Source organism: Acidovorax sp. 93 (assembly GCF_003633835.1).
Classification (GTDB): domain Bacteria; phylum Pseudomonadota; class Gammaproteobacteria; order Burkholderiales; family Burkholderiaceae_C; genus Acidovorax; species Acidovorax facilis.
In genome coordinates this window covers 3263905-3319035 of sequence record NZ_RBIT01000001.1, presented here as the reverse complement: position 1 = coordinate 3319035, position 55131 = coordinate 3263905, and the positions used below count along the sequence as shown (strand labels likewise).

58 protein-coding genes and 2 tRNA genes (2 of these 60 cut by a window edge) are annotated in these 55131 nt (G+C 62.3%); 35 read left to right on the top strand and 25 right to left on the bottom strand.

From position 1 onward, the window contains the following. The 12 genes from hisH to tatC form a co-directional block, all read left to right on the top strand. Positions 1-230 carry the 3' portion of an imidazole glycerol phosphate synthase subunit HisH gene (gene hisH / locus C8C93_RS15140; RefSeq protein ID WP_055399227.1) on the top strand. It extends 448 nt beyond the left edge of the window, so 230 of the gene's 678 nt are visible here — the last part of the coding sequence; its start codon lies off the left edge, out of view; the stop codon is at positions 228-230. Positions 231-295: 65 nt separating this feature from the next. Then, the gene (hisA, locus tag C8C93_RS15135; protein ID WP_121422435.1) at positions 296-1036 is read left to right on the top strand and encodes a 1-(5-phosphoribosyl)-5-[(5-phosphoribosylamino)methylideneamino]imidazole-4-carboxamide isomerase; all 741 of its coding nucleotides are present in this window, start codon (positions 296-298) and stop codon (positions 1034-1036) included. 123 nt (positions 1037-1159) lie between these two features. Further along, the gene (hisF, locus tag C8C93_RS15130) at positions 1160-1960 is read left to right on the top strand and encodes an imidazole glycerol phosphate synthase subunit HisF (protein ID WP_055399223.1); all 801 of its coding nucleotides are present in this window, start codon (positions 1160-1162) and stop codon (positions 1958-1960) included. Continuing rightward, a complete protein-coding gene (locus C8C93_RS15125) occupies positions 1957-2532 on the top strand; it encodes a hypothetical protein (protein ID WP_055399221.1) in 576 nt (191 codons plus the stop codon). Before hisF ends, C8C93_RS15125 begins: the two co-directional genes overlap by 4 nt. Before the next feature lie 240 nt (positions 2533-2772). Next, a complete protein-coding gene (hisI, locus tag C8C93_RS15120) occupies positions 2773-3171 on the top strand; it encodes a phosphoribosyl-AMP cyclohydrolase (RefSeq protein WP_176889144.1) in 399 nt (132 codons plus the stop codon). A 20-nt stretch (positions 3172-3191) separates the two neighbouring features. Continuing rightward, positions 3192-3566 carry a phosphoribosyl-ATP diphosphatase gene (locus tag C8C93_RS15115; protein WP_055399375.1) on the top strand — a complete coding sequence of 125 codons (375 nt, stop codon included), beginning with the start codon at positions 3192-3194 and terminating at the stop codon, positions 3564-3566. Next, a complete protein-coding gene (locus C8C93_RS15110; protein ID WP_055399217.1) occupies positions 3563-3949 on the top strand; it encodes a hypothetical protein in 387 nt (128 codons plus the stop codon). Before C8C93_RS15115 ends, C8C93_RS15110 begins: the two co-directional genes overlap by 4 nt. Then, positions 3942-5006, top strand: coding sequence for a patatin-like phospholipase family protein (locus C8C93_RS15105; RefSeq protein ID WP_121507439.1), 1065 nt, complete (start codon positions 3942-3944; stop codon positions 5004-5006). Before C8C93_RS15110 ends, C8C93_RS15105 begins: the two co-directional genes overlap by 8 nt. A 164-nt stretch (positions 5007-5170) precedes the next feature. Then, positions 5171-5527 (top strand): histidine triad nucleotide-binding protein, encoded by a 357-nt coding sequence (locus tag C8C93_RS15100; RefSeq protein ID WP_121507438.1) that lies wholly within the window; start codon positions 5171-5173, stop codon positions 5525-5527. Positions 5528-5633: 106 nt separating this feature from the next. Continuing rightward, the gene (gene tatA, locus C8C93_RS15095; RefSeq protein WP_055399211.1) at positions 5634-5876 is read left to right on the top strand and encodes a Sec-independent protein translocase subunit TatA; all 243 of its coding nucleotides are present in this window, start codon (positions 5634-5636) and stop codon (positions 5874-5876) included. Between the two features lie 43 nt (positions 5877-5919). Next, the gene (gene tatB, locus C8C93_RS15090; protein WP_055399209.1) at positions 5920-6381 is read left to right on the top strand and encodes a Sec-independent protein translocase protein TatB; all 462 of its coding nucleotides are present in this window, start codon (positions 5920-5922) and stop codon (positions 6379-6381) included. Positions 6382-6443: 62 nt separating this feature from the next. Then, positions 6444-7238 (top strand): twin-arginine translocase subunit TatC, encoded by a 795-nt coding sequence (tatC, locus tag C8C93_RS15085; protein ID WP_121422440.1) that lies wholly within the window; start codon positions 6444-6446, stop codon positions 7236-7238. A 223-nt stretch (positions 7239-7461) separates the two neighbouring features. On the opposite strand, the gene C8C93_RS15080 is transcribed toward tatC, so the two are convergent. Then, entirely contained in the window at positions 7462-8613 is a 1152-nt protein-coding gene (locus tag C8C93_RS15080; RefSeq protein ID WP_121507437.1) for a S1C family serine protease, read from the bottom strand. A gap of 122 nt (positions 8614-8735) precedes the next feature. Here C8C93_RS15080 and C8C93_RS15075 point away from each other — a divergent pair, with 122 nt between their 5' ends. Together C8C93_RS15075 and pdxA are read left to right on the top strand one after the other, a co-directional pair. After that, positions 8736-9497, top strand: a complete 762-nt coding sequence (locus tag C8C93_RS15075; protein ID WP_055399371.1) for a Nif3-like dinuclear metal center hexameric protein — start codon at positions 8736-8738, stop codon at positions 9495-9497. Positions 9498-9591: 94 nt separating this feature from the next. Next, positions 9592-10620 (top strand): 4-hydroxythreonine-4-phosphate dehydrogenase PdxA, encoded by a 1029-nt coding sequence (gene pdxA / locus C8C93_RS15070; RefSeq protein ID WP_121507436.1) that lies wholly within the window; start codon positions 9592-9594, stop codon positions 10618-10620. 182 nt (positions 10621-10802) lie between these two features. Here pdxA and mscL read toward each other — a convergent pair whose 3' ends face one another. Further along, the gene (gene mscL / locus C8C93_RS15065) at positions 10803-11234 is read right to left on the bottom strand and encodes a large conductance mechanosensitive channel protein MscL (RefSeq protein ID WP_055399204.1); all 432 of its coding nucleotides are present in this window, start codon (positions 11232-11234) and stop codon (positions 10803-10805) included. Between the two features lie 145 nt (positions 11235-11379). Between mscL and petA the strand changes: the two genes are divergently transcribed. The 6 genes from petA (at position 11380) to C8C93_RS15035 (ending at position 15626) form a co-directional block, all read left to right on the top strand. Next, complete coding sequence (petA, locus tag C8C93_RS15060; RefSeq protein ID WP_055399203.1) at positions 11380-11976, top strand: ubiquinol-cytochrome c reductase iron-sulfur subunit; 597 nt, start codon at positions 11380-11382, stop codon at positions 11974-11976. A gap of 11 nt (positions 11977-11987) precedes the next feature. Next, the gene (locus tag C8C93_RS15055) at positions 11988-13400 is read left to right on the top strand and encodes a cytochrome bc complex cytochrome b subunit (RefSeq protein WP_055399201.1); all 1413 of its coding nucleotides are present in this window, start codon (positions 11988-11990) and stop codon (positions 13398-13400) included. A gap of 19 nt (positions 13401-13419) precedes the next feature. Continuing rightward, the gene (locus C8C93_RS15050; protein ID WP_055399199.1) at positions 13420-14178 is read left to right on the top strand and encodes a cytochrome c1; all 759 of its coding nucleotides are present in this window, start codon (positions 13420-13422) and stop codon (positions 14176-14178) included. Positions 14179-14287: 109 nt separating this feature from the next. Further along, complete coding sequence (locus C8C93_RS15045; protein ID WP_007854512.1) at positions 14288-14899, top strand: glutathione S-transferase N-terminal domain-containing protein; 612 nt, start codon at positions 14288-14290, stop codon at positions 14897-14899. A 48-nt stretch (positions 14900-14947) separates the two neighbouring features. Beyond that, positions 14948-15499, top strand: a complete 552-nt coding sequence (locus C8C93_RS15040) for a ClpXP protease specificity-enhancing factor (protein WP_121508814.1) — start codon at positions 14948-14950, stop codon at positions 15497-15499. 51 nt (positions 15500-15550) lie between these two features. Continuing rightward, a tRNA-Thr gene (locus C8C93_RS15035) sits at positions 15551-15626 on the top strand. A 46-nt stretch (positions 15627-15672) separates the two neighbouring features. On the opposite strand, the gene C8C93_RS15030 is transcribed toward C8C93_RS15035, so the two are convergent. After that, positions 15673-15972, bottom strand: a complete 300-nt coding sequence (locus C8C93_RS15030) for a hypothetical protein (RefSeq protein ID WP_055399197.1) — start codon at positions 15970-15972, stop codon at positions 15673-15675. 31 nt (positions 15973-16003) lie between these two features. On the opposite strand from C8C93_RS15030, the gene C8C93_RS15025 reads away from it, so the two are divergent. From C8C93_RS15025 to C8C93_RS15005, 5 genes are all read left to right on the top strand, one after another. Further along, positions 16004-16987: a M23 family metallopeptidase gene (locus C8C93_RS15025; RefSeq protein WP_228898777.1), complete on the top strand. Its 984-nt coding sequence runs from the start codon at positions 16004-16006 to the stop codon at positions 16985-16987. A gap of 137 nt (positions 16988-17124) precedes the next feature. Then, positions 17125-19878 carry a preprotein translocase subunit SecA gene (gene secA, locus C8C93_RS15020; RefSeq protein ID WP_121507435.1) on the top strand — a complete coding sequence of 918 codons (2754 nt, stop codon included), beginning with the start codon at positions 17125-17127 and terminating at the stop codon, positions 19876-19878. Between the two features lie 95 nt (positions 19879-19973). Further along, positions 19974-21203 carry a bifunctional glutamate N-acetyltransferase/amino-acid acetyltransferase ArgJ gene (gene argJ, locus C8C93_RS15015; RefSeq protein ID WP_121507434.1) on the top strand — a complete coding sequence of 410 codons (1230 nt, stop codon included), beginning with the start codon at positions 19974-19976 and terminating at the stop codon, positions 21201-21203. Positions 21204-21259: 56 nt separating this feature from the next. Beyond that, the gene (locus tag C8C93_RS15010) at positions 21260-22132 is read left to right on the top strand and encodes an ATP-binding protein (protein ID WP_121507433.1); all 873 of its coding nucleotides are present in this window, start codon (positions 21260-21262) and stop codon (positions 22130-22132) included. Beyond that, on the top strand, positions 22125-22595 hold the full coding sequence (locus tag C8C93_RS15005; RefSeq protein ID WP_121508813.1) for an NUDIX domain-containing protein: 471 nt from the start codon (positions 22125-22127) through the stop codon (positions 22593-22595). Before C8C93_RS15010 ends, C8C93_RS15005 begins: the two co-directional genes overlap by 8 nt. 95 nt (positions 22596-22690) lie before the next feature. Here the strand turns inward: C8C93_RS15005 and C8C93_RS15000 are convergent, their stop codons facing one another. From C8C93_RS15000 to C8C93_RS14965, 8 genes are all read right to left on the bottom strand, one after another. After that, on the bottom strand, positions 22691-22909 hold the full coding sequence (locus C8C93_RS15000) for a DNA gyrase inhibitor YacG (protein ID WP_055399187.1): 219 nt from the start codon (positions 22907-22909) through the stop codon (positions 22691-22693). Between the two features lie 51 nt (positions 22910-22960). After that, positions 22961-23716 carry a cell division protein ZapD gene (zapD, locus tag C8C93_RS14995; protein WP_055399185.1) on the bottom strand — a complete coding sequence of 252 codons (756 nt, stop codon included), beginning with the start codon at positions 23714-23716 and terminating at the stop codon, positions 22961-22963. A gap of 85 nt (positions 23717-23801) precedes the next feature. Beyond that, positions 23802-24422, bottom strand: a complete 621-nt coding sequence (gene coaE, locus C8C93_RS14990; RefSeq protein ID WP_121507432.1) for a dephospho-CoA kinase — start codon at positions 24420-24422, stop codon at positions 23802-23804. 3 nt (positions 24423-24425) lie between these two features. Beyond that, a complete protein-coding gene (locus tag C8C93_RS14985; protein WP_121507431.1) occupies positions 24426-25304 on the bottom strand; it encodes an A24 family peptidase in 879 nt (292 codons plus the stop codon). Then, entirely contained in the window at positions 25304-26521 is a 1218-nt protein-coding gene (locus C8C93_RS14980; RefSeq protein ID WP_121507430.1) for a type II secretion system F family protein, read from the bottom strand. Before C8C93_RS14980 ends, C8C93_RS14985 begins: the two co-directional genes overlap by 1 nt. A gap of 17 nt (positions 26522-26538) precedes the next feature. Beyond that, positions 26539-28278 carry a type IV-A pilus assembly ATPase PilB gene (pilB, locus tag C8C93_RS14975; RefSeq protein ID WP_121507429.1) on the bottom strand — a complete coding sequence of 580 codons (1740 nt, stop codon included), beginning with the start codon at positions 28276-28278 and terminating at the stop codon, positions 26539-26541. Positions 28279-28411: 133 nt separating this feature from the next. Continuing rightward, positions 28412-28488 (bottom strand) — tRNA-Pro (locus tag C8C93_RS14970). Between the two features lie 40 nt (positions 28489-28528). Beyond that, positions 28529-29458, bottom strand: a complete 930-nt coding sequence (locus tag C8C93_RS14965) for a polyprenyl synthetase family protein (RefSeq protein WP_121507428.1) — start codon at positions 29456-29458, stop codon at positions 28529-28531. A gap of 226 nt (positions 29459-29684) precedes the next feature. Here C8C93_RS14965 and rplU point away from each other — a divergent pair, with 226 nt between their 5' ends. Then, positions 29685-29996, top strand: a complete 312-nt coding sequence (gene rplU, locus C8C93_RS14960; RefSeq protein WP_005794184.1) for a 50S ribosomal protein L21 — start codon at positions 29685-29687, stop codon at positions 29994-29996. Between the two features lie 15 nt (positions 29997-30011). Next, positions 30012-30269 carry a 50S ribosomal protein L27 gene (gene rpmA, locus C8C93_RS14955; RefSeq protein WP_008905145.1) on the top strand — a complete coding sequence of 86 codons (258 nt, stop codon included), beginning with the start codon at positions 30012-30014 and terminating at the stop codon, positions 30267-30269. A 3-nt stretch (positions 30270-30272) separates the two neighbouring features. Here rpmA and C8C93_RS25430 read toward each other — a convergent pair whose 3' ends face one another. Beyond that, positions 30273-30572, bottom strand: a complete 300-nt coding sequence (locus C8C93_RS25430) for a hypothetical protein (protein ID WP_233559615.1) — start codon at positions 30570-30572, stop codon at positions 30273-30275. Here C8C93_RS25430 and cgtA point away from each other — a divergent pair. Both cgtA and proB read left to right on the top strand, forming a co-directional pair. Then, positions 30501-31511, top strand: coding sequence for an Obg family GTPase CgtA (gene cgtA / locus C8C93_RS14950; RefSeq protein WP_233559599.1), 1011 nt, complete (start codon positions 30501-30503; stop codon positions 31509-31511). The genes C8C93_RS25430 and cgtA overlap by 72 nt on opposite strands. 92 nt (positions 31512-31603) lie before the next feature. Beyond that, entirely contained in the window at positions 31604-32743 is a 1140-nt protein-coding gene (proB, locus tag C8C93_RS14945) for a glutamate 5-kinase (protein ID WP_121507427.1), read from the top strand. Between the two features lie 113 nt (positions 32744-32856). Here proB and C8C93_RS14940 read toward each other — a convergent pair whose 3' ends face one another. Next, positions 32857-33525: an RNA pyrophosphohydrolase gene (locus tag C8C93_RS14940; protein WP_055399169.1), complete on the bottom strand. Its 669-nt coding sequence runs from the start codon at positions 33523-33525 to the stop codon at positions 32857-32859. Positions 33526-33617: 92 nt separating this feature from the next. On the opposite strand from C8C93_RS14940, the gene C8C93_RS14935 reads away from it, so the two are divergent. Both C8C93_RS14935 and C8C93_RS14930 read left to right on the top strand, forming a co-directional pair. After that, positions 33618-35360 (top strand): proline--tRNA ligase, encoded by a 1743-nt coding sequence (locus C8C93_RS14935; RefSeq protein WP_121507426.1) that lies wholly within the window; start codon positions 33618-33620, stop codon positions 35358-35360. Beyond that, complete coding sequence (locus tag C8C93_RS14930; RefSeq protein WP_121507425.1) at positions 35357-36058, top strand: lytic transglycosylase domain-containing protein; 702 nt, start codon at positions 35357-35359, stop codon at positions 36056-36058. The genes C8C93_RS14935 and C8C93_RS14930 overlap by 4 nt, the downstream gene beginning before the upstream one ends. 135 nt (positions 36059-36193) lie before the next feature. On the opposite strand, the gene C8C93_RS14925 is transcribed toward C8C93_RS14930, so the two are convergent. The 6 genes from C8C93_RS14925 to hemA form a co-directional block, all read right to left on the bottom strand. Continuing rightward, positions 36194-37552 (bottom strand): hemolysin family protein, encoded by a 1359-nt coding sequence (locus tag C8C93_RS14925; RefSeq protein WP_121507424.1) that lies wholly within the window; start codon positions 37550-37552, stop codon positions 36194-36196. Between the two features lie 171 nt (positions 37553-37723). Then, a complete protein-coding gene (locus tag C8C93_RS14920) occupies positions 37724-38731 on the bottom strand; it encodes an AAA family ATPase (protein ID WP_055399161.1) in 1008 nt (335 codons plus the stop codon). A gap of 155 nt (positions 38732-38886) precedes the next feature. After that, positions 38887-39210 (bottom strand): Grx4 family monothiol glutaredoxin, encoded by a 324-nt coding sequence (gene grxD, locus C8C93_RS14915; RefSeq protein WP_055399159.1) that lies wholly within the window; start codon positions 39208-39210, stop codon positions 38887-38889. A gap of 61 nt (positions 39211-39271) precedes the next feature. Continuing rightward, entirely contained in the window at positions 39272-40123 is an 852-nt protein-coding gene (gene prmC, locus C8C93_RS14910; protein WP_121507423.1) for a peptide chain release factor N(5)-glutamine methyltransferase, read from the bottom strand. A gap of 73 nt (positions 40124-40196) precedes the next feature. After that, the gene (prfA, locus tag C8C93_RS14905; RefSeq protein WP_121507422.1) at positions 40197-41285 is read right to left on the bottom strand and encodes a peptide chain release factor 1; all 1089 of its coding nucleotides are present in this window, start codon (positions 41283-41285) and stop codon (positions 40197-40199) included. A 114-nt stretch (positions 41286-41399) separates the two neighbouring features. Beyond that, on the bottom strand, positions 41400-42719 hold the full coding sequence (hemA, locus tag C8C93_RS14900; RefSeq protein WP_121507421.1) for a glutamyl-tRNA reductase: 1320 nt from the start codon (positions 42717-42719) through the stop codon (positions 41400-41402). Positions 42720-42791: 72 nt separating this feature from the next. Here hemA and C8C93_RS14895 point away from each other — a divergent pair, with 72 nt between their 5' ends. Next, positions 42792-43070 carry a hypothetical protein gene (locus C8C93_RS14895; RefSeq protein WP_121507420.1) on the top strand — a complete coding sequence of 93 codons (279 nt, stop codon included), beginning with the start codon at positions 42792-42794 and terminating at the stop codon, positions 43068-43070. Between the two features lie 176 nt (positions 43071-43246). After that, positions 43247-44215 (top strand): tripartite tricarboxylate transporter substrate binding protein, encoded by a 969-nt coding sequence (locus C8C93_RS14890; RefSeq protein ID WP_055399149.1) that lies wholly within the window; start codon positions 43247-43249, stop codon positions 44213-44215. A 111-nt stretch (positions 44216-44326) separates the two neighbouring features. On the opposite strand, the gene ugpQ is transcribed toward C8C93_RS14890, so the two are convergent. The 6 genes from ugpQ to ugpB all read right to left on the bottom strand — a co-directional run bounded on the left by ugpQ (position 44327) and on the right by ugpB (position 49871). Continuing rightward, the gene (gene ugpQ, locus C8C93_RS14885) at positions 44327-45112 is read right to left on the bottom strand and encodes a glycerophosphodiester phosphodiesterase (protein ID WP_121507419.1); all 786 of its coding nucleotides are present in this window, start codon (positions 45110-45112) and stop codon (positions 44327-44329) included. Further along, the gene (locus C8C93_RS14880; protein ID WP_055399146.1) at positions 45109-45477 is read right to left on the bottom strand and encodes a VOC family protein; all 369 of its coding nucleotides are present in this window, start codon (positions 45475-45477) and stop codon (positions 45109-45111) included. The genes ugpQ and C8C93_RS14880 overlap by 4 nt, the downstream gene beginning before the upstream one ends. Positions 45478-45481: 4 nt before the next feature. Next, complete coding sequence (locus C8C93_RS14875; RefSeq protein WP_055399144.1) at positions 45482-46492, bottom strand: sn-glycerol-3-phosphate import ATP-binding protein UgpC; 1011 nt, start codon at positions 46490-46492, stop codon at positions 45482-45484. 61 nt (positions 46493-46553) lie between these two features. Then, positions 46554-47405 carry a sn-glycerol-3-phosphate ABC transporter permease UgpE gene (gene ugpE, locus C8C93_RS14870; protein ID WP_121422465.1) on the bottom strand — a complete coding sequence of 284 codons (852 nt, stop codon included), beginning with the start codon at positions 47403-47405 and terminating at the stop codon, positions 46554-46556. Between the two features lie 147 nt (positions 47406-47552). Further along, entirely contained in the window at positions 47553-48434 is an 882-nt protein-coding gene (gene ugpA / locus C8C93_RS14865) for a sn-glycerol-3-phosphate ABC transporter permease UgpA (RefSeq protein WP_121422466.1), read from the bottom strand. A gap of 120 nt (positions 48435-48554) precedes the next feature. Further along, positions 48555-49871: a sn-glycerol-3-phosphate ABC transporter substrate-binding protein UgpB gene (gene ugpB, locus C8C93_RS14860; protein WP_055399138.1), complete on the bottom strand. Its 1317-nt coding sequence runs from the start codon at positions 49869-49871 to the stop codon at positions 48555-48557. A gap of 299 nt (positions 49872-50170) precedes the next feature. Between ugpB and serA the strand changes: the two genes are divergently transcribed. Beyond that, the gene (gene serA / locus C8C93_RS14855) at positions 50171-51400 is read left to right on the top strand and encodes a phosphoglycerate dehydrogenase (RefSeq protein ID WP_121422467.1); all 1230 of its coding nucleotides are present in this window, start codon (positions 50171-50173) and stop codon (positions 51398-51400) included. A 72-nt stretch (positions 51401-51472) separates the two neighbouring features. After that, positions 51473-55131, top strand: the 5' portion of a protein-coding gene (locus C8C93_RS14850) for an FAD/FMN-binding oxidoreductase (protein ID WP_121507418.1). The gene runs 268 nt beyond the window's last position; 3659 of the gene's 3927 nt are visible here — the first part of the coding sequence; the start codon lies at positions 51473-51475; the stop codon falls past the right edge of the window.

The window sequence follows — 55131 nt, the reverse complement described above, 5'->3', positions numbered from 1 at the left end:
GCGTGCACCCGGTGTGGGCTGGCGTGCCGGACAGCAGCTACTTTTACTTTGTGCACAGTTTCTACGCCGTGCCGCAAAATCCTGCCCACTGCGCAGGGCAAACGGACTACGGCGGTTTGTTCGCCGCCGCCATTGCACGCGATAATATTTTTGCGACCCAGTTTCACCCGGAGAAAAGCGCGGAGCATGGCTTGGCCCTGTACCGCAATTTTCTGCACTGGAATCCCTGATCCCTTAACCGCCACCCGTTCGGGCCGAGCTGCGTCTCGCCCTTTTTCACCCGAACTTCACCACCATGCTGCTCATCCCCGCCATCGACCTCAAAGACGGCCACTGCGTACGCCTCAAACAAGGCGATATGGACCAATCCACCACATTTGGTGAAGACCCCGCCGCCATGGCGCGCAAATGGGTGGATGCCGGTGCACGCCGCCTGCACCTGGTGGACTTGAACGGTGCGTTTGCGGGCGTGCCCAAGAACTACAGCGCCATCAAGTCCATCCTGAAAGAGGTGGGCGACGACATTCCCGTGCAGTTGGGCGGCGGTATCCGCGACCTGGACACCATCGAGAAATACATCGACGGCGGCCTGCGCTACGTGATCATCGGCACGGCTGCGGTCAAGAACCCTGGCTTCCTCAAAGACGCCTGCAGCGCCTTCGGCGGCCACATCATCGTGGGGCTCGACGCCAAGGACGGCAAGGTGGCCACCGACGGCTGGAGCAAGCTCACCGGCCACGAGGTCGTGGACCTGGCCAAGAAGTTCGAGGACTGGGGCGTCGAATCCATCATCTACACCGACATCGGCCGCGACGGCATGCTCTCGGGCATCAACATCGACGCCACGGTGAAGCTGGCCCAGGCTTTGAGCATCCCCGTGATCGCCTCGGGCGGCCTGTCGAACATGACCGATATCGAGCAGCTGTGCGCGGTGGAGAGCGAAGGCGTCGAAGGTGTGATCTGTGGCCGTGCCATCTACAGCGGCGACCTCGACTTTGCTGCGGCGCAAGCGCGTGCCGACGAACTGAACGGCTGAAACCGATCACCCCCTGAGCGGCTTCGCCGCTTCCCCCCGGGGACGACGCCAGTGGCCTGGCGAAGTCAGTTCCACGGCGTCTGCTGGCCTCGGTAGCGCCTAATCAACGAATCGCTCACTGACATGCTCGCAAAACGAATCATTCCCTGTCTTGACGTCACCGGAGGCCGTGTGGTCAAGGGCGTCAATTTCGTCGAGCTGCGCGACGCAGGCGACCCGGTCGAAATTGCCGCGCGCTACAACGCGCAGGGCGCTGACGAGCTCACCTTCCTCGATATCACCGCCACCAGCGATGGCCGTGACCTCATCCTGCACATCATCGAGGCCGTGGCCAGCCAGGTGTTCATTCCACTCACCGTGGGTGGCGGCGTGCGCACTGTGGAAGACGTGCGCAGGCTGCTCAATGCGGGCGCCGACAAGACCAGTTTCAACTCGGCCGCGATTGCCAACCCTGACGTCATCAACGCCGTGTCTGCCAAGTACGGTGCTCAATGCATCGTGGTGGCCATCGACGCCAAGCGCCGCTCGGCCGAGGATGCGCAGCGCCTGGGCGCCAACGGTCAGCCCGTGGGTGCGGGCTGGGACGTGTACAGCCACGGGGGGCGCAAGAACACCGGCCTGGACGCCATTGCCTGGGCCACTGAGATGGCGCGGCGCGGTGCGGGCGAAATCCTGCTGACCAGCATGGACCGCGACGGCACCAAGGCAGGCTTTGACCTGGAGCTGACCCGCGCAGTGAGCGATGCGGTGAGCGTGCCCGTGATCGCCTCGGGCGGGGTGGGTAACCTGGACCACCTGGCCGACGGCATCCAGACCGGTGGTGCCGACGCGGTGCTGGCCGCCAGCATCTTCCATTACGGCGAATACACCGTGGGCCAGGCCAAGGCCCGCATGGCCGAGCGCGGCATTCCGGTGCGTCTGTGACGACGCCATTCGCGGGCGCGCGTTGGGCGCTAGTGGTGGCCCTGGCGGCCACGGCACTGCCCGCTGCGGCGCAGCAGGTGCCGCCCCCGTCGTATGCGAGTTTTTCTGAGCGCCTGCCCTGTGTGCACCGCATTGGCCGCTGCTTTGACGCGACCATCGGCGGCAAGCCGGTGGAGGTGATTGCCGACAAGGCCGAATTCGAGAAGCTCAAGGCCCTGCTCCAGACGCTGAACAGCAATGTGCGTGACGTGCACTGGATAGTGCGCGAACCCGTGTTGGGCACGCTCGCGCTGGACGTGGAAACCCGCGCCAACACGCTGGGTTTGCCGCTGGTGGGCGATGAGAAGGAAGAGCCCGATGTCACCGTCTATGCCCTCGACGGCCAAGATCTGGAGAGCGAATCGGAGCTGGTAGCGCAGCAAAGCGTGCGCGTGAATGGCCAGCCCGTGGTGACGCAGCAGGAAACCCTCACGCAGGATTTTCTGCCCCCGGGGCGCTATGCGTTTGCCATCAAGTACCTGGGCCGCAAGAACTGGGATCGCAAGTGGGTGTTTTTGACCGTGGCGAAGTAAATACTTGACCAAAAGTGGTTCTGGCGCTGAGTGTGAAAGCGCTGATAGCTATTGTTTTTGTAGTCAGATTTACGCGCTGCGCAGTGCTGCAATTGGCTGCAAGCTGCCCGACGATGCATCTGGTTTTTCATTGAACTCTCATTTTGATAGCTGCTAGCGCTTGATGGATAAGCGCTAGAGGCAAAAATGACCTCAAAACCGCTCGCCCGGCAGGCGGGCTGGTCATTCAAATCACCGACAATCCCGCCCATGAACTGGCTCAACGAAGTGAAATGGGATGCGCAGGGCCTGGTGCCCGTGATTGCGCAGGAGCAGGGCACGGGCGACGTGCTGATGTTTGCCTGGATGAACCGCGAGGCCCTTGCCAAGACGGCAGAACTCGGCCGCGCCGTGTACTTCAGCCGCTCGCGCAAGAAGCTGTGGTTCAAGGGCGAAGAGTCCGGCCACGTGCAGACCGTGCACGAGATCCGCCTGGACTGCGACAACGATGTGGTGCTGCTCAAGGTCACCCAGCTCGGCCACGAGCCTGGCATCGCCTGCCATACAGGCCGTCACAGCTGTTTTTTCAGCGTGCTCAAGGACGGAGCCTGGCACGCGGTCGATCCGGTCTTGAAAGACCCTGAATCCATCTACAAGTAATGGCAATGGACGACAAGACCATGAGTTCCAACGATTCCCTCGCACGCCTTGCCGATGTGATTGAAAGCCGCAAGCCTGCCAACGGTGGCGATCCCGACAAGAGCTATGTCTCGCGCCTGCTGCACAAGGGGCCGGATGCGTTTTTGAAGAAGATCGGCGAGGAGGCCACCGAAGTCGTCATGGCGGCCAAGGATGTGGACCACGGCGCCGACAAGTCCAAGCTGGTTTACGAAGTGGCCGACCTGTGGTTCCACTCCATGGTGGCCCTGGCCCACTATGGCCTCACGCCTGCCGATGTTCTGACCGAGCTGGAGCGCCGCGAGGGCACCAGCGGCATCGAGGAAAAAGCCTTGCGCAAGGTGGTTGCGCGCACTGCCGAAGAAGGAGCACCATGAACGACATCATCGACGTGCAAAGCAATGAGCAAAAAGCCCAGGGCCTGAAGAACATCGGCTGGGTCAGCTATGTGCTGCACCTCATCGTGGCCGTGGGGGCCGTGCTGCCGGGTGCGCAAGCCAGCGCGCTGCTGCTCGTCATTGCGCTGGTGCTCGATCTCGTCAAACGCGGCGATGCCGAAGGCACCTGGCAGGCCAATCATTTTTCGTGGCGCATCCGCACCGTGATCTGGGCGGGCGTGCTTTACATCGTCACCGCGCCGTTCTGGCTGCTGGGATTGTTTCTCTTTAACCCCGTATGGGTTGTGATCTCCCTGTGGTTCCTGTACCGCATCGTGCGCGGCATGCTGGCCATGAGCAAGAACCAGGCGGTGGATGCCTGAACCGACGGCGTCCCTGTCGCACCTGTCATCCCTGCCGCGGCTGAACCTGGCCCTGCAGGGTGGGGGCTCCCACGGTGCGCTCACCTGGGGTGTGCTGGATGCCTTGCTGGAGGATGGCCAGTGGCAGTTTGATGGCGTGAGCGGCACCAGCGCCGGCGCGATGAATGCCGTGGCCATGGCGCACGGCTTTGCCAAAGCCGCGCAGGAGCACAAAGACCCGCACGAAGCGCACCTGGCCGGTTGCGTCCAGGCGCGTGAAACGCTTACCCGGCTGTGGGAGGGCGTGGGCACGCTGGGCAGCCTGATGTGGGGCTCGCCCCTGTCGGCCGCCAACCCCATGATGGGGCTGATGCGCCAGTGGCTCTCGCCCTACCAGACCAATCCGCTCGACATCAACCCGCTGCGCCGCCTGCTGGAGCGCGAGGTGGACTTTGACCTGCTGTGCACTGTGCGCCGCGCCAGCGCTGCGGCGGGCGGGCCCAAGGTGTTTGTGTGCGCCACCAACGTGCGCACCGGGCGCGGCGAAATCTTCTCTGGCCCCCGGCTGAGCGCGGATGCCGTGATGGCGTCGGCCTGCCTGCCAGCGCTGTTCAAGGCCGTGGAAATCGACGGTGAGCATTACTGGGACGGCGGCTATTCGGGCAACCCTGCGTTGCACCCGCTGATCTATCAGACCGAGACCTCCGACATCCTGCTTGTGCAGATCAACCCCATCGAACATCTGGATCTGCCCCACTCAGGCCAGGAAATCATGGAGCGCATGAACGAAGTCACCTTCAATGCCAGCCTGCTGGCCGAGTTGCGCGCCATCGAGTTCGTGCGCCGTCTGCTGGCCGAGGGCAAGCTGGATGCGCGCCGCTACAAAAGCGTGCGCATGCACCGCATCGACGGCGGCGCCGTGCTGGAGCCCTTTGGCGCCGACAGCAAGGCCCGTGCAGACATGGCCTTTGTGCGCAAGCTTTTCGCCCTCGGCCGCACGGCCGGGCAGGAATGGCTGCACGCGCACCGCAAGGATGTGGGTGTGCGGCCCACCATCAATATCGCTGAAAATACATGAAGCCCCCCTGTGCCGCCTACGGCGCCTTCCCCCTTGGGGGACGCCACCCGTGGCCTGGCAAAGCCAGTTCCACGGTGGCACTGGCTTCGCGCGCGCCGGTTGCGACCGCTTTGGATGGCGAGCAGCGCCTGGTGACCTGTTAATTTTGTACTGACATTTTCCTCATGCACGATCCGAACTGCCTCTTCTGCAAAATCATCGCAGGCCAGATTCCTTCGAAGAAGGTCTATGAAGACGAAGAAATTTTCGCCTTCCACGACATCCACCCCTGGGCGCCGGTGCATTTTCTGATGGTCCCCAAGCTGCATATCCCTTCGATGGCGCAGGTCACCGAGGAACACGCGGGTGTGCTGGGGCGCATGATGGCGCTGGCGCCGAAGCTGGCAATGGAGCAGGGCTGCAACCCGTACCCGGAGGGTGGCTTTCGCGTCGTGGTAAACACGGGGATTGAAGGTGGGCAGGAAATCCACCACCTCCATATCCATGTGATGGGCGGTCCCCGTCCGTGGCTCAAAGGCTGAACCAGGCTGACGGGTCGTGCAGGGAGATTCCCGCAGTTCTGCTTGGGCTGTGAACTCCTGTCACGCCCCCCGTCTAAAATGATTGCAATTCGTTAGGAGATATTCCATGGGCTCTTTTTCCATCTGGCACTGGCTGATCGTGCTGCTGATCGTCGTCATGGTGTTCGGCACCAAGAAGCTCAAGAACATGGGCTCCGATCTCGGGGGCGCCGTCAAGGGCTTCAAGGACGGCATGAAAGACGGTTCGGCCGACGCGGCTGCCACCACCACCCCACCCGCGGGCCAGGTTGCCAACAACCCTGCGACCGACAAGACCACCATCGATGTCGAAGCCAAGCAAAAGAGCTGAGCGGGCTGTTCCCGCTGGCACCCGCACGCTTTGCGCTTGATCCATGATTGATATTGGCCTGTCCAAGATGGCGCTGATCGGCGCGGTGGCTCTTATAGTCATCGGGCCCGAGAAGCTCCCCCGTGTGGCCCGCACGGTGGGCACCCTGCTGGGCAAGGCCCAGCGTTACGTGTCCGATGTGAAGGCCGAGGTCAACCGGTCCATGGAGCTCGACGAGCTCAAGAAAATGAAGGACACGGTGGAGAACGCCGCACGCGATGTGCACAACTCCATCCAGACCAGCGCCAGCGAGTTCGAAAAGGACTGGGCCGAGGCCACCGACACCGCCAGCTCGGCGTTGCAGGACCAGACCGCCGTCGTGCCGGCTTACAAACACCCCGGCAAGAACTGGCGCCTCAAGCGGGGTGCGGTGCCCCAGTGGTACAAGGCCCGAAGCGGTGTGCGCACCAAGGCACAGTCCGGCGCGGCCCGTGTGGCGCGTTTCCGTCCCCGTAAATTCCATTGATGCAGCAGCCACCAGCGCACCGCGCGCTGCATGGGCGGCCCTGACGCCCACGAAAACCCAACATGTCCGAAACCCCTTCCAAAGAAGACGAGCTGGCCGGTACCGAGCAGCCGTTTGTGCAGCACCTGATGGAGCTGCGCGACCGGATGGTCAAGGCCATCATTGCCATCGCGATTGCGGCGGCGATTTTGTTCTTCTTCCCTGGCCCCGGCGCGCTGTATGACTTTCTGGCGGCGCCGCTGGTGGCCCACCTTCCCAAGGGCGCCACGCTGATCGCCACGTCGGTGATCTCGCCGTTCATGGTGCCGCTCAAGATCTTGTTGATGTCGGCCTTTTTGCTGGCACTGCCGTTTGTGCTGTGGCAGGTGTGGGCCTTTGTGGCGCCTGGCCTGTATTCCCACGAAAAGAAGCTGGTGCTGCCGCTCGTGATCTCCAGCACGCTGCTGTTCTTCATCGGGGTGGCGTTTTGCTACTACCTGGTGTTTGGCCAGGTGTTTGCGTTTATCCAGAGCTTTGCGCCCAAGAGCATCACCGCCGCGCCAGACATCGAGGCCTACCTGAGCTTTGTGCTGTCGATGTTCCTGGCGTTTGGCTTGTCCTTCGAGGTGCCGATTGCCGTGGTGGTGCTGGCCCGCATGGGCATCGTGAGCGTGCAGAAGCTGCGGGAGTTTCGTGGCTATTTCATTGTGATCGCCTTTGTGATCGCTGCCATCGTCACGCCGCCCGATGTGGTGTCGCAGCTGTCGCTGGCGATCCCCATGTGTCTGCTGTACGAGGTGGGCATCTGGGCGGCGCAGATCTTCATCAAGCACACCAAAGCCCCGGAAGAGGGTAGCGAGCCCGCCTCCAACGCCTGAAGGTTGAGTTTCTCGTGAAAATGAGCTCTAGCGCTTGTTGGATAAGCGCTCCAAGCTATATTTTTAATAGCTGACGGGTTGCATCAGCGGCCATGTCGCGATGTTCTGCGCGCAGCCCCTAAAAACTGGCGCGTGCCCAATACCAGTGCCACCGCGGAACCGGCTTTGCGAGGCCGCTGGAGGCGTCTCCCTTTGGGAAAACGCGCAGCGCCTCAGAGGGGGCTTACCGCCTCACATTGCGCTGAGGCTTGGGGCGCACGCCGGGGTTGATGCTCAGTTCCACCATCTTGTCGCCACGCTGCACGTTGAATGGTGCCGCAGTGCCGGGCTTGAGCCCCGCCACGGCGGTCAGCAACTCGGACACATTGCTCACCTTCCTACCTTCAACCCGCACGATCACATCGCCGGGCCGCATGCCCGCCTGGGCGGCGGGGCCGTCCTGCAGCACGCCGGTGATGATCACGCCCTCGGTGGCTTTCACGCCGAAGGTTTCTGCCAGTTCGGGTGAGAGTTCGTTGGGCTCCACGCCAATCCAGCCGCGTGTGACCTGGCCGTCCTGCACGATGCCATCCAGCACCATGCGGGCCGTAGACACGGGGATTGCAAAGCCGATGCCCATGCTGCCGCCCGAGCGCGAGTAGATGGCCGTGTTGATGCCCATGAGGTTGCCATTTACATCCACCAGCGCGCCGCCCGAGTTGCCAGGGTTGATGGCCGCATCGGTCTGGATGAAGTTCTCGAAGGTGTTGATCCCGAGCTGTGTGCGGCCCAGCGCGCTCACGATGCCGCTGGTCACCGTCTGGCCCACGCCAAACGGGTTGCCTATGGCCAGCACCTGGTCGCCCACGGCGAGTACGTCCGAGTTGCCCAGCACGATGACGGGCAGCTTGTCGAGTTCGATCTTGAGGATGGCCAGGTCGGTGTCGGGGTCGGTGCCGATCACGCGGGCGCGGGCGCGGCGGCTGTCGGTCAGCGTCACTTCGATCTCGTCGGCGCCTTCCACCACGTGGTTGTTGGTCAGGATGTAGCCGTCGGGGCTCACGATCACCCCGCTGCCCAGCCCGGCCTGCGCCTGGGCACCCTGGTCGCCAAAGAAGAACTGGAACCAGGGGTCGTTGCTGCGCGGATGGCGCACGGCCTTGCTGGTGTTGATGCTGACCACCGCAGGCGCCGCCTGGCGCGCCGCAGCGCTGAAGCTGCCCGCCGCAGGCTGCGCATTGGCCGGGGCAGGGGGTGCTTCGAGCAGCGCAATGCCCGCGCCGGAGCGTGTGGTGGCGCCCCGGCCCAGCCAGCTCGGCTGCAGGGTGGCGACAACGAAGTAGGCCGCAACGAACACCGTGACGGCCTGCGAGAACATCAGCCAGATGCGTTTCATGAAATTCTGTACAGGTGATGGGCTGGAGAAGGGGCGGCGGGCGGTGTGCATGCCACGGCTGCCTCCCGGAGAAAAGCATTGTCCCCCATGTGTGGGCGTGGGCCACGCGCGACAATAGCTGCATGAGCATTTCCCGCACCAAACTTTTGCAGGCGTTTGACAGCCTGCTGCAACCCGAGCGCTTCAAGGACTATGGCCCCAACGGCTTGCAGGTGGAGGGCAAGGCCGAGATCAGCCGCATCGTCAGCGGCGTGACGGCCAGCCGCGCCCTGATCGACGCGGCCATTGCTGCCCAAGCGGATGCCATCTTCGTGCACCATGGCCTGTTCTGGCGCGGGCAAGACGGCCGGGTGACGGGCTGGATGAAGCAGCGTTTGCAGTTGCTGCTCGCGCATGACATCAACCTGTTTGCCTACCACCTGCCGCTGGATGCCCACCCGGAGCTGGGCAACAACGCCCAGCTAGGCCGGGTGCTGGGGCTCGTGGCCGACGCGCGGTTTGGCGAGAACGATCTGGGCTTTGCCGGGCCTGCCGCGTTTGCCGATGGGCAGGCCCTGGCAGACCATGTCGCGCAGGCCCTGGGCCGTCCCGTCACCTGGGTGCCGCCGGAAGGCGCTGCTGCGCAGCGGCCAGTCTGCCGCGTGGCCTGGTGCACAGGAGGCGCGCAGGGCTACTTCGAGGCGGCGATTGCGGCTGGGGCCGACGTGTTCATCACCGGCGAGATTTCCGAGCCCCAGGCACATCTGGCCCGCGAGATGGGGGTGGGTTTTATCGCCGCAGGGCACCACGCGACCGAGCGTTATGGGGCGCCTGCGGTGGCGGCGCAGGTTGCAGGGCGGTTGGGTCTGGGCCACCAATTCATCGAGATCGACAATCCTGCCTGATCGCTGGTAGCCTGGGTTTTAGCTATAAAAATAATAGCTACTTGCGCTTATCAGTAAAGCGCTAGGTTCACTTTTTATCTGAAATCAAACTTCCATGAAGCCTCTCGCCATTACCCAGGGTGATCCTGCCGGCATCGGCCCCGAAATCGTGGCCAAGGCCTTTCGCGATGCGCCAGCCGATTTGGTGGGTTGCTTCGTGGTGGGCGATGTCGCCACCTTGCGGCGTGCGGCCCAGGCCATCGTGCGGCCCGGCGTGCCCATGGTACCCGTGGCACAGATTGCTGCGCCCGCCGATGTGCTGGACATGCCGCCCCGCTGTGTTCCGGTGTTGCAGTTGCCAGGCATTCCTGGCCCGCAGCCCTGGGGGCAGATTGGCGCCGCCGCTGGCCGTGCCGCCGCAGACAGCGTGGTCTGGGCCGCCCGCGCGGCGCTGCGGGGCGAGGTGGCGGGGCTGGTCACGGGGCCCTTGCACAAGGAGGCCTTGGCGGCAGCGGGCGTGGCATTTCCGGGCCACACCGAGCTGCTGCAGGCCGAGGCCGTCGCGCACCAGGGGGTATCGCTGGCGCAAATGCCCGTGCGCATGATGCTCGCCAGCGACGAGCTGCGCACGGTGCTGGTCAGCATCCACATGTCGCTGCGCGATGCCATTGCGGAGGTCACCACGGACAACGTCCTGCAGACGTTGCAAATCACGCACGCTGCCCTGGTGCGCAGCCTGGGGCGGGCGCCGCGCATCGCGGTGGCGGGGCTCAATCCCCACGCGGGCGAGGGCGGGCTGTTTGGTAACGAGGAAGCCGAGGTGATTGCGCCGGCCATCGCCGCTGCGCGCGCGCAGCAGCTGGATGTGCAGGGCCCCTTCGCTCCTGACACGGTGTTCATGCGCGCGCGCAGTACGCCCCATCGCGCTGGAGAGTTCGACGTGGTCATTGCCATGTACCACGACCAGGGGCTTATCCCGGTGAAGTACCTCGGGGTGGACAAGGGGGTGAACGTGACCCTGGGCCTGCCCCTGGTGCGCACCAGCCCCGACCACGGCACCGCGTTTGACATAGCGGGGCAGGGTATTGCCGATGCTGCAAGCCTCATCGAGGCCGTGCGCATGGCGCGGACCCTTTGTGGATGAAACAGTCCCATGGCGCTGTGGCTAAGCGCAAAAACAAAAAACTATCGATTCGATAGCGGATTGTTGAGGGATGGGGCTTCAAACTGGCGCGCCCCGAGCCAGCAGCCACCGCGCATGGGCCACTCCGCCCCGCTGGCGGCGTCCCCCTTCAGGGGGAAGGCGCGTAGCGACTCAAAGGGGCGTTATTTTTTCAAGCTATCTCTGATCTCGCGCAACAGGACGATGTCTTCGGCGGGCGCGGCTGGGGCTTCGGGGGCTGGCGCAGGGGCTTCGCGCTTGAGGCGATTGATCTGCTTGATCATCATGAAGATGATGAACGCCAGAATGATGAAGTTGACGGCCACGGTCAGGAAGTTGCCATAGGCAAACACCGGCACGCCCGCCTTCTTGAGGGCATCGAGCGTCATGGCCGTGCCCGGTGGCACGGACCCCAGCACCACGAAGAGGTTGGAAAAGTCGAGTTTGCCGAACACCAGTCCCACCACCGGCATGATCAGGTCGGACACGACCGAATCCACAATCTTGCCGAACGCCCCTCCAATGATCACGCCGACGGCAAGGTCGATCACATTGCCCTTGACCGCAAACTCCCTGAACTCCTGCATCATCCCCATGGTGTGCTCCTTGTTTGAATGGTGATGCCGGAGTATTGCCCGGCGCGGTGCCCTGTCAAGACAGTCACCCACTTTGAAATAACCATTTTCACTCCGCTACAATTCGCGGTTGACCCAACAATAGCGATGTTTACCGAGGATCCCCATGAGTGACACACCAGTCGACACCAGTAAAAGGACGTGGCTGATTGCGTCCGGATGTGCCGGTGCCGCTGGCGGAGTGGCAGTTGCAGTGCCTTTCGTCAGTAGTTTTCAGCCTTCGGAAAAAGCCAGAGCGGCCGGTGCCGCTGTAGAGGTGGACATCTCCGCCCTTCAGCCCGGCGAAAAGCTGACCGTTGAATGGCGTGGCAAGCCCGTGTGGATCCTGAAGCGCACTCCCCAGCAGCTGGAGTCTCTCGCTCAGACGGAATCGCAGCTGGCCGATCCCAAGTCGGATCGCAAGACGTACCCCACCCCCGAGTACGCCAAGAACCAGCACCGTTCGATCAAGCCGGAAGTGTTTGTGGGCGTGGGCATCTGCACCCACCTGGGTTGCTCGCCCGGAGACAAGTTCCAGACCGGCCCACAGCCCTCGCTGCCAGACGACTGGCACGGTGGCTTCCTGTGCGCCTGCCACGGCTCCACGTTCGACGTGGCTGGCCGGGTCTTCAAAAACAAGCCGGCGCCAGACAACCTGGAAGTGCCGCCGCACATGTACCTGTCCGACACGCTGCTGTTGATCGGCGAAGACAAGAAGGCCTGAGGTAAATCGACATGGCTGAATTCAAGGAAATCTCCCCCAACGCCTCGGCAGGCGCCAAGGTCACGAACTGGTTCGAGAACCGCTTCCCGACCGCTTTTGACGCCTACAAGGTGCACATGTCGGAGTACTACGCTCCGAAGAACTTCAACTTCTGGTACATCTTCGGCTCGCTGGCCCTCGTTGTGCTGGTGATCCAGATCGTGACCGGCATCTTCCTGGTCATGCACTACAAGCCCGACGCCAGCCTGGCGTTTGCTTCGGTCGAGTACATCATGCGCGATGTGCCCTGGGGCTGGCTGATCCGCTACATGCACTCCACAGGCGCCTCAGCGTTCTTTGTGGTGGTGTACCTGCACATGTTCCGTGGGCTCATCTACGGCAGCTACCGCAAGCCGCGCGAACTGGTCTGGATCTTCGGCTGCGCCATCTTTCTGTGCCTGATGGCAGAGGCCTTCATGGGCTACCTGCTGCCCTGGGGCCAGATGTCGTACTGGGGAGCCCAGGTGATCGTGAACCTGTTCGCTGCCATCCCCTTTATCGGTCCTGATCTGGCCTTGCTGATCCGTGGCGACTTCGTGGTGGGTGATGCCACGCTGAACCGCTTCTTCAGCTTCCATGTGATCGCTGTCCCGCTGGTGCTGCTCGGCTTGGTGGTGGCCCACTTGCTGGCGTTGCACGACGTGGGTTCCAACAATCCTGATGGCGTGGAAATCAAGGGCCCCAAGGCGCCCAAGGATGCCAATGGCAAGCCGCTCGATGGCGTGCCTTTCCATCCCTACTACACGGTGCACGACATCTTCGCGCTGAGCATGTTCCTGATGGCGTTCACGGCCGTGGTGTTCTTTGCGCCTGAGTTTGGTGGCTACTTCCTGGAGTACAACAACTTCATCCCGGCCGATCCGCTGGTGACGCCGTTGCACATCGCGCCGGTCTGGTACTTCACACCGTTCTACTCGATGCTGCGTGCCATCACGACCGAGATGATGTACGTTCTGGTGCTGTGTGTGCTGGCGGGTGCTGCCTTTGGTGTGTTCAAGGCCAAGTTGCCCAGCTTCATCAAGGTCGGCATCGCTGGTGCTGCCGTCGTGGCGGCGGTGCTGATGCTGTCGATCGATGCCAAGTTCTGGGGTGTGGTGGTGATGGGGGGTGCCGTGATCATCCTGTTCTTCCTGCCCTGGCTGGACCACAGCCCGGTGAAGTCGATCCGCTACCGTCCCGACTGGCACAAGTACCTGTACGGCGTGTTCGTGATCATCTTCCTGATCCTGGGCTACCTGGGTGTGCAACCCCCTTCGCCCATTGGCGAACGTGTGTCGCAGGTGGGTACGCTGTTCTACTTTGGGTTCTTCCTGCTGATGCCCTGGTGGAGCCGTATTGGCGAGGCCAAGGCCGTGCCTGACCGCGTGACCTTTGTGGCGCACTGAGCCCCAGGAGATAACAACAATGAAGAAAATCATCCTCACGCTGGTGGCCGCTCTGGGTCTGGCTGCTGGCTCTGCACTGGCTGCGGGCGGTGGCATTCCACTGGACAAGGCCCCCGTCAAGACGAACGATCTGGCCTCGCTGCAAAATGGCGCCAAGGTTTTCGTCAACTATTGCCTGAATTGCCACTCTGCAGCGTTCATGCGGTTCAATCGCCTGAAAGACATCGGTTTGACCGATCAGCAGGTCAAGGACAATCTGCTGTTCACTACGGACAAGGTCGGCGAAACCATGAAGGCGGCGATTGATCCCAAGCAGGCCAAGGCCTGGTTTGGTGCCAATCCCCCCGATCTGACCGTGATCGCCCGTTCGCGTGCTGGCGCGGGTGGTTCGGGTGCGGATTACCTGTACACCTACCTGCGTACTTACTACCGCGACGAAACCAAGCCGACCGGCTGGAACAACCTCGTGTTCCCCAACGTGGGCATGCCCCACGTGTTGTGGGAGCTGCAGGGTGATCGCCGCCCAGTGTTTGAAGAGCACGAAAGCCATGGTCACAAGACCCAGGTTTTCAAGGGTTGGGAGCAGGTCAGGCCTGGTCTGATGACCCCGCTGCAGTACGACCAGACCGTGGGTGACCTGGTGAACTACATGCAGTGGATGGCAGAACCCGCGCAAAACACCCGCAAGCGCGTGGGTGTCTGGGTGCTGATTTTCCTGGGTGTGTTCACGGTGATTGCCTGGAGGCTCAACGCAGCCTTCTGGAAAGATGTGAAGTAACGCGCGCAGCAGTCATATCCATTGAAAGCACCCTTCGGGGTGCCTTGGTTTTTTTGCAGAGTGGGCGCTTTTGGCGTCCCACTCTTTTGATTTTTAGGAGCCTCCCACCATGATGGTGCTTTACTCGGGTACGACCTGTCCCTTCTCCCACCGCTGCCGTTTTGTCCTGTTCGAAAAGGGCATGGACTTTGAAATCCGCGATGTGGACCTGTACAACAAGCCCGAAGACATCAGCGTGATGAACCCCTACGGCCAGGTTCCCATTCTGGTCGAGCGCGATCTGATCCTGTACGAGTCGAACATCATCAACGAGTACATCGACGAGCGCTTCCCCCATCCCCAGCTGATGCCCGGCGACCCCGTAGACCGCGCCCGTGTGCGCCTGTTCCTGCTCAACTTCGAGAAGGAGCTGTTCGTGCACGTGAACATCCTGGAGTCGCGCGCGACCAAGGGCAACGAAAAGGCGCTGGAAAAGGCGCGTGCGCACATCCGTGACCGCCTGACGCAGCTGGCTCCTGTGTTCCTCAAGAACAAGTACATGCTGGGCGACAACTTCTCCATGCTCGACGTGGCCATTGCCCCGCTGCTGTGGCGCCTCGACTACTATGGCATCGACCTCAGTAAGAATGCAGCTCCGCTGCTCAAGTATGCAGAACGCATCTTCTCGCGCCCTGCGTACATCGAGGCGTTGACCCCATCCGAGAAGGTCATGCGCAAGTAACTTGCGGCCTGCCCCGTTCCCTATTCACAGCAGTTGCCTTTCACCTTCATGACCGCACAGGAATCCACGTCCACACGCCCGTACCTCATTCGTGCCTTGTACGAGTGGTGCACCGACAACGGGCTGACGCCGTATGTGGCGGTGCGTGTCGATGATTCGGTGCAGGTGCCTCGTGAATACGTGAAGGATGGTGAAATCGTCCTGAACATCAGTTTTGATGCGACGAGTGCCTTGCAACTGGGCAACGATTTCATCGAGTTCAAGGCCCGGTTTGGAGGCAAGCCGCGTGAGATCCTCGTGCCGGTGGGGCGGGTGATCGCCATCTATGCCCGTGAAAACGGGCAGGGTATGGCGTTTCCGCCCCCGGTGGATGTGCTGGCTGGTGGTGCGGCTGCTGCCGGGGCCATCGCGCCCATGCTGGCAGAAGCGGTGTCTTCCGAAGATGCTTCTGCTGCAAGTGGAGCGCAAACTTCCGAGGACCGCGTGGTGCAGCTGGTATCTGCGGAAGACGGCAGGAAAGATGGCGACGAAGGGGGTGACGCGCCGCGACCACCTCCGGCTGCGGGTGGCGCTCGGCCATCGCTCAAGCGGGTGAAATAACCGCCCCTTGTTTTTTTGAGGCTGCTTTTTCCACGATAAAATGCAGCCTTCGCCGGTTTAGCTCAGTTGGTAGAGCACCCGCCTTGTAAGCGGTAGGTCGTCAGTTCGATTCCGACAACCGGCACCAGTTTTCTCCTATTCATCCCCGCATTCCCTGATCCTGGCGTCGACCGTCAGGTTTGAACTTTCAGGCGAATCGCGTTAACCTCCCACCCCCGGCTGCGCAAATGCGCCTGCAAAGCAGGCAGCAGTTGGCGTATTTTTGCCGCGGCGGCATTGCTTTTGACCAGCAGGCACCAGGAGTCTCCATCAATGGGGCCGGCCTGGATCGCTGGGCGCAGCGCCGCAGGAATCAGCATTTCAATGGCCTTGAGCCGATCACTGGAGTCGCGTGTCAGCGCTGTGAGCTTGGCCAGCGTGGGAGAGTCCTCGCTGGCTTGCTGCAGGGTGACGGCGTAGTGGCGGCGGTTCATGGTGTGCGTCTTCGGGCGTGGAGAATTCGTAGTGCATCTGATTATCACGGACGCCAGGCTGGCGCGCAGCCGGGCCATTCACTTGTCGGGCACCCGCCTGATCCTGGCAGGGCTCTTGCTGTCGCTGTGCCTCATGCTGGTGGCTGCGACGCTGTACCACTGGGTGTTTCTCAAGGGCGCGCGTGAAGGCTGGCCCATTGTGGGGTCATTGGTACGGCTGGTCGTCAAGGACGAGTTTGCAGAGCGGGACCGTTTCATGCGCGCCAATCTGGATGCCATGGCCCGCCGCGTTGGCGAGATGCAGGCCCGCATGGTGCAGCTGGAATCCTTGGGCGACCGCGTGCTGGGCCTTGCAGGCATGGCGCCGGCCGATGTCCAGAAGTCCGATGGGCGTGGAGGGGTGTTGGTCAGTGCACGCAATCTCTCCATGGAGGAACTGCAATCCACCCTTGACGAGCTGGAGCGCCTGACCAACCAGCGTGTGGATTTGATGACCGTGCTCGAATCGCGCCTTTTTGATCAGCACATCCGCAAGAAGATGATTCCTACCCATGCACCTGTCACCGGACGGGTGCCGGGTTCGGCGTTTGGCTGGCGCGTAGACCCAATCACCGGCCAGTCGGCCTTGCACACGGGCCTGGATTTTCAGGCAGATACCGGAACACCGATCCTGGCAGCTGCGGGGGGTGTAGTCGTGACGCAGGAATACCATCCGGCTTACGGCAACATGATCGAGGTGGACCACGGCAACCAGCTGGTCACGCGCTACGCCCACGCATCGCGCACCTTGGTCAAGCAGGGCGACATCGTGCGCCGTGGCCAGAAGATTGCCGAAGTGGGAACCACAGGGCGTTCCACCGGTCCCCACCTTCACTTTGAGGTGCTGGTGCAAGGGGTTTTCCAGGACCCACAGAAGTTTCTCAGCGCTGGCGGCACGGCTGCGGGTGCGCAGGTTGCGGCGATCCAGCCGCACGCATCGCCCGGCCAGCCGGCCACACCTGCAGCAGGCAGGTAAAATCGCGGGTCCGGTGTTCACGGCCCGGGATTGCAGTGCTTGCAATCCTTGGTGATGGACCCACCTGAACTCAATTCATCTTAGGGATTTCGGTCGCTTGACGCGCTGCTTGCAGCGGGGCAGGCGGTCCTGTTCGCATGGCCACCAACTTCCTCACCAAACTATTCGGCAGCCGCAACGACCGGCTCCTCAAGCAGTACCGCAAGACGGTGACCCGCATCAATGCGATGGAGCCCGACTACGAGAAGCTGTCGGACGAGCAGCTCAAGGCCAAGACGCAGGAGTTCAAGGAGCGCGTGGCCAAGGGCGAATCGCTGGATGACATCCTGCCCGAAGCCTTTGCCGTGGTGCGCGAGGGCTCCAAGCGCATCATGAAGATGCGGCACTTTGATGTGCAGCTGCTGGGTGGCATGGCATTGCACTTTGGCAAGATCTCCGAAATGCGGACGGGCGAGGGCAAGACCCTCACCGCCACCTTGCCTGTGTACCTCAATGCCCTGTCGGGCAAGGGTGTGCACGTGGTGACCGTGAACGACTACCTCGCCAACCGCGATGCGCAGTGGATGGGGCGGCTGTACAACTTCCTGGGCCTCACGGTGGGCATCAACCTACCCAACATGCCGCGCGAGCAAAAGCAGGAAGCCTACCGCGCTGACATCACTTACGGTACCAACAACGAATACGGCTTTGACTACCTGCGCGACAACATGGTCTACGAAGCGCAGGACCGCGTGCAGCAAGGCCTGAACTTCGCCATCGTCGATGAGGTGGACTCGATCCTGATCGACGAAGCCCGCACACCGCTGATCATCAGCGGCCAGGCCGAAGACCATACAGCGATGTACATCGCCATGAACAAGGTGGTGCCCCTGCTGGTGCGCCAGGAAGGCGAAGCCGACCCGCGCACGGGTGAAGGCGTGACCAAGCCTGGCGACTTCACGCTGGACGAGAAGACGCACCAGGTGTTCCTGACAGAGCAGGGCCACGAGAGCGCTGAGCGCATCCTGGCCAGCCAGGGCCTGATTGCCGAGGGGGCCTCGGTGTACGACCCGGCCAACATCACGCTGATGCACCACTTGTATGCGGCGCTGCGTGCCAACCACCTGTATCACCGCGACCAGCACTATGTGGTGCAAAACGGTGAGATCGTGATCGTGGACGAGTTCACCGGCCGCCTGATGTCGGGCCGCCGCTGGAGCGAAGGCCTGCACCAGGCCGTGGAAGCCAAGGAAGGCGTGAACATCCAGGCCGAGAACCAGACGCTGGCCTCGATCACGTTCCAGAACTACTTCCGCCTGTACAACAAGCTCGCCGGCATGACCGGTACGGCCGATACGGAAGCCTACGAGTTCCAGGAAATCTACGGCCTGGAAACCGTGGTCATCCCGCCGAACCGCCCCAGCCGCCGCGACGACCAGCTGGACCGCGTTTACAAGACCACGCGCGAGAAGTACGAAGCCGCCATCAAGGACATCCGTGAATGCCACGAGCGCGGCCAGCCCGTTCTGGTGGGCACCACGTCGATCGAGAACTCTGAAATCATCGACCAGCTCCTGAACAAGGAAGGCCTGCCGCACCAGGTGCTGAACGCCAAGCAGCATGCACGGGAAGCGGACATCGTGGCCCAGGCAGGCCGTGCGAGCATGATCACCATCGCGACCAACATGGCCGGTCGCGGGACCGACATCGTGTTGGGCGGCAACATTGAAAAGGATGTGGCGGCCATCGAGGCCGACGAGTCCCTGTCTGAAACGGAGCGCGCTGCCAAGGTGGCGGCGTTGCGCGAGCAGTGGAAGATCGATCACGAGAAGGTCAAGGAACTGGGTGGCTTGCGCATCATTGCGACCGAGCGCCATGAGTCCCGCCGCATCGACAACCAGCTGCGCGGCCGCTCGGGCCGTCAGGGCGACCCTGGCTCGTCGCGTTTCTACCTGAGCCTGGACGATTCTCTGATGCGCATCTTCGCGGGCGACCGCGTCAAGGCCATCATGGACCGCCTGAAGATGCCCGATGGCGAAGCCATCGAAGCCGGCATCGTGACGCGCAGCATCGAGTCGGCCCAGCGCAAGGTGGAAGCCCGCAACTTCGACATCCGCAAACAGCTGCTGGAATACGACGATGTGTCCAACGACCAGCGCAAGGTGATCTACCAGCAGCGCAACGACATCCTGGATGCGGCTGACCTGTCCGACGTGATCGCCGCCATGCGCGAAGACTGCATGACCGATCTGGTGCGCCAGTATGTGCCCGCCGAATCGGTGGAAGAGCAGTGGGACCTCGCCGCGCTGGAAAAGGTGCTGGCCGAAGAATGGCAGGTGTCGATTGCCTTGCAGCAGGTGGTGCAGGGCGCCAGCGCCATCACCGACGATGAAATCCTGGAGAAGGTGCTGGCCGCTGCCCATGCCTCGTTTGACGCCAAGGTGGCGCAGGTTGGGCGCGAGAACTTCACGCAGTTCGAGCGCATGGTGCTGCTGCAGAGCTTCGACTCCAATTGGCGCGACCACCTCTCCGCACTGGACTATCTGCGCCAGGGCATTCACCTGCGTGGCTATGCGCAGAAGCAACCCAAGCAGGAATACAAGCGCGAGGCCTTCGAGCTGTTCCGCCAGCTGATCGACCAAGTCAAGAACGAAGTCACCAAGATCCTCATGACTGTGCAGGTGCAGTCGCAGGAGCAGCTGGACCAGGCTGCACAAGAGATGGAAAGCCGCGGCGAAAGCATTGCCAACGTGACCTATACCGCGCCGACCGAAACGGGCGAGGTCGAAACCACCGCGGATGCGCAGGCGCAGGACTTGGCGCTGCCGGAGGGCATGCGTGTGGGCCGCAACGATCCTTGCCCTTGTGGCAGCGGCAAGAAGTACAAGCAGTGCCACGGCAAGCTCGCCTGATTTCCTGATCCACACAACACGGGCTTCGGCCCGTGTTTTCATTGGCGTGCCACGGTTTTCCGGATAATCGGCCGCAGTTTTTCAGAAGGACCCCCATGCCCGTCAATCTAGTTGCCCCCGTTGCCGCTGATCTGCACCCGATTGCTGGAGTGCGCATTGGCGTTGCCGAAGCCGGTGTGCGCAAAGCCAACCGCAAGGATCTCACCGTGTTCCTGCTCGATGAGGGCGCCAGCGTGGCGGGCGTGTTCACGCAGAACCGTTTTTGTGCGGCGCCGGTGCAGATCAGCCGCGACCACCTTGCCAGCGGGCAGCCCATCCGCGCCATGCTGATCAACACCGGCAATGCCAACGCTGGCACGGGCGCTGATGGCCTGGCGCGTGCGCGCGCCACCTGCGTTGCCCTTGCGCGCCAGCTCAGCGTAGCGCCCGAGCAGATCCTGCCGTTTTCCACCGGTGTGATCATGGAGCCTCTGCCCAATGACCGCATCGAGGCAGGCCTGCCCGCCGCCATTGCCGACGCGCAGCCGGGCCACTGGGCGCGCGCTGCAGAAGGCATCATGACCACGGACACCTTGCCCAAGGCCTTTTCTGCCCAAGTGCAGATTGGTGGTGCCACCGTGTCCATCACTGGCATTAGCAAGGGCGCGGGCATGATCCGGCCCAACATGGCCACCATGCTCGGCTTCATGGCCACGGACGCCTGCGTGGCCCCTGCCATCATGCAGCAGCTGGCTCGCGAACTGGCCGATGGCTCGTTCAACCGCGTCACCATCGATGGCGACACCTCCACCAACGATTCGTTTGTGGTGGTGGCGACCAACAAGGCCGCGCATGCGCCCATCACTTCTCTGGCAAGCGCCGAGGGCCAAGCCCTCAAGGCCGCCATGCTGGCGGTATCGCAAAAGCTCGCCCAGGCCATTGTGCGCGACGGCGAAGGCGCTACCAAGTTCATCACCGTGCAGGTAGAAGGTGGCAAGACCGGCGAAGAGTGCCGCAAGGTGGCCTACGCCATCGCCCATTCGCCGTTGGTAAAAACCGCGTTCTATGCCAGCGACCCAAACCTGGGCCGCATCCTCGCGGCCGTGGGCTACGCGGGCATTGACGACCTCGACCAGACCGATATCGATCTCTACCTGGACGACGTACACGTAGCCATTCAGGGCGGACGCAACCCCGCCTACCGCGAGGAAGACGGCCAGCGCGTGATGAAGCAAAGCGAGATCACAGTGCGCGTGCTGCTGGGCCGCGGCGAGGCCTCCGACACGGTGTGGACCTGCGATTTCAGCCACGAATACGTCACCATCAATGCGGACTATCGTTCGTAAAGAATGCTCCTATTTTGATAGCTTTTGGCGCTTGATAGATAAGCGCTAGGCCCGAAATGAATCAAAAATTTGAACATCTGATCGAGCGGGTCGTGCAACTGATCGCCCGCATCGAGTCTGTGCTGCCCCAGCCCCTCGGAGCGCCGGACTGGTCTTTGTCCATCGCCTGGCGTTACCGCAAGCGCAGCAGTGGCCACGGCACCCTGGAGCCCGTGCGCCATGTGGCCGCGATGCAGCTGGCGGATCTCAAAGAGATCGACGGGCAAAAGGAAAAGATCCAGCGCAATACCGAGCAGTTTGTGTTGGGCAAGCCCGCCAACAACGTGCTGCTGACCGGTGCGCGTGGAACCGGCAAGTCGTCGCTCATCAAGGCCTGTCTGAATGCGTACGCTGGGCAGGGCCTGCGCCTGATCGAGGTGGACAAGGCGGACCTGGTCGACCTGCCGGATATCGTGGATGTGGTGGCCGACCGGCCCGAGAAATTCATCATCTTTTGCGATGACCTGAGCTTTGAAGACGGCGAGCCCGGCTACAAGGCGCTCAAGTCGATCCTGGATGGATCGGTGGCCGCCTCCACGCCCAATGTGCTGATCTACGCCACCAGCAACCGGCGCCACCTGTTGCCCGAATACATGGCTGAAAACCTCACGTACACCCACACTGCTGATGGCGAAGTGCATCCCGGCGAAGTGGTGGAGGAGAAGATTTCGCTGTCAGAGCGGTTTGGCCTGTGGGTGAGCTTCTACCCCTTCAGCCAGGAGGAGTACCTGACCATCGTCGCCCAGTGGCTGGCCTCCTTCGGGGTCTCTGGCGCCGCGATTGCTGCGGCCCGGCCCGAGGCGCTGGTCTGGGCGCTGGAGCGCGGCTCGCGCAGTGGCCGTGTGGCCTACCAGTTTGCGCGTGACTATGCGGGGCGCCACGATGGTTGATTCTGTTGCCGGATCCGCTGCTGCGCCTGCAACACCGGCCGCGACCACGGCGCGCAAGCACACCGAGGTGGCTGTCGGTATCCTCTTGCGGGCCGATGGCGCGATGTTGCTCTCCACACGCCCGCCGGGAAAGCCTTATGCCGGGTATTGGGAGTTTCCGGGCGGCAAGGTCGAAGCGGGCGAAACTGTGGAGCAGGCGCTGCGCAGAGAGCTGGTGGAAGAGCTGGGCGTGACCATCGGGGCTGCCAGTGTCTGGAAAGTCACGGAACACGACTACCCACATGCCCTGGTGCGCTTGCACTGGTGCAAGGTCTGGGAATGGTCGGGCGAGTTCGAAATGCGCGAAGGGCAGACCATGGAGTGGCAGCAGATGCCACTGACGGTGTCACCGGTGCTGCCCGGTGCCTACCCGGTGCTGCAGTGGCTCGCTGAAGAGCGTGGCCTGGAATATTCGCCGGAATGACTTTCGTTTGCTACTTAATTGATAGCTGCTAGAGCCTCACTGGTACGCACTAGAGCCCAATTTTGTTTGAAATCCTGGGCGATTCCCAGTCGAGGTCAGTGCTGCAGGCGAGGATCGCCATAAGGTTCGTCGGCGGGTGGAGCCTCTGCAGGCATGCGGAAATCCTCGCTGGCCCAGGCGCCGAGGTCGATCTGCTTGCACCGCTCGCTGCAGAATGGGCGGTACACGTTGGCGGGGCTGTAGACACTGTCACCGCCACAACTGGGGCAGGTGACGATGCGTGCTCGTGGTTGGGTGTGCGTAGAGTTGGCCATGCTCGTCGTCGTTCTCAATGTCCTTGCCTGCTGCCTATCTGGCGCCGCAGCTTATGCGCACAGGGTCAGCTCGAAGGCCGCATCTTCATTGCTTGCATGCAGGCGCCCATCACTTTCCAGGCGCATGAGCCGCACCGAGACGATCAGGCGGTTGCCACTGATCTCGGGAATCAGGTTCAGGGCCGGGTCAATGCGCAGACGCAGCAACTGGAATGTGCGGCCCTGCGGCAGGTTCTGCTGAAATTGACCGCGCTCTGCTGCCACCTTCTGGGGAACGCCAGAGTCGCGCAGCAGCTTGAGCAACACATAGATGGATTCGGCCAGCGGGGCCAGGGTCGATGCCCACTCTTCAAGGGCCTGCTGGCGCACACCCGGTTCATGGTGCTGCCACGCGTAATACGCAGGCAAATCGAACCCGCAGGTGCCACCGGGAATGCCCACCCGGCTGCGGATGCTCATCAGCCAGTCGTTTTCGGTGAGCAAGTGTCCGGACTTGCCTGATTGGGTGTTGAGAGCTGTGAAACAACGGTCGAGCTGGGCAATGACTGCGTCAAGTGCCGCTTCGGAGATCGAGGGATTGCCACGGTAGCTATCGAGCTGGTGCTTGTGCTTCTCGATGTCCTTGAGCACATCCGACTTGAGGTCGGCCCGTGCCGCCACATCCATGATTTCGAAGATGGTTACCAGCGCAAAGTGGTGGTCGAGCGCGTGGGAGCGGGGAATCAGTTCTCCCAACCGGCGGAACAACTGCTCAAGCCGCAGATAGGTTCTGAGACGCTCGTTAAAGGGATATTCGTAAAGGATCACGCTGGCGGGTTCCTGGGGGCTCAGGGAGTATTCTGACGCCGGTGGCGCACGGCATGGGGTGAAAGCACAAACGGTTTCGTTCGCATCATAGCCCGAACAGCGTGGCCACTTGCTGGGTCTGCAGGCGCAGGTCCTCTAGCGAGCAATCCCTGTCGTTGGCAATCACGGCATCTGCCACGGCGCGCCGCGCCGTGCGGCTTGCCTGCGAGGCGATGATGCCTTGCACCACCTCTCGCGCCAGGCCGCTGCGTTGCATGACCCGCTGGATCTGCGTTTCTTCGGAGCAATCCACCACCACGACCGCATCGAGCCTGCGGGCCCACCGGCCGGATTCCGCCAGCAACGGGATGTCAAACACGATCAGGGCATGGCCTTGGTCCGCAGCCTGCTGGGCCTTCGCGTTGCTATGCAGGGTAACCAGAGGGTGCACGATCCCTTCGAGCTGGGCGCGTGCCTCGGGGTGGCTGAAGACCAGAGCCCGCATTCGCGCGCGGTCCAGTGCGCCGGAGGCATCCACGAAGTCTGCCCCGAAAGTGGCTCTGATTGCGTCCATGGCCGCCCCTTGCGGGCCTGTCGCGTCGCGAGCCAGCTGGTCTGCATCGATCAGGCTGCCACCCAGGGCGGCGAACATGCTGCCCACGGTGCTCTTTCCGCTGCCAATGCCCCCGGTCAAGCCAAGGCGCAAGGGGCGCCTGCGCGGATTCATCGTTTATAGGCCCAGAAGGTTCAAGACAGCGTTAAGGATAGCGTTGGGGCCAAACACCATGGCGGTAAAACCAGCGCCGACCAGGAAGGGGCCAAAAGGGATGTAGCCACCTTCACGCAGGCTGCTGAAGACTTTCATCGCGATACCGATGACGGCACCGATGACTGAGGACATCAGGATGATGGGGATCAGTGCCTGCCAGCCAAACCAAGCACCCAATGCGGCAAACAGCTTGAAGTCCCCATAGCCCATGCCTTCCTTGCCCGTGGCGAGCTTGAATCCCCAGTAAACCAGCCAGAGCGAAAGATACCCCGCTGCCGCGCCGAGCACGGAGGCATACAAGGGCACGTCAATCCACTGCAGCGCGGAAGCGAGCAGTCCAGCCCACAGCAACGGCAAAGTGATGTCGTCCGGGAGCAGGGTCGTGTCCCAGTCGATGAACGCCAAGGCGACCAAGGCTGCCGAGAACCCGCACCAGACGAGCCCCGTGGGCGTCATCCCCCAGCGCTGGATGCACAGGAAAAAAAGGGCCCCCGTCGCCATCTCAATCAAGGGGTAGCGTACCGAGATCCGCACCTTGCACGCGGAGCAACGCCCACGCAGAAAAAGGTAGCTCAAAACAGGGATGTTCTCATACCACTGGACCATGTGCCCACACGATGGGCAGCGGGAACGGGGAACCATGAGGTTGAACCGCTCCTGTTCAGGAGGTGCGGCACCGGCATCTCCTTGCGCGCTCTGCGCCTGCGCTGCCCGGATTTCCTCAGCCCACTGGCGTTCCATGATTTTGGGAAGCCGATAGATGACCACATTGAGAAAACTACCGATCAGAAGTCCCAATATCCCGCCCAAACTTGCATTCCACCAAACGGGCATCTCCATTACACAACTTGGCCAAGTTTGAAGATTGGGAGGTACATGGAGACGACGATGCCGCCAATCAGCGTACCCAGGAACACGATGATGATGGGCTCCATCAGACTGGACAAGCCCGCCACCATTTCGTCCACTTCGGCCTCATAGAAATCCGCAGCCTTGCCCAGCATGTGGTCAATGGAACCTGATTCTTCCCCGATGGCGCACATCTGAAGGACCATGGAGGGAAAAATATTTGCGTTGCCCATGGCTGCGGTCAGACTGGTACCGGTAGAGACTTCCTGCTGGATTTTTTCGGTTGCCATGGAATACACCGAATTGCCCGAAGCACCACCGACGGAGTCCAGAGCTTCAACCAGTGGCACCCCTGCCGCAAACATCGTGGACAGAGTACGTGTCCAACGCGCAACGCAGGATTTATCGATCAAAGCCCCAAAAATTGGAATCTTCAATAGCACGCGGTCCATGAACATCTGCATTTTTTCATTTCTTTTCCAGGCCTGCATGAAAAAGAAAAAACCTCCACCAATCACACCGAAGATTAACCACCACCACTTAACGAAGATTTCACTAATACCCATCACGAAAAGTGTAGGGGCAGGCAAATCGGCCCCAAACGATGAAAAAACTTCCTTGAATGCAGGAATCACAAAAATCATGATGATCGTAACCACCACAAAGGCAACGATGATCACGGAAATGGGATACATCAAAGCCGATCTAATTTTTGATTTGATGGCCTCCGTTTTTTCCATGTAGGTGGCCAATCGGTCCAGCAGGGCTTCCAAAATACCGGCTGCTTCGCCTGCCTCCACAAGATTGCAGTAGAGGCTATCGAAATACATGGGATGCTTGCGGAATGCAGCATTCAGGGAAGTCCCTGTTTCGACATCGGAGCGGATGTCGTTGAGTAGTTTGGTAACACTTGCGTTGGTATTCCCTCGTCCCACAATATCAAACGATTGCAGAAGTGGAACGCCTGCTTTCATCATTGTCGCAAGCTGACGCGTGAACAAAGCGATGTCTTTGGGTTTGATCTTCTTGCCAGAGCGCATCCGGCGTTTCTTGATCTTTGTGGGGAAAACGCCCTGGCGGCGGAGCGTGGCTTGCACCTGGTTCTCGCCAGACGCACGCACCTCGCCCCGCACAATCTTGCCGTGGCGATCTTTGCCTTCCCATTCAAAAACAAAATCCTTGATATCCCGTGATGCAGCGGTTGCCATGCTGGACCCTCTAGTCGTTATTCGTTGGTGACGGCAAGCACTTCTTCCAGGGAAGTGAAGCCCAGTCTTGCCTTGTGCAGGCCGGATTCGCGGAGTGAGCGCACGCCCTCTGCTCTCGCCTGTTCGGCGATTTCAAGTGCACTCCCGTCGCGCAGGATGATACGTTGGATGTCCTCAGAGATCGGCATGACTTGGTAGATGCCGACCCGTCCCTTATATCCGTTGTTACAAGCGGAGCAGCCTACGGGGCGGTACGTGACCCAGCTTCCATCAATTTCTTCTTCTCTGTACCCTGCTTCGAGCAGCGATTCATGCGGTATATCGGCCGGCGCTTTGCAGGTGGGGCACAACCTGCGGGCCAAGCGCTGCGCTGTGATGAGAATAACGCTGGAAGCAATATTGAACGGGGCGATCCCCATATTGCGCATGCGCGTCAAAGTGGTGGGGGCGTCATTGGTGTGAAGCGTTGATAACACCAAATGCCCCGTTTGTGCTGCCTTGATGGAAATGTCCGCAGTTTCCAGATCACGGATTTCGCCGACCATGATAATGTCGGGATCTTGCCGCAGAAAGGACTTGAGGGCTACCGCAAAGGTTAGCCCAGCCTTTTCATTCACATTGACCTGGTTAACGCCTGGAAGATTGATTTCGGATGGGTCTTCCGCTGTGGCAATATTGACACCTGGCTTGTTGAGAAGATTCAAGCAGGTATAAAGGGAAACGGTTTTGCCGGAGCCTGTGGGTCCCGTGACCAAGATCATTCCATAGGGCCGCCCAATGGCTTCGAGCAGGCGCTCTTTCTCCTGGGGTTCATAGCCCAATGCATCAATACCCAGCTTGGCGCTGCTGGGGTCCAGAATACGGATAACAATCTTTTCACCAAACAAGGTCGGGAGGGTGCTGACCCGGAAATCAATGACCCTGTCAGGGCCCACCTTGAGTTTCATGCGCCCGTCTTGCGGTACCCGCTTTTCAGAAATATCCAGGCGAGAAATCACCTTGATACGAGATGCCAGCTTGTCCTTGATGGCTATTGGTGGGGACGCGATTTCTCGCAATTCACCATCAATCCGAAATCTCACGCGGTATTGATGCTCATAAGGTTCAAAATGCAAATCCGACGCACGCATATTGAATGCGTCCAGCAGCATTTTGTGCAAGAATTTGACGATGGGAGCATCTTCTACATCAGTAGCCCCGGTATCGTTGTTGTCTGGTGCCTCTTCGACGGGTGCGTCGTCAAATTCAAAATCACCACCACCACCCGTCAGCGTTTCCAAAGACTCACTGGCCGATTTGGTGGTGGTTTCTACCAGGCGGCTGAGCTTGTCATACTCCGCAATAATCCAGTCCACCCCCATTTGGGTGGTGAATTTTATTTTCTCGGCTGCTTCCTGGTCTGTAGGGTCTGCAGTCGCAACAATCAGGCGATTATTCCGTTTGCTGAGCACAACAACCCGATATGCTTGGCATATCTTGCCGTCGAGCAGTTCTTTCGGAAGCCGTAACGGATCAATCGCATCCAGATCGAGTAAGGGTGCGCCAAACACAGCCGACACGGTATGGGCCAAGTCGGCAGCTGACACCGCGCCAGAACCGGTCAGTTCGGCAATAAAGCTGGTCCGGCTAGTTTGTGATTTTTTGTAAATGTCCTCTGCTGCCTTTTGGGTCAGCTTGCCAGCAGACATCAGGGCCCTGCCCAATCCGGGGAGGGCCACTGCGGAGGCTTCTTTGGGGGCAGTATCGACAGCGGCCATGTAACCGGAAATATGTTAGGTGTGGAAAAGAAACCATCCTATCATCACCGATCATCTGAAGGCTGTACAGAGATTCGAGATTGGCAACAGCACCACAAAAAGGGCGCTATTGCTGAAAATGCACTTGTATTTATGGTCGGGGTGAGAGGATTCGAACCTCCGGCCTCTACGTCCCGAACGTAGCGCTCTACCAGGCTAAGCTACACCCCGTGTGGCGCGATTGCGCTCAGAAGCCGATGCAATGGCCAGATCAGTTGCGTCTTGTTAGCAACTGTGCGGCCAATTCTAGCAAAGCTGCTGAATATGCATTGGTTGGTAATTGCTCTGCAGCCGCCATGGCTCGGCGGGCCTCGCCAAAGGCGGCGGCTCGTGTGACTTCCAGTGCGCCGGTCTCGCGGACGATTTGCACGATGTCTGTCAGTTGTTCGGTCGAGCCTTGCTCAATGGCTTGGCGCACGACCTGCGCCTGAGTTTCGGTGCCGCGCTCCATGGCAGCGATGAGGGGGAGGGTGGACTTGCCTTCGCGCAGATCGTCCCCCAGGTTTTTCCCCATCTCAGTCGCATCTCCGTCGTAGTCGAGGACGTCGTCAATGATCTGGAATGCGGTGCCCAACGCTTGTCCGTAGGTTGCGCATGCTTCCTCAATTTCAGGCGAGCTCTCGGCGAGTACTGCGCCGAGGCGTGCGCTGGCTTCAAACAGCTTGGCGGTTTTAGATCGAATGACGCGCAGGTAACCCGCTTCGTCGAGCGATGCGTCATGCATGTTCATCAGCTGCAACACCTCACCCTCGGCGATCACGTTGGTGGCCTCCGAGAGTATCTCCATGATCCGCATGCTGCCTGCCTCGACCATCATCTGGAAGGAGCGGGTGTGCAGAAAATCGCCAACAAGCACGCTGGCGGGGTTGCCAAATGTTTCGTTCGCCGTGGGGCGGCCTCTGCGCAGGGTGGATGCATCCACGACATCGTCGTGCAGCAGTGTGGCGGTGTGGATCAGCTCGACGACGGCCGCGAGGCTGTGCCGATGTGCTCCCTGATAGCCCAAGGCGCCGCAGACCATCAGCAGCAGTGCCGGTCGCAGGCGTTTTCCGCCAGCGGCAATGATGTACTGCGATATCTGGGCCACCAGAGGGACGCTGGACGTCAGGCGCTGACCAATGACCTTGTCGACCTCGTGCATGTCTTGTGCAACGAGCAAGAGAGGGGATGCTGCGGGGGCGGTGTGGTCAGTCAAGATGGTGGTCACAGAAAGAGACCGGATTATAGGAAGCCCCGGAGGCGCTTCCTTGCGACCATCGAGGCGGCGGCGCTGTTGTTGAAAACGGGGGTGGTGTGTTGTATTGCAATGCGCTATACTCTTGGGCTCTGCGGAAATTCGTCTGCAGAACTCATATCAAGAGGTCAACATGTACGCGGTCATAAAAACCGGCGGCAAGCAGTATCGCGTTGCTTCCGGCGAAAAAATTAAAGTAGAACAGATTGCTGCGGACGTAGGCCAGGAAATTGTGATCGACCAGGTTCTGGCTGTCGGCAACGGCGCTGAACTGAAGGTTGGTACGCCCCTGGTGTCCGGCGCAACCGTGAAAGCCACTGTCGTGGCCCACGGCAAGCACGACAAAGTGCACATCTTCAAGATGCGCCGTCGCAAGCACTATCAAAAACGCCAAGGCCATCGCCAGCAGTTCACTGAGCTGCAAATCGGTGCGATTGCTGCTTAATCGAAGGAGCTAGTCATGGCACAGAAAAAAGGCGGCGGCTCTACGCGAAACGGACGTGACTCCAAGCCAAAGATGCTGGGTGTCAAGGCGTTCGGTGGTGAACTGATCAGCGCTGGCTCGATCATCGTGCGCCAACGTGGCACACGTTTCCACCCCGGCAACAATGTCGGCGTGGGCAAGGACCACACCTTGTTCGCACTGGTGGACGGCCACGTGTCGTTCGGTACCAAGGGTGCGTTGTCCAAGTCCACGGTCAATGTGACTCCTGCCTGAGGTTCATTCCTCTGGTAGCCATCGAAGCCCCGCTTTGCCGGGGCTTTGTTGTTTGGTCTGTACGATGGCGCTCAAGTCGTCGGCAGACGGCGCCTGCAAGGCGTTCCGCAGTTCCGACAGAATCAGGCAGTCTGCTGCCGGTGCTGCGCCCTTTTGTAAACTGGATATCCCATGAAGTTCGTCGATGAAGCCTTTATTGACATTGCCGCCGGTGATGGTGGCAATGGCTGCGTGTCTTTTCGGCACGAAAAGTACAAGGAATTCGGCGGTCCCAACGGTGGGGATGGTGGTCGCGGTGGGCATGTGTTTGCCGTGGCTGATCCGAACCTGAACACCCTGGTGGACTTTCGCTATTCGCGCAGGCACGAGGCCAAGCGGGGCGAGCATGGCATGGGATCGGATATGTTTGGTGCGGCTGGTGCCGACATCACCCTCAAGATGCCGGTCGGCACCATCATCACAGACGCCGAAACGGGCGAGGTGCTCTACGAGCTGCTGAACCCGGGCGAGGTCATCACCATTGCAAAGGGTGGTGATGGCGGCTTTGGCAATATGCGCTTCAAGAGCGCTATCAACCGGGCCCCGCGCCAGAAGACACCAGGCTGGCCCGGCGAGAAGAAGAACCTGAAGCTGGAGTTGAAGGTGCTGGCCGACGTGGGCCTGCTGGGCATGCCCAATGCGGGTAAATCCACCTTCATCACGGCGGTGTCCAACGCCCGCCCCAAGATTGCAGACTACCCCTTTACGACGCTGCATCCCAACTTGGGTGTGGTTCGCGTGGGGCCGGAGCAGAGTTTTGTGGTGGCTGATATTCCCGGTCTCATCGAAGGCGCTTCGGAAGGTGCGGGCCTCGGGCACCAGTTTCTGCGCCATCTGCAGCGCACCCGCCTGCTGCTGCACATTGTGGATCTGGCGCCTTTCGACGATGCGGTGGACCCGGTGGCTCAGGCCAAAGCCATCGTCAACGAGCTCAAGAAGTATGACCAGCAGTTGTACAACAAGCCGCGCTGGCTGGTGCTGAACAAGCTGGACATGGTGCCCACCGAAGAGCGGGAAGCCCGTGTGAAGGATTTCGTCAAGCGCTTCAAGTGGAAGGGGCCGGTGTTTGAGATTTCTGCCCTCACGCGTGAAGGCTGCGAGCCGCTGATCCATGCCATCTTCCGCCATGTGCAGTCCGAACAGCGGGTGGAGAACGAGCCAGTGGAAATTGATCCACGTTTTGCAGGGGATGCGCCAGCCTGATTTGCAGTCACGGTCTGCATTCTCATTTGCTATATTAATAATAGCTATTGGCGCTTTTGGGATAAGCGCTAGCGGCCAAAAAAACTTAAAAAATGGTTTCCAGCGTATTGCGTGACGCCCGCCGCATCGTGGTCAAGGTGGGCTCCAGTCTTGTGACCAACGAGGGCCGTGGCCTCGACGAAACCGCCATTGGCGAGTGGAGTCGTCAGCTGGCGGCTCTGGTGCGTGGCGATGGCGGGCTGCCGCGCGAGGTTGTGATGGTGTCCAGTGGCGCCATTGCCGAAGGCATGAAGCGCCTGGGCTGGACCACGCGGCCGAATGAAGTTCACGAGCTGCAGGCCGCCGCTGCCGTTGGGCAGATGGGGCTGGCGCAGATGTACGAAACCAAGCTGCGCGAGCAAGGCATGGGCAGCGCACAGGTGTTGCTCACCCATGCTGACCTTGCCGACCGCGAGCGCTACCTGAATGCGCGCTCGACCCTGCTGACGCTCTTGCGCCTGGGTGTGGTGCCGGTGATCAATGAGAACGACACCGTCGTCAACGACGAAATCAAGTTCGGCGACAACGACACCCTGGGCGCACTGGTGGCGAACCTGGTCGAGGCCGACGCGCTGATCATCCTCACCGACCAGAAGGGCCTGTACACGGCCGACCCGCGCCGCGATGCGTCCGCGCAGTTTGTGCACGAAGCCAAGGCCGGCGACCCAGCGCTGGAGGCCATGGCCGGTGGTGCGGGTTCCAGCATTGGCAAGGGCGGCATGATCACCAAGATCCTCGCGGCCAAGCGTGCTGCTGGTTCTGGCGCCTCCACGGTCATTGCCTGGGGGCGCGAATCCGATGTGCTGGTTCGCCTCGTTCAAGGGGAGGCGCTGGGTACGCTCCTTGTGGCCCAGACGCAAAAAAAGCAAGCCCGCAAACAGTGGATGGCCGACCACCTTCAATTGCGCGGCTCGGTGGTGGTGGACGCGGGGGCTGCGGCCAAGGTGCGTGATGAAGGCAAGAGTCTGCTGCCTATCGGTATGACGGCTGTGGAGGGTGACTTTTCGCGCGGCGACGTGATTGCCGTGCGCGACGCATCCGGCACCGAAATTGCCCGTGGCCTGGCCAACTATGCTGCGGCCGAAGCCAGAATGTTGTGCCGCAAGCCTTCGACCGAATTCGAAAAGCTTCTGGGTTACGTTGCCGAGCCAGAGATGGTGCATCGAGACAACATGGTGCTGGCCGCCAGCTGACGGCGAAAGCCAGCAGCCAACGTAGCTTCTCAAAGACACCATCAGTCCACCAACAAAAACGCCTGCAAATCGCAGGCGTTTTTCATGGGACTGGCGATCACCTCGCCATTGAATTAACGCGGCGTGGTGACCGCAGGCAGTCCGTCTAGCTCTCCGGGCACACTGTTCTGCGGATCTGGATCGAAACTGGCCCCCGGTGGAAGCTCCATGCCCGGATTGATCAGCATGGACCCCGTCCGAAACATGGTGCCCGCGTGTTCGCCCTCGCGCGTGCGCATGCCACTGCGCAGGTAGCGGTTGCGCTGCTCGTGGCGAGGCAGAAAGCGGGCCAGTTCCGTCAGCGCCATTTCATAGACGCCACGCTTGAATTCGACCACGACATCCAGCGGAACCCAGTAGTCATTCCAGCGCCAGGCGTCGAATTCCGGATGGTTGGTGGCACGCAGGTTCAGGTCCCAGTCGTGTCCTACCAGTTGAAGCAGATACCAGATTTGTTTCTGGCCCTTGTAGTGTCCGCGTGCATCGCGGCGGATGTACCGGTCAGGCACCTCATAGCGCAACCAGTCCCGGGTGCGGGCCACCACGCGTACGTGGTTGGGCAATAAGCCCACTTCTTCATGCAGCTCACGGAACATGGCTTGCTCGGGGGTTTCTCCCCGGTCAATGCCACCCTGCGGAAACTGCCAGCTGTGGGTGCGTATACGCTTGCCCCAGAACACCTGGTTTTTCTGGTTGAGCAGGATGATGCCGACGTTCGGCCGAAAGCCGTCCCGGTCAAGCATAATCAAACCCCAAATTTTTAAACTGTGTCCATTATGCACGGCGCCTAGCGCGCAGCAAGTGGACGGCCCCGTTCTGCCTGCAATCGATTCCGATGAAAGCCTCCCAATTCTTTATTTCCACCCTCAAGGAAGCTCCGGCGGATGCCGAAGTGGTCAGCCACAAACTCATGACGCGGGCGGGGCTGATCAAGAAGCTGGGCGCTGGCATCTATAACTACATGCCCATGGGGCTGCGGGTGATCCGCAAGGTAGAGGCCATCGTGCGCGAGGAAATGAACCGTGCAGGCGCCGTGGAACTGACCATGCCTGTGGTGCAGCCCGCTGAGCTCTGGCAGGAAACGGGTCGCTTTGAAAAGATGGGCCCCGAGTTGCTTCGCATCCAGGACCGCCACGGGCGCGACTTCGTGGTGCAGCCCACCAGCGAAGAAGTGATCACTGACATCGCGCGCCAAGAGCTCAAGAGCTACAAGCAGCTGCCGAAGAACTTCTATCAGATCCAGACCAAGTTCCGCGACGAGCGCCGTCCGCGCTTCGGCCTGATGCGCGGACGCGAGTTCATCATGAAGGATGCTTATAGCTTCGACCGCGACCAAGCCTCGGCCAAGGCCAGCTACCAGGTCATGGCGCAGGCTTACCGCCGCATTTTTGACCGCTTTGGCCTGACCTACCGCGCCGTGGCGGCCGACAGTGGTGCCATCGGTGGCGACCTCTCCGAAGAGTTCCAGGTGATCGCTGCCACGGGCGAAGACGCCATCGTCTACTGCCCACAGAGCGACTACGCCGCCAACATGGAAAAAGCCGAAGCGCTGGCCCCTGCCGGCCCACGCGGCGCAGCCACTCAGGAGTTGACCAAAACGGCCACGCCTGGCAAGAGCACTTGCGCCGATGTGGCAGAACTGCTCGGCGTGCCTCTGAACACTACGGTCAAGTCGCTCGTGCTGGCTACAGACGAAACCAACGAAGCCGGCGAAATTGTCAAGACCCAGGTCTGGCTGCTGCTGCTGCGCGGCGACCACGACATGAACGAGATCAAGGTGGGCAAGGTGCCGGGGCTGGCGGGTTTCCGTTTTGCCACGGTGGGCGAAATCGAAGACCATTTCGGCTGCAAGCCCGGTTACCTGGGCCCCATCGGCCTGAAGAAGCCTTTGAAGATCGTGGCCGACCGCGAAGTCGCCCTGATGGCTGACTGGATCTGCGGCGCCAATGAGGTGGATTTCCACATCACCGGCGTCAACTGGGGCCGCGACCTGCCCGAGCCCGATGCCGTGGCCGACCTGCGCAATGTGGTGGCGGGCGACCGTTCGCCCGACGGCAAGGGCGAGCTGGCGATTGAGCGCGGTATTGAAGTGGGTCATGTGTTCTACCTGGGCACCAAATACAGCAAGGACATGAACGCCACCTTCCTTGGTGACGACGGCAGGCCCGCATTTTTTGAAATGGGCTGCTACGGCATTGGCGTCACGCGCTTGCCCGCTGCGGCCATCGAGCAAAACCACGACGAGCGCGGCATCATCTGGCCCGACGCGATTGCCCCCTTCACCGTGGTGGTCTGCCCCGTGGGCATGGACCGCAGCGAAGCCGTCAAGGCCACGGCCGAGCAGCTCTATGCCGACCTGCTGGCTGCGGGCGTCGACGTGATCCTGGACGACCGGGGTGAGCGCCCCGGTGCCATGTTTGCCGACTGGGAACTGATCGGTGTGCCCCACCGCGTGACCATTGGCGACAAGAGCCTCAAAGACGGCGTGGTCGAGTACCAGCACCGCCGCGACCCTGCGGCCACCAAGGTGGCGGTGGCAGACATCCTGGCCCACGTGAAGGGCCGCATGGCTGTATGAACGCGGCGCGGCTGGTTTCTGCAGTGGGCAAGGCTCCCGATGATGGGGGCTGTGTATCCCGGCGCGTGTGCCTGACGGCGCTGTCGGCTCTGTCTGCACCTGCGGCTTGGCTGGCGGCGCCCTCGCTGGCCCATGCGGGCGGGCAGCTGGAAGAGCCCCTGATGGACTCTGTGCGCACCGCCCTCAGTTCGGCCATTGCCAACCAGGCACCGCCAGAGCCCCATTTTTTCACCACCGAAGCCCGCATTCACTACGTGCGCTGGCTCGCCGCCATGAGCGACCGCCTGCGCCGCCGCAAGCCCGAATGGGAGGTCCGCCGCGACTTCCTGCAGACCGCCTGGTACGAATCCAAGCGTGCCGGGCTGGATGTGTCCCTGGTGCTGGGCCTGATCCAGGTGGAGAGTGCGTTCCGCAAATACGCGGTGTCCAGCGTGGGCGCACGTGGTTACATGCAGGTCATGCCCTTCTGGACACGGGTGATTGGGGATGGTGACCCCGGCAAGCTGTTTCACATGCAGACCAATCTGCGCTTTGGTTGTGTGATCTTGCGGCACTACATCGACCGGGAGCGGGGCGACCTGTTCATGGCGCTGGGGCGCTATAACGGCAGCCGCGGGCGTTCGCCGTACCCGGACGCCGTGTTTCGCGCACAGCGCAACTGGTTGTTCGCCGAGGGTTCACAGCTGCCCGCTGCCTAATTTGCTATTGTTTATATAGCTGCTTGCGCTTGTCCATCAAGCGCTAAATCCCAATTTGGCTGATTGTCTGAAACTCTGCAAGCGGCAACAGGAGTCAGCTCCCGAAAAGCCGATGGAGCCCGTTCGCCCACAGGCCTAGGTCGAAGTCGGCGCAGCGCTGTCTGCTGGGGAGGCCGGGATGGTGTGGCCGGAACCTGCTGACTGGGCGGTACCGAGGCGAGACACCATGACCTGGTCGATGCGGTAGCTGTCCACGTCCAGCACCTCGAACTTGTAGCCACCCCAGCTCACGCTGTCCGTCCGGCGCGGAACGCGCCGCAGCATCACCATCAGGAACCCGGCCAGGGTTTCGTAGTCGCCCGCGTGGGGCAGCTCGTCCAGCGACAGTGCGCGCAGCACGTCCTCGACCGGTGTGACGCCGTCGATGAGCCACGAGTTTTCATCGCGCCGCACAATCTGCTCTTCATCCGCCGGGCCCACCAGGTCGCCCATCACGGTGCTCATCACATCGTTCAGGGTGACCACGCCCACCACCAGGCTGTATTCGTTGACGATGACGGCAAAGTCTTCGTGCACCTGGCGGAACTGTTCCAGCACCTCCGACAGCGTGAGCCGGTCTGGGACAATCAGCACCTTGCGCACCAGACTGTCATCGGCCAGCGAAATGGGCTGGTTGTTCAGCACGCGCTGGAACAGGTCCTTGGCATCCACATAGCCCACCACATGGTCGATGTCCCCCTCGCACACGGGGTAGGTTGAGAAAGGCTCGGCCGCAATGCGCAGGCGGATCACGGAGTCCGGCTCGTCGCGCAAGAAGAAGGCCACACGGTCGCGCGGCGACATGGCGCTGGACACCATGCGCGTGTCCAGTTCGAACACATTCGTGATGACCTGCTGCTCGCGGGCGGCCAGCACACCGGCACGCGCACCCGCTTCCATCATCGCCAGGATGTCATCCGAGGTGATGCGGTCGTCCCGCAACGACGACATGCCCAGCACCCGGAACAGCGCATCCGCCCCCCGGCTGTAGAACCACACCACAGGGCGCAGCAGCGCCATGCACCAGGCCATGGGCTGCGCCAGCCGCACCACCAGCCGCTCGGGCTCGGCCATGCCCAGGCGCTTGGGGAACAGGTCGGCAAACAGGATGAAAAGGGAGGTGATGACCAGGAACGAGGCGAGAAAGCCCGCCTTCTGCGCGGCTGATTCCGACAGCCACAGGCCGAACAGCGTGGTGAAGTGGGGGCTCAGCGCACCTTCGCCCACGATACCGCCCAGGATGGCCACGGCGTTTTGCCCCACCTGCACCACGGTGAAGTAGTCGCCCGGCTGCTCCTGCATGCGCAGCACCTGGTCCGCCCTGGCATCCCCTTCGTCGGCCATCTGCCGCAGGCGCAGGCGGCGCGCTGCGGCGAGCGAGATCTCGGCCATGGAGAAAAAGGCGCTGGCTGCAATCAGCAGCCCGATGACAAAGAGGCTTTGGGAGAGGGTCATGAATGGCGACGGAGCGTGGCGCTGCGGCACACCGGATGACTGAGTGTATCTGGGCGTTCCGCAGGCACCTACCCCAGGTGTGCACACACCGGGGGGCCTGGTGGGCCTTCGGGGGTGGGGCCCCGAAGGCCAGTCCTGCAGGCGAGCGCAGGACTGGCGGCGGGGGCCTTGTTATTGCACGAAACCGATGCGGCTGCGCCCTGACGCCGCCTTGGGCAGATCAGCAATCTCCACGGTGGACCGGCGGTCCAGCCGCGCATTGCCAAAGCCCGTCATCAGCGCACGCCGCATCTCACGGGGGGGCATCTGTGCCAAGTGGTCCAGCACGTCGTCCGTCGGCTCCGGATCCAGCAGGCGGCCCCAGTCGTGCCCTGCGCGGATGCCCTGGTACAGGTTGCGGGCAATGGTACGCGCCTGCTCCAGCGTGGGCGCCTCCACCTCGAACACGTTCATGCGGTTCAGGATGGGGTCGGGGATGCCGCGCGTGTCGTTGGCGGTGGTGATCCAGATCACCTGGCTGGCGTCGATGGCCACCTCCGCAAACTCGTCGGTAAAGCTCTGGGCCGTGTCGTACTCCAGCAAGCTGTACAGAGCGCCCAGCGGGTCGTACTGTGCATCGCTGCTGGCCTTGTCGATCTCGTCCACCACGATCACGGGGTTGGCGTATTCGCCCTCCACCAGAGCCTCGAACACCTTGCCCGGGCGCGCGCCTTTCCATTGTGCGGACGATCCCGACAGCAGCCAGCCTGCGGTCATGGAGCTCATGGGCAAGAGGTTCATGCCCGTGCCCAGCAGCTCGGCCAGGTGGCGCGCAAAGTGGGTCTTGCCGATGCCGGGCGGGCCCAGCAGCAGCATGGGCGTGACCTCCAGGCCATCGCTGCTGTCCTGCGCCAGCGCCACGTGGCGCTTGACGTCGTCCAGCACCTCGGTGAAGTTGGGCAACTGCTCATACAGGCTGGCCATGTCGGGGATGCCCGAGGGCTTGACCTGAAAGCGCTCCGGACCACGTTCCAGCATGCGTTCGTACACGGTGCGCAGGGTTTCGTATTCGCGCTGGTTGCCCGACTCCTGCAACCGTGCGAGCTTGCGCTCGACGTCACCGGGGTGGAACACATTGCGCATCTGGGCCACAGGCAAGCGCAGGGCGGGTGGCTGGGGAACAAGGCTATGGCTGGTCATTGCATGCTCCTGTGATGGTTACGTCACGCAACCATTCAAGCACACAACATGCCCGCTTCAGCACCGGAAAAGCCCCTGATTGGTGCCACTGTTGCGGGCAAACAAAAAGGCCGCCCGAAGGCGGCCTGGTTTGCACGGGGTAGTGGCCGCGTCGATCAGCCTTCGGTGCCCAGCACCTGCTTGAGTTCGCCCGACTCGTACATCTCCATCATGATGTCCGAGCCACCGATGAACTCGCCCTTCACGTACAGCTGGGGGATCGTGGGCCAGTTACTGTATTCCTTGATGCCCTGGCGGATTTCGTCGTCTTCGAGCACGTTGACGGTCACCACGCTCTTGGGGTCCACGCCGCAGGCCTTGAGGATCTGGATTGCGCGGCCCGAGAAGCCACACATGGGGAAGCTGGCGTTGCCCTTCATGAACAGCAGGATGTCGCTGGATTTGACGAGGGTGTCGATGCGTTGTTGGGTGTCGCTCATGGGAATACTCCTTGAAAGGGGCTGGCGGGCGTGGGGTTCTGAAAGCCCGCAATGGGGTGGATTATTTCACTGTCTGCGCCAGCGGCCACTGCCCGCCCGAGCAACGCGCAATGCCCGCGAGGTCATTGCGGCTTTGTACCAAGGCAAAACCCTGGGTGGCGAGCAGGGCCTGCACGGCTTCGGCCTGGTCGTAGCCATGCTCCAGCAGCAGCCAGCCGCCCGGCTGCAGGTGCGCGGGCGCCTGGGCGACGATGGTGCGGATGTCTTCGAGGCCGTCTGCGCCGCTGGCCAGGGCCTGCAGGGGTTCGTGCGTCAGCGCGGCCAGGTGGGGGTCGGTACTGGCGATGTAGGGGGGGTTGGAGATGATCGCGTCAAAAAAACCATCCACGCCTTGCAGCCAATCACTACGCTGAAACCGCGCCGGCAAACCCAGCCGCTGTGCATTGGCCTGGGCCACGGCCAATGCATCGGCACTCGCGTCCACCCCCAGTACCCTGGCGTCAGCGCGCTGGCTTTGCAGCGCCAGTGCAATCGCGCCGCTGCCGGTGCCCAGGTCCACCACGCGCGGCGATGTCAGCGGGGCGATCACTTCCAGTGCCCAGTCCACCAGGGTTTCGGTGTCGGGGCGTGGGTCCAGCACGCGGGCGTCCACCTGCAGCGGTAGGCCGTAGAACTCCTTGCGTCCGGTGAGGTAGGCCACCGGCTCGCCCGCCAAGCGGCGCTGGCACAGGGCGATGAATTGGGCATGTGCTGCCTCTTCCATCGCATCCGTGTCGTGCGCCAGCAGCCAGGCGCGGCCTGCGTCGTGGCGCGCCAGGGTGTGCAGCAGCAGCAGTTGCGCGTCGATGCGCGCCAGTCCCAGGGTGTGGGCCTGGTTCAGTGCCTGGGCGAGGGTGGGGGATGTGTTGGTCACTATTGATTTAATAGCGGCTAGCGCATGACAGATAAGCGCTAGAGGCCAATATTGTTCAAATTCTGAATATGGTTCAGCTTGCGGTACCCATCTCCAGCTCTTCGAGCTGTTCGGCCTCGCGGGCGTGGGCCAGGGCCTGCAGCACATCGCCCAGGTCGCCTTCCATCACCTGCAGCAGCTTGTACAGCGTGAGGTTGATGCGGTGGTCGGTGAGGCGCCCTTGCGGGAAGTTGTAGGTGCGGATGCGGTCGCTGCGGTCGCCGCTGCCGATCAGGCCCTTGCGCAGCGCGGCCTCCTTGGCGGCGCGCTCGCTGCGCTCCTTTTCCTGGATACGTGCCTGCAGCACTTGCAGCGCCTTGGCCTTGTTGCTGTGCTGGCTGCGGCCGTCTTGGCATTCGGCCACGATGCCGGTGGGCAAGTGCACCACGCGCACGGCCGAATCGGTCTTGTTGATGTGCTGGCCGCCAGCGCCGCTGGCGCGGAAGGTGTCGATGCGCAGGTCTGCCGGGTTGAGCTTGATGGCCTCGTGCTCGTCGGGCTCGGGCATCACGGCCACGGTGCAGGCGCTGGTGTGGATGCGGCCCTGGGTTTCGGTGGCGGGCACGCGCTGCACGCGGTGGCCGCCGGATTCGAATTTGAGAGCCCCGTAAACATGGTCACCCTCTATGCGCAGGACGATTTCCTTGTAGCCACCCAACTCGGCCGCGTTCTCGCTCACCACCTCCACCTTCCACCCTACGTTGGCCGCGTAGCGGGTGTACATGCGCGTGAGGTCGCCCGCAAACAGGGCGGATTCGTCGCCGCCCGTGCCCGCGCGGATTTCCACAAACGCGTTGCGGGCGTCGTCGGGGTCCTTGGGCAGCAGCAGGCGCTGCAGTTCGTCTTCCAGCTGCAGCAGCTCGGCCTCGGCGCTGGTGATTTCTTCCTGCGCCATCTCGGCCATGTCGGGGTCGGCCAGCATCTCGCGCGCGCCGGCCAGATCGGCCTCACGCTGCTGGTAGCGGGCGTAGCGGCCGGCGACCTGCGTGACTTCGGCATGCTCGACGGAGATGCGCCGGTACTGCGCCATGTCGCTCATGATGTCTTCGCGCGAGAGCAGGAAGTCGAGTTCGCCCAGGCGCTGTGCGTAGCGCTCCAGCTGGCTTCGGAGAAAGGGTTTCATGGAATTCTGGAAAAATGGTTTGCTACATATTTGGTAGCTTGTGGCGCTTGTGTATCAAGCGCTAGGGGCCGATTTTGATGAAAACCGGGGCGGCTGCGGAGCGGGCGAGCGCCGCTACAGGCCGTTGTTGTTGGGCGTCTTGCTTTGCGAGCGCAGGAACAGACGCGAGACGGTCTGGGCTGTCTGGGCGCGCATCTCGGCGTCGCCCGCGCGCAGCTCGGCCAGTGTGCCGTGCAGCATCTTCTGCGTGAGGCCACGCGAGAGCGCTTCGAGCACGGCGTCCACATCCTCGCCCTTGGCCAGCAGCTTCTTGGCGCGCGCGATTTCCAGTGCACGCCACTCGTCGGTCTGGGCGTTGAGCTGCTGAATCAGAGGTACCACACCACCGGCTTGGCCGACAGGGCTGCGCAGCTCCATCCAGTGCATGAAGCTCTGCACGCCCGCGTCGATGATGGCCTCGGCCTGGGCCACGGCGGCCTGGCGGTTGGCCTGTGCGGTCTGCACCACGGTGGCCAGGTCGTCCACGGTGTACAGGTACACATCGCCTAGCGCTTTCACTTCGGGTTCGATGTCGCGCGGCACGGCCAGATCGACCATGAACATGGGGCGGTGGCGGCGCTTCTTGAGGGCGCGCTCCACGGCACCCAGGCCGATGATGGGCAGGCTGCTCGCGGTGCAGCTGATGACGGCGTCAAACTCGTGCAGGCGCTCGGGCAGGTCGGCCAGGCGCATTACCTCGCCGCCAAAGCGGGTGGCGAGCTTTTCGCCGCGCTCCAGGGTGCGGTTGGCAATGGCGATGGCCTTGGGGTTCTTGGCGGCGAAGTGCGTGGCACACAGCTCGATCATCTCGCCCGCGCCGACGAACAAAATCTTGGTCTCGGAGATGTCTTCAAATAGCTGGCCCGCCAGACGCACTGCGGCGGCGGCCATGCTGATGCTGTGCGCACCAATCTCGGTGCTGCTGCGCACTTCCTTGGCCACGGCAAAGCTGCGCTGGAACAGCTGGTTGAGCGTGGTGCCCAGGGCGCCAGCGGTTTCGGCAGCGCGCACGGCGTCTTTCATCTGGCCGAGGATCTGGGCCTCGCCCAGCACCATCGAATCGAGCCCGCTGGCCACGCGGAAGGCGTGGCGTGCGACGAGGCTGTCTTCCAAGGTGTACGAGTGCGAGCGCAGCAGCGCGGGGCTGACGCCGCCGCTCTGGGCCAGCCAGCCCAGCGTATGGTCCATGGCTGCCTGCTCGCCCGCGCAGTAAATTTCGGTGCGGTTGCAGGTGGAGATGATGGCTGTTTCCACCCCGGGGTGGCGGCTGGTGGAGCCCAGCGACTGGCGCAAACCGTGTAATGTGGGGGCAATCTGGTCGAGCGCGAACGCGAACCGGCCACGCAGATCGAGCGGCGCGGTGGTGTGGTTGATGCCGAGGGCCCAGACTGCCATAAGCTGCGATTATAAAATTGTTGGCCCGAACAGGCGGCCTTGCTTGTTCAAGCCTTGATTTGGGTCAATTTCATGGGTCCACTGGACATCGCCAACCACCTTCTCAACTTTGTTGCACCCGCCGCCGCCATGGCGCTGGTGCTGGTGCTTTCGGGCCGTCTGGTGGGCTCCCGCAGTGCCTCGGCGATGTCGGTGTGGCTGCGCTGGGTGATTCTGTTTGCCGTGGGTGTGGCGGTGCTCGCAGCGGGGCTGGTGCTGTGGGGGCGTGACGGCAAGATGCTGACCTATGCCGCCCTGGTTGTGGCCTGCGCTACCTGCCAGTGGGTGCTGGTGCAGGGCTGGAAGGCTTGAAGCTTTCAGCAAGCCGTCACGTGTTTTGAGGGTTTGCGAGGGGTGGTTTTGGGGACTCTGGCGCCCTTGTGTCTGATAGCCTTGGTGCCGCCCCCATGGCGTGCCATGTCATGGGTATTGGCGGTTTGACCCGCCGCTGACGAAGCCCCCTACACCGACTGCTGGAGACATTCCCCATGAAGCTGCTGCGTACCTGGATCACCCTGGCTGCGGGCTTGGCCCTTTCCGCTGCCGTGCACGCACAGGCTTTTCCGTCCAAACCCATACGTGTGGTCGTGGGCTTCCCTGCTGGCGGGCCTTTGGACCAGCATGCACGCCTGCTGTCCGATAAGCTGCAGGCCGTGCTCGGCCAGCCGGTGGTGCTGGACTACAAGGCCGGTGCCGGTGGCACCGTGGGCGCGCAGGACGTGATGAAAGCACCGCCCGACGGCCACACCATCATGCTGGCCAACACGGGTGTGATGGTGATCAACCCGGGGCTCTACAGCCGGTTGCCGTATTCGACCCTCAAGGACTTTGTGCCGATTGCGCGCACCGCCATGCAGCCACTGGCGCTGCTGGTGAACCCCAACGTGCCTGCCAAGAGCCTCAAGGAGTTCATGGACTACGCCCGGGCCAAGCCGGGCCAGGTCAACTTTGGCTCGGCGGGCAATGGTGGCATCAGCCACCTGGTGCCCGAGATGTTCAAGACCGCCACGGGTCTGTTCATGGTGCACATCCCCTACCGGGGCAGCGCCCCGGCGTTCACCGACCTCATGGGCGGGCAGGTGCAGTTCATGGCCGAGAGCATTCCCCAGGCCGCCGCGTACCACAAACAGGGCAAGGTGCGCGCCCTGGCGGTGACCAGCAAGGAGCGCAACCCCGCACTGCCCGATGTGCCCACGGTGATCGAGAGCGGCATCAAGGGATTCGAGGTGGTGGGTTTCTATGGCTTTCTGGCCCCGGCCGGCACGCCCAAGGAGGCTGTGAACAAGCTCAGCGAGGCCTTCGGCCAAGTGCTGCAGATGCCCGATGTGCGCAACCGCATGGTGAGCCAGGGGGCCGACCCGGCGTTTCTGGGCTCGGAGGACTTCGCGAAATTCCTGGCGTCCGAGATGCCACGCTGGGCCGAGGCGGTGAAAAAGTCGGGCGCGAAGCTGGACTGACCCCCTGAGGCGCTGCGCGCCTTCCCCCTGAAGGGGGACGCCACCCCTGGCCCGGCGAAGCCGGTTCCACGGTGGCACTGGCTTGGGGCGTGGATGGTTTGAAGGCGCGCCCTATGGCGTGGCGGGCGAAAAGAAGTCCACGCGGTCGGTGATGATGCCGTCCGTGCCCAGGGCGATGAGCCGCTGTGCGGCCCAGTCGTCGTTCACCGTGTAGCTCAGCGCGCGCAGGCCGTCGCCGTGGACGCGCGCAACCAGTGCCGCATCCCACAGCGCGTGGTTGCAGACGATGGCCACGCAGCCCAGCTCGCGGGCCGTGTTGTGCCAGCCGTCCCACAGCGTGTCCAGCAACAGGGCGCGGGGGATGTGGGGTGCTGTGGTGCGGGCGCCAGCCAGCGCTTCGGGTCGGAATGACGAGAACAGGGGCAACACCGCCCGGCCGTGCCACAGCCGCGCCGCATGCTCGCCCACTACCTGGCCAGTCTTTTCCTCCACGCCGGGTGTTGGCTTGATCTCGATGTTCAGCAAGAACCCGTTGGCGATGCAGTAGTGCGCAATATTCTCCAGCGTGGGGAGCGGCTCGCCGGCGTAGCTGCGTGAATGCCAGGCGCCAGCATCCAGCTGTGACAGGGTCGCCCAGGGGTGATCGCCCCCGACCGCGCTCGCTGCCGAGCCCAGTGCCGGCGCGCCATTGGTCGTGCGGTCCAGCGTGGCGTCGTGCATCAGAAACGGTACGCCGTCGGCACTCAGCTTGGCATCGCACTCGAACATGCGATAGCCATACTGTGCTCCCAGCCGGAAGGCGGCCAGCGTGTTTTCAGGGGCGAGCTTGCCGGCGCCGCGGTGGGCGATCCAGCGGGGGTAGGGCCAGTGGGCGAGGATGGGAGATGGGGCGCTCATGCGGGTTCACCAAATTTCAGCAGGTTGCCGTGGGGGTCGATGACGAACATCTCCTTCATGCCCCAGGGCTGGACAACAGGTGGCGCCAGCTGCAGGCCGCGCGCCGTGAAATCCGCGTGCAGCGCTTCTGTGTCGGCACGCACATAACACGAGGTGTTCTCTGCAATGTGGCGCTCGGTGCAGGGCCAGAAGTGCAGCTCGCAGCCATCGCGCTGCAGGATCAGGTAGTTGTCCATCTCCAGCAGCGGATCAAAGCCCAGGTGCCTGGTGTAGAACCGCAGGGTTTCTGCAAGGTCCAGAGAAGCCAGCACCGGGACTGTGGCCTGAACCTTGCCCCCGGCACTGGCAGCTGGCTTGGGTGGCATCGGCTCAGGCCGCGATGCGCTTGCCGGTGGTGGCATCGAACGCGTGCAGGCGATCTGCGCGGGGCTGAACATGGATCACGGAATCGGGCGCAGGGGAGTGCGTGCCTTCTTCAACGCGCACGATGATCTGCTCGCCATTGATGCGGCCATAGATCAGGCGCTCGGCGCCCAGCAGCTCCACCGTCTCGACCGTGACCGCCCAGCCTTCGCTGCGCACATCCAGGTGCTCGGGGCGGATGCCCAGGATGGTGCCAGGGGCGGCGCTCGGCGCGTTCTTGAGCAGGTTCATGGGCGGCGAGCCGATGAAGCTGGCCACGAAGGTGGAGGCGGGCGTGTGGTAGACCTCTTCGGGCGTGCCGAACTGTTCCATGTTGCCGGCGTTCATCACGATCATGCGTTCGGCCAATGTCATGGCCTCGACCTGGTCGTGCGTGACGAACAGGCTGGTGATGCCCAGCTCGCGGTGCAGCTTCTGGATCTCCAGGCGGGTCTGGGCGCGCAGCTTGGCGTCCAGGTTGGACAGCGGCTCGTCGAACAGAAACACCTGGGGCTGGCGCACGATGGCGCGGCCCATGGCCACGCGCTGGCGCTGGCCGCCCGAGAGTTCGCGAGGCTTGCGCTCCAGCAGGTGGCCCAGTTCGAGGATCTTGGCGGCCTTGTCCACGCGCGCCTTGATCTCGTCCTTGGGTACCTTGGCGATCTTCAGGCCATACGCCATGTTGTCGAAGTTCGTCATGTGCGGGTACAGCGCGTAGTTCTGGAACACCATCGCGATGTCGCGCTGGGCAGGTTCCAGGTTGTTCACCACACGGTCGCCGATGCGCAGCTCGCCGCCAGAGATTTCTTCCAGGCCTGCCACCATGCGCAGCAGGGTGGATTTGCCGCAGCCCGAGGGGCCGACGATCACGATGAATTCACCGTCCTTGACCTCGGCGTTCACGCCGTGGATGACCTGGTTGGCTTTGGGGCCGTGCCCGTAGCGCTTGATGATGTTGCGAAGAGAGATGGATGCCATTTTGCTATTAAATATGTAGCTGCTAGCGCAGATGTATGAAGCGGTAGGGCCTGTTTTGTCTTTATTTTTCGGTGTCCACCAGGCCCTTGACGAACCAGCGCTGCATGACCACCACCACAAAGGCAGGTGGCAGCATGGCCAGCAGGGCCGTGGCCATCACGATGTTCCACTCGTTGCCTGCGTCGCCGCCGGCCAGCATGCGCTTGATGCCGATCACCACGGGGTACATGTCTTCGGACGTGGTCACCAACAGGGGCCACAGATACTGGTTCCAGCCATAGATGAACTGGATCACGAACAGCGCGGCAATCGAGGTGCGCGACAGTGGCACCAGGATGTCCTTGAAAAAGCGCATCGGACCGGCGCCATCCACACGCGCGGCTTCGACCAGTTCATCGGGCACCGTGAGGAAGAACTGCCGGAACAGGAACGTGGCCGTGGCCGAGGCGATCAGCGGCACTGTGAGGCCCGCATAGGTGTTGAGCATGCCCAGGTCCGACACCACCTGGTAGGTGGGCCCGATGCGCACTTCCACGGGCAGCATGAGCGTGATGAAGATCAGCCAGAAGCAGATGCCCTTGAAAGGGAAGCGGAAGTACACGATGGCAAACGCCGACAACAGCGAGATGGCGATCTTGCCCAGCGTGATGACCATGGCGGTGACAAAACTCACCCACATCATGTGCGCCACGGGGGCGGTGGAGCCCGCGCCGGTTCCGCCGCCGAACAAGGCGTCGTGGTAGGTCTGCCAGAAGTTGCCGCCGGGCACCATGGGCATGGGCACCTGCACGATGTCCTGCGCCGTGTGGGTGGAGGCCACGAAGGCCAGGTACAGCGGGAAGCCGACGATGATCACGCCCAGCACCATGATGAGGTGCGAGAACGCGGTGAGGTAGGGACTACGTTCAACCATTGGAATCTTTCAGGATCGAAGCTTGGCCCACTGCGCCCGCAAAAGACACGACGCAGGCGAGGGCCGCCGAGCAAGGGCCGCCCCGCAGTGAGGGCGGCGTCCCCCTGGAGGGGGAAGGCGCGAAGCGACTCAGGGGGTGCTTCATATTCAGTACTGCACTTTCTTCTCGACGTAGCGGAATTGGATGACCGTCAGCACAACGACGATGGCCATCAGCACCACCGACTGTGCGGCCGATCCGCCCATGTCCATGGCCTTGAAGCCATCGTGGTACACCTTGTAGACCAGGATGGAGGTGTCGCGGCCCGGGCCGCCCTGCGTGGTGGCGTCCACGATGGCGAAGGTGTCGAAGAACGCATACACCACATTGATCACCAGCAGGAAGAACGTGGTGGGCGACAGCAGCGGGAACTGGATGCTCCAGAAGCGGCGCCATGGGCCTGCACCGTCAATCGCGGCCGCCTCGATGAGCGACTTGGGGATGGACTGCAAGCCCGCCAGGAAGAACAGGAAGTTGTAGGAGATCTGCTTCCACACCGCCGCAATCACGATCAGCGCCATCGCGTGGTCGGAGTTGAGCATGTGGTTCCAGTCGAAACCCGACTGGCGCAGCATGTAGGCCACCACGCCCAGCGAGGGCGAGAACATGAACATCCACAGCACGCCCGCCACCGCAGGCGCCACGGCGTAGGGCAGCAGCAGCGCGGTCTTGTAGACCATGGCGCCCTTGATGATGCGGTCGGCAAAGATCGCGAGGAACAGCGACAGCGTGATGCCGCTCACCGCCACCAGGATCGAGAAGAAGGCCGTGGTCTTGAACGATGCCAGGTAACCCGGGTCCTGGAACAGGTCCCGGAAATTGTCGAAACCGACCCATTCCTTCGAAAACCCGAAGGAGTCCTGCATCTGGAACGACTGCACCAGGGCTTGGCCGGCTGGCCAGAAAAAGAAGACGCTGATGATGGCCAGTTGGGGTGCCAGAAGCACCCATGGCAGCCATGCAGAGCGGAATAAAACGCGTTTTTCCATGTCGAAACTCTCAAAAAGAAAACCCCGCCGCCCCGTGAACCAATAGGGTTGACGGGGCGGCGGGCTTTCGATGCCACCCGGCAGTGCTGCTGGGCGGTATCGGCAGATGTTCGGCAGTGTTTACTTGTTGGCGCGGGCGAAGCGGCCCAGTTGCTCGTTGCCACGGGTCACGGCGGTGTCCAGTGCTTCCTTGGGCGACTTCTTGCCCGACCAGATCTGCTCGGTTTCCTCGTCGATGATGGCGCGGATCTGCACGAAGTTGCCCAGGCGGATGCCGCGCGACTTGTCCGTGGCCTTCTTGATCATCTGCGTCACGGCCACGTCGGTGCCGGGGTTCTTGGTGTAGAAGCCCGACGCCTCGGTCAGCTGGTAGGCGCCCATGGTCACAGGCAGGTAGCCCGTGCGCTGGTGGCTCGCAGCCTGCACCTTGGTGTCGTTCAGGAAGTTCAGGAAATCGGCCACGCCCTTGTATTCCTCGGCCTTCTTGCCAGACATCACCCACAGGCTGGCACCACCAATGGCGGTGTTCTGGGGGGCACCCTTCACGTCAGGGTAGTAGGGCAGGGCCGAGATGCCGTAGGCAAACTTGGCTTCCTTGGCCACGCGGGCGTACAGGCCCGAGGAGCCCGTCATCATGGCGCACTCGCCCGAGGGGAAGGATGCGTCCGGCACGTTGCCACGGCCCTTGTAGACGAAGCTGCCGTCCTTGGAGGCCTTGGCCAGGTTCTCGAAGTGGCGCACGTGCAATGGCGAGTTGACCTGCAGCTGGGCGTCGTTGCCGTCAAAGCCGTTGTTCTTGGACGCGAACAGCGTGTTGTGCCACAGCGAGAAGCTTTCAAGCTGCGTCCAGCTGATCCAGCTGGTGGTGAACGGGCAGCTGTGGCCGCTGGCCTTGAGCTTGGACGCGGCGGCAAACACTTCGGGCCAGGTCTTGGGCGGCTTGTCGGCGTCCAGGCCGGCCTTCTTGAAGGCGTCCTTGTTGTAATAGAACACCGTGGTGGAGCTGTTGAGCGGGTAGCTCAGCATCTGGCCATTGGGCGCGGTGTAGTAGCCAGCCACAGCCGACACGTACTGGGTGGGGTCGAACTTGAAGCCGCCGTCGTTCAATACCTTGGCGACGGGAACGATGGCGCCCTTGCTGGCCATCATGGTGGCGGTGCCCACTTCAAACACCTGCAGGATGTGGGGGGCGTTGCCCGCACGGAAGGCGGCGATGGCGCCTGTCATGGATTCGTCATAAGTGCCCTTGTAAGTGGGCACGACCTTGTACTTGGTCTGGCTGGCGTTGTACTGCTTGGCCAGGTCATTGACCCAGTCGCCCAGCGCTGCGCTCATCGAATGCCACCACTGAATCTCAACTTGCTGCGCCTGGGCTTGCGCAGGTGCGCAGACCGACAGGGCAATGGCAGCGCAGACCGCCAGATGCTTCGTTTGCATGAATATTTCCTCCGAGGATGACGAAAAGCACAAAGGCTGGATGCTATGCAGCCGATGTGACATTGATATGTCGTTGTCGCATGACCCCAGCGCTTGCAACAACCGGGAAACCCCTTGGGTAACCCGCAAGGGGAGCGATTGTGACTCTTTTGTGACAAGGTGTGGCGCATTTGCCGAGGCTTGCAAGGTTTTGTGCAATGCACCATGCTGGTGACTGTTCGCTGGTCCCTGTCGCACCGGTTCGTTCGCGCCGCAGCGCGCCGGTTTCTTCCTTCTCCATTTCCTTCTTTCTTATTGCCATGGCCACCAATTCGCTGGACAAGAACAAGATCAAATTTCTGCTGCTCGAAGGCATTCACTCCTCTGCGGTGGATGTGATCCGCGCGGCGGGCTATACGCAGATCGAGACGGTGTCTGGCGCGCTGCCCGACGATGAGCTCAAGCGCAAGATCGCGGATGTGCACTTTGTGGGCATCCGCTCGCGCACGCAGCTCACCGAGGAAGTGTTTGCCCAGGCCCACAAGCTCGTGGCCGTGGGCTGCTTTTGCATTGGCACCAACCAGGTGGATCTGAATGCAGCGCGCGAGCGTGGCATTGCAGTGTTCAACGCGCCGTATTCCAATACCCGCTCCGTGGCCGAGCTGGTGCTGGCGGAAGCCATCCTGCTGCTGCGCGGTATCCCCGAGAAGAACGCGGTGGCGCACCGGGGCGGCTGGCTCAAGTCGGCCGACAACGCGTATGAAATCCGGGGCAAGACCCTGGGCATCGTGGGCTACGGCTCCATCGGCACCCAGCTGTCGGTGCTGGCCGAGGCCATGGGCATGCACGTGGCCTTCTTTGATGTCGTCAACAAGCTGCCCCTGGGCAATGCCCGCCAGGTGCAGCACCTGCACGACCTGCTGGGCCAGAGCGACATCGTGAGCCTGCACGTTCCCGAGTTGCCGTCCACCGAGGGAATGATCGGCGCCGCCGAGATCGCGGCCATGAAGCCAGGCGGCATCCTCATCAACGCCGCGCGGGGCACGGTGGTGGATATTGAAGCGCTGGCCGCATCGCTCAAGGCCAAGAAGCTGCTGGGTGCCGCCATCGACGTGTTCCCGGTCGAGCCACGCACCAACAAGGACGAGTTCCAGTCCCCCCTGCGTGGCCTGGACAACGTGATCCTGACTCCCCACATCGGCGGCTCCACCATGGAGGCACAGGCCAACATCGGCCTCGAAGTGGCGGAAAAGTTGGTGAAATACAGCGACAACGGCACCAGCACCTCGTCGGTGAACTTTCCAGAGGTCGCGCTGCCCGCCCACCCCGGCAAGCACCGCCTGCTGCACATTCACCGCAACGTGCCGGGTGTGTTGTCCGAAATCAACCGCATCTTCTCGGACAACCAGATCAACATCTCGGCCCAGTACCTGCAGACCAACGAGAAGATCGGCTATGTGGTGATCGACATCGACGCCGCCTCGTCGGACCTGGCATTGGACAAGCTTGCGCAGGTCGGCGGAACCCTGCGCAGCCGCGTGCTGTTCTGAGCGTCAGAGTGGTGGCCGACTCGGGGAGGGCACCGTGGCATAAAATCACGCCCCCACCCCAGGTAGACCCCCATGAATGTTCCGATCGCGTTGGCGGCCTTGCAGACGCAGGCCGCCGAGCCTGCCCGTCTGCGAGAAATTCCCTATAACTACACCTCGTTCTCCGACCGGGAGATCGTGATCCGCCTGCTGGGGTCTTCATCCTGGGAGGTGCTGGACCAATTGCGCAAAGAGCGCCGCACCGGCCGCTCGGCCCGCATGCTGTATGAAGTGCTGGGCGATATCTGGGTCGTGCAGCGCAACCCCTACCTGCAGGACGACCTGCTGGACAACCCCAACCGCCGCAAGCTGCTAGTCGATGCCCTTCAGCACCGCCTGGGCGAGATCGAAAAGCGCCGCACCCCTGCCGATGACGCCGGACGCGACCGCCTGGTGGGTGAACTCGTCGTCGCTGCGCGCCGCGCAGTGGCCGAATTCAACGCCACCTTCGAGCAGGCCGCGCAGCTGCGCCGCCAGATCCAGAAGACGCTGGGCCGCCTGACAGCCAAGGACAACATCAAGTTCGACGGCCTCTCGCGCGTGAGCCATGTGACCGATGCGACCGACTGGCGCGTCGAGTACCCGTTCGTGGTGCTGACCCCCGACACCGAGGTCGAGATGGCCGCCTTGGTCAAGGGCTGCATCGAGCTGGGCCTGACCATCATCCCGCGTGGGGGCGGCACCGGCTACACCGGCGGCGCGATCCCGCTGACCTGGAAGTCGGTGGTCATCAACACCGAAAAGCTTGAAGCCATGACCGAGGTGGAAATGCGCCGCCTGCCGGGCATGGACCGCGAGGTGGGCACGGTGTGGACCGAAGCCGGCGTGGTCACCCAGCGCGTGGCCGATGCGGCCGAGCGCGCCGGTTTTGTGTTTGCGGTGGACCCGACCAGTGCCGAGGCTTCCTGCATTGGCGGCAACATCGCCATGAACGCGGGCGGCAAGAAGGCCGTGCTGTGGGGCACGGCGCTGGACAACCTGGCCAGCTGGCGCATGGTCACGCCCGACGCCCAGTGGCTCGAAGTGACGCGCCTGGACCACAACATGGGCAAGATCCATGACGTGGAGACGGCCACCTTCGAGCTGCGGTATTTCGAGGCCGATGGCAAGACGCCCGTGCGCACCGAGCGCCTGAGCATCCCGGGCAAGACTTTCCGCAAGGAAGGCCTGGGCAAGGACGTGACGGACAAGTTCCTGGCGGGCCTGCCCGGCATCCAGAAGGAAGGCTGCGACGGCCTGATCACCAGCGCGCGCTGGGTGGTGCACCGCATGCCCGAGCACACGCGCACCGTGTGCCTGGAGTTCTTTGGCAACGCCAAGGACGCCGTGCCCAGCATCGTCGAGATCAAGGACTTCATGTTCGCCGAGCAAAAGCGCAGTGGCGTGCTGCTGGCGGGCCTGGAACACCTGGATGACCGCTATCTGAAGGCGGTGGGCTACGCCACCAAAAGTAAGAAGGGCAACGGCGGCCTGCCCAAGATGGTGCTGATTGGCGACATCGCGGGCGACAACGCCGACGACGTGGCCCGCGTGACCAGCGAGGTCGTGCGTCTGGCCAACACCCGCAGCGGCGAAGGCTTTGTGGCCATCACGGCCGATGCGCGCAAGAAGTTCTGGGCGGACCGCAAGAAGACGGCGGCCATCAGCCGCCACACCAACGCCTTCAAGATCAACGAAGACGTGGTGATCCCGCTGCCGCGCATGGCCGAGTACACCGACGGCATCGAGCGCATCAACATCGAGCTGAGCCTGCGCAACAAGATCAAGCTGTGCGATGCGCTGACCGAGTTCTTCGAGCGCGGCAACCTGCCCCTGGGCAAGCATGACGCCGACGACGAAGTCCCATCGCCCGAGCTGCTGCAGGAGCGCGTAGCCCAGGCCATCGCCCTGGTGGAAGAGGTGCGCGCGCTGTGGCAAGGCTGGCTGCACGATGTGGAAACGCTGTTCCCCCAGCTGCAGGACCACACGCTGCGCGCCAGCTGGAAGACCCAGCTGCGGGCGCCGCTGCAAGGCATCTTCACCGGCGCGGCGTTCAAGCCCATCCTGGACGAGGCTGTGGCCATCCACAAGCGCGTGCTCAAGGGCCGGGTGTGGGTGGCGCTGCACATGCATGCGGGCGACGGCAATGTGCACACCAACCTGCCCGTCAACAGCGACGACTATGAGATGCTGCAGACCGCGCACGAGGCCGTGGCGCGCATCATGGTGCTGGCGCGCAGCCTGGACGGCGTGATCTCGGGCGAACACGGCATTGGCATCACCAAGCTGGAGTTTCTGACCGACGAAGAGCTGCGCCCCTTTGCCGAGTACAAGCGCAAGGTGGACCCGGAAGGTCGTTTCAACAAGGGTAAGTTGCTCCGAAATCAGGAGCTGCCAGCGATTGATGGACAAGCGCTGCAGGCCAAAAATGCTTCGAATGCTTCAAACGCTGCGTTGATGCACGCCGATTTGACGAATGCCTACACGCCCAGCTTCGGGCTGATGGGCCACGAGTCGCTGATCATGCAGCAGAGCGACATCGGCGCGATTGCCGACAGCGTCAAGGACTGCCTGCGCTGCGGCAAGTGCAAGCCCGTGTGTTCCACGCACGTGCCACGCGCCAATTTGCTCTACAGCCCGCGCAACAAGATCCTGGCCACCTCGCTGCTGGTCGAGGCGTTTTTGTACGAAGAGCAGACCCGCCGGGGCGTGAGCATCAAGCACTGGCAGGAGTTCGAGGACGTGGCCGACCACTGCACGGTGTGCCACAAGTGCGAAAGCCCCTGCCCGGTGAAGATCGACTTCGGCGACGTCACCATGAACATGCGCAACCTGCTGCGCAAGATGGGCAAGAAGACGTTCCGGCCTGGCAACGCGCTGGCGATGACCATGCTCAACGCCACCAACCCGGACACCATCAAGTTCATGCGTTCGGCCATGGTGGATGTGGGCTTCAAGGCTCAGCGCCTTGCCGTGGACCTGTTGCGCAAGGTGGGCCGCAAGCAGACGGCCAAGCCGCCTGCGACGGTGGGCACGGCTCCGATCAAGGAGCAGGTGATCCACTTCATCAACAAGAAGCTGCCGGGCGGCCTGCCCAAGAAGACGGCGCGCGCGCTGCTCGACATCGAGGACAAGGACTACGTGCCGATCATCCGCAACCCACAGGCCACCACGGCCGAGACGGAGGCGGTGTTCTACTTCCCTGGCTGCGGGTCAGAGCGGCTGTTCTCGCAAGTGGGCCTGGCCACCCAGGCCATGCTGTGGCACGCGGGCGTGCAGACCGTGCTGCCGCCCGGGTACCTGTGCTGTGGCTACCCGCAGCGCGGTTCGGGCCAGTTCGACAAGGCCGAGAAGATGATCACGGACAACCGTGTGCTCTTCCACCGCGTGGCGAACACCCTCAACTACCTGGATATCAAGACCGTGGTGGTGAGTTGCGGCACCTGCTACGACCAGTTGCAGGGCTACGAGTTTGACAAGATCTTCCCGGGCAGCCGCATCATCGACATCCACGAGTACCTGCTGGAAAAGGGCATTCAGCTGCAAGGCAAGGGCGCCTACCTGTACCACGAGCCCTGCCACAACCCCATGAAGCTGCAGGACTCGATGAAGACCGTGAAGGCGCTGGTGGGCGAGCAGGTCTTGAAGAGCGAGCGTTGTTGCGGCGAGTCGGGCACGCTTGGAGTGACCCGACCTGACGTGTCCACGCAGGT

Bases quoted from the DNA above. Each gene is read 5' to 3' on its own strand.
- hisA (WP_121422435.1), top strand. From the start codon at position 296: ATGCTGCTCATCCCCGCCATCGACCTCAAAGACGGCCACTGCGTACGC.
- hisF (WP_055399223.1), top strand. From the start codon at position 1,160: ATGCTCGCAAAACGAATCATTCCCTGTCTTGACGTCACCGGAGGCCGT.
- C8C93_RS15115 (WP_055399375.1), top strand. From the start codon at position 3,192: ATGAGTTCCAACGATTCCCTCGCACGCCTTGCCGATGTGATTGAAAGC.
- C8C93_RS15110 (WP_055399217.1), top strand. From the start codon at position 3,563: ATGAACGACATCATCGACGTGCAAAGCAATGAGCAAAAAGCCCAGGGC.
- C8C93_RS15105 (WP_121507439.1), top strand. From the start codon at position 3,942: ATGCCTGAACCGACGGCGTCCCTGTCGCACCTGTCATCCCTGCCGCGG.
- C8C93_RS15100 (WP_121507438.1), top strand. From the start codon at position 5,171: ATGCACGATCCGAACTGCCTCTTCTGCAAAATCATCGCAGGCCAGATT.
- tatA (WP_055399211.1), top strand. From the start codon at position 5,634: ATGGGCTCTTTTTCCATCTGGCACTGGCTGATCGTGCTGCTGATCGTC.
- tatB (WP_055399209.1), top strand. From the start codon at position 5,920: ATGATTGATATTGGCCTGTCCAAGATGGCGCTGATCGGCGCGGTGGCT.
- tatC (WP_121422440.1), top strand. From the start codon at position 6,444: ATGTCCGAAACCCCTTCCAAAGAAGACGAGCTGGCCGGTACCGAGCAG.
- C8C93_RS15080 (WP_121507437.1), bottom strand. From the start codon at position 8,613: ATGAAACGCATCTGGCTGATGTTCTCGCAGGCCGTCACGGTGTTCGTT.
- C8C93_RS15075 (WP_055399371.1), top strand. From the start codon at position 8,736: ATGAGCATTTCCCGCACCAAACTTTTGCAGGCGTTTGACAGCCTGCTG.
- pdxA (WP_121507436.1), top strand. From the start codon at position 9,592: ATGAAGCCTCTCGCCATTACCCAGGGTGATCCTGCCGGCATCGGCCCC.
- mscL (WP_055399204.1), bottom strand. From the start codon at position 11,234: ATGGGGATGATGCAGGAGTTCAGGGAGTTTGCGGTCAAGGGCAATGTG.
- petA (WP_055399203.1), top strand. From the start codon at position 11,380: ATGAGTGACACACCAGTCGACACCAGTAAAAGGACGTGGCTGATTGCG.
- C8C93_RS15055 (WP_055399201.1), top strand. From the start codon at position 11,988: ATGGCTGAATTCAAGGAAATCTCCCCCAACGCCTCGGCAGGCGCCAAG.
- C8C93_RS15050 (WP_055399199.1), top strand. From the start codon at position 13,420: ATGAAGAAAATCATCCTCACGCTGGTGGCCGCTCTGGGTCTGGCTGCT.
- C8C93_RS15045 (WP_007854512.1), top strand. From the start codon at position 14,288: ATGATGGTGCTTTACTCGGGTACGACCTGTCCCTTCTCCCACCGCTGC.
- C8C93_RS15040 (WP_121508814.1), top strand. From the start codon at position 14,948: ATGACCGCACAGGAATCCACGTCCACACGCCCGTACCTCATTCGTGCC.
- C8C93_RS15030 (WP_055399197.1), bottom strand. From the start codon at position 15,972: ATGAACCGCCGCCACTACGCCGTCACCCTGCAGCAAGCCAGCGAGGAC.
- secA (WP_121507435.1), top strand. From the start codon at position 17,125: ATGGCCACCAACTTCCTCACCAAACTATTCGGCAGCCGCAACGACCGG.
- argJ (WP_121507434.1), top strand. From the start codon at position 19,974: ATGCCCGTCAATCTAGTTGCCCCCGTTGCCGCTGATCTGCACCCGATT.
- C8C93_RS15010 (WP_121507433.1), top strand. From the start codon at position 21,260: ATGAATCAAAAATTTGAACATCTGATCGAGCGGGTCGTGCAACTGATC.
- C8C93_RS15005 (WP_121508813.1), top strand. From the start codon at position 22,125: ATGGTTGATTCTGTTGCCGGATCCGCTGCTGCGCCTGCAACACCGGCC.
- C8C93_RS15000 (WP_055399187.1), bottom strand. From the start codon at position 22,909: ATGGCCAACTCTACGCACACCCAACCACGAGCACGCATCGTCACCTGC.
- coaE (WP_121507432.1), bottom strand. From the start codon at position 24,422: ATGAATCCGCGCAGGCGCCCCTTGCGCCTTGGCTTGACCGGGGGCATT.
- C8C93_RS14985 (WP_121507431.1), bottom strand. From the start codon at position 25,304: ATGGAGATGCCCGTTTGGTGGAATGCAAGTTTGGGCGGGATATTGGGA.
- C8C93_RS14980 (WP_121507430.1), bottom strand. From the start codon at position 26,521: ATGGCAACCGCTGCATCACGGGATATCAAGGATTTTGTTTTTGAATGG.
- pilB (WP_121507429.1), bottom strand. From the start codon at position 28,278: ATGGCCGCTGTCGATACTGCCCCCAAAGAAGCCTCCGCAGTGGCCCTC.
- C8C93_RS14965 (WP_121507428.1), bottom strand. From the start codon at position 29,458: ATGCACGAGGTCGACAAGGTCATTGGTCAGCGCCTGACGTCCAGCGTC.
- rplU (WP_005794184.1), top strand. From the start codon at position 29,685: ATGTACGCGGTCATAAAAACCGGCGGCAAGCAGTATCGCGTTGCTTCC.
- rpmA (WP_008905145.1), top strand. From the start codon at position 30,012: ATGGCACAGAAAAAAGGCGGCGGCTCTACGCGAAACGGACGTGACTCC.
- C8C93_RS25430 (WP_233559615.1), bottom strand. From the start codon at position 30,572: ATGCCCACCGCGACCACCATCCCCACCGTTGGGACCGCCGAATTCCTT.
- proB (WP_121507427.1), top strand. From the start codon at position 31,604: ATGGTTTCCAGCGTATTGCGTGACGCCCGCCGCATCGTGGTCAAGGTG.
- C8C93_RS14940 (WP_055399169.1), bottom strand. From the start codon at position 33,525: ATGCTTGACCGGGACGGCTTTCGGCCGAACGTCGGCATCATCCTGCTC.
- C8C93_RS14935 (WP_121507426.1), top strand. From the start codon at position 33,618: ATGAAAGCCTCCCAATTCTTTATTTCCACCCTCAAGGAAGCTCCGGCG.
- C8C93_RS14930 (WP_121507425.1), top strand. From the start codon at position 35,357: ATGAACGCGGCGCGGCTGGTTTCTGCAGTGGGCAAGGCTCCCGATGAT.
- C8C93_RS14925 (WP_121507424.1), bottom strand. From the start codon at position 37,552: ATGACCCTCTCCCAAAGCCTCTTTGTCATCGGGCTGCTGATTGCAGCC.
- C8C93_RS14920 (WP_055399161.1), bottom strand. From the start codon at position 38,731: ATGACCAGCCATAGCCTTGTTCCCCAGCCACCCGCCCTGCGCTTGCCT.
- grxD (WP_055399159.1), bottom strand. From the start codon at position 39,210: ATGAGCGACACCCAACAACGCATCGACACCCTCGTCAAATCCAGCGAC.
- prfA (WP_121507422.1), bottom strand. From the start codon at position 41,285: ATGAAACCCTTTCTCCGAAGCCAGCTGGAGCGCTACGCACAGCGCCTG.
- hemA (WP_121507421.1), bottom strand. From the start codon at position 42,719: ATGGCAGTCTGGGCCCTCGGCATCAACCACACCACCGCGCCGCTCGAT.
- C8C93_RS14895 (WP_121507420.1), top strand. From the start codon at position 42,792: ATGGGTCCACTGGACATCGCCAACCACCTTCTCAACTTTGTTGCACCC.
- C8C93_RS14890 (WP_055399149.1), top strand. From the start codon at position 43,247: ATGAAGCTGCTGCGTACCTGGATCACCCTGGCTGCGGGCTTGGCCCTT.
- ugpQ (WP_121507419.1), bottom strand. From the start codon at position 45,112: ATGAGCGCCCCATCTCCCATCCTCGCCCACTGGCCCTACCCCCGCTGG.
- C8C93_RS14880 (WP_055399146.1), bottom strand. From the start codon at position 45,477: ATGCCACCCAAGCCAGCTGCCAGTGCCGGGGGCAAGGTTCAGGCCACA.
- C8C93_RS14875 (WP_055399144.1), bottom strand. From the start codon at position 46,492: ATGGCATCCATCTCTCTTCGCAACATCATCAAGCGCTACGGGCACGGC.
- ugpE (WP_121422465.1), bottom strand. From the start codon at position 47,405: ATGGTTGAACGTAGTCCCTACCTCACCGCGTTCTCGCACCTCATCATG.
- ugpA (WP_121422466.1), bottom strand. From the start codon at position 48,434: ATGGAAAAACGCGTTTTATTCCGCTCTGCATGGCTGCCATGGGTGCTT.
- ugpB (WP_055399138.1), bottom strand. From the start codon at position 49,871: ATGCAAACGAAGCATCTGGCGGTCTGCGCTGCCATTGCCCTGTCGGTC.
- serA (WP_121422467.1), top strand. From the start codon at position 50,171: ATGGCCACCAATTCGCTGGACAAGAACAAGATCAAATTTCTGCTGCTC.